This is a genomic window from Shimia sp. R9_1 (assembly GCF_017743775.1).
Lineage (GTDB): Bacteria > Pseudomonadota > Alphaproteobacteria > Rhodobacterales > Rhodobacteraceae > Shimia.
Genome location: NZ_JAGHRN010000011.1, coordinates 1 through 47,346 on the forward strand (window position 1 = coordinate 1; position 47,346 = coordinate 47,346).

The following is a 47,346-nucleotide window of genomic DNA, read 5'->3' on the forward strand; positions in this document are numbered from 1 at the left end:
CCGCAAAGCACCTCAACCTGCCGTAACTTCGTGACAATCTCTTCAGGCTTGTGTCGCTTGATTCCCATATCTGATCCTCCGTTTCCTAACTATACGGGCGGACCACTTCAGTGGGGGAGGATCAGTCGGATGTGACGACATCGAGCAAGCAGGTTGGGGAGCATATCAGCTTTCAACAATGCGCCAAAACGCGGAAGAACAGGTGCTTGCAGCAGTCGCGCAGATGCGAGAGCGCATCGAAAACCCCGATGCCAAGATTCAAACCTATACACAAAAACTTACGCCAATTTTCAGGCAAACTACATTGAACGCTCATGACTAACACCTACGAAACTAGGCTCGCCTTCGCAAAAGATATTGCCTGGGAAGCCGGCTCTTTGGCCCAGAAACTCTATCAAGAAAGAGACGCAGGATTTGTGGCGGTCAAGGGGCTTCAGGACTTTGTGACGTTGGCCGACCGTCGAGTTGAAGAGCTCATTCGCAGCGAAATTGCAGTCCACTTTCCGAACGATGCTGTCCTTGGAGAAGAAGACGGCTTCTCCGGGAACAGCGAATGCGTGTGGGTGGTGGATCCGATCGATGGCACCGCAAACTACATGCGCGGTTTACCAGATTGGGCGGTGTCCATTGCATGCTGTTTTGGGGATGAGATCAGGCTTGGAGTGATTTACGCTCCGAAGCGTGATGAAATGTGCTGGGCTGAGGCTGGAAAGGGGTGCTTTCGCAATGTTGCACCCGCCAATGTCTCCGATTGCACGCGCCGCGATGAAGCGCTCATTTTGCTCGGCCGTTCGGGACGTGCGTCATTGCAAGACTACCTCAATCTTGTGGAGCGTATCGTTGAGTCGGGGATGGAGTACCGAAGGAATGGCTCTGCAGCGGTAAGCCTCATGGATTTAGCAATTGGGCGGGCCGAAGGCTTCCACGAAAGTCACTTGAATGCGTGGGATGCCTTGGCTGGTGTTCTACTTGTGCGAGAGGCGGGCGGCAATGTGTCATGCGCCCAAGTCCCAACGTTTTTGGAGCGGGGTGGGAAAGTTCTCGCCGCCGCACCGCAATTTGAAGCCCGCCTGGCAAACGTGGTGGCCAGCGAATCTAACTTAGCGCGAAGCAGATGAAAGGGTTTCAGATTGGTCAAAAATAAAGCGCAGTGGATCCGGAAAGTCTGTTTGCGCTACGAGCCGTCGCCTTAGAACACACACCGAGCTGGTAAGCGCGGGTCTGCCTTGGAAAATTCGGGAAACAAGTCGGTAGCATTGGAAATTTCGGAGGCGGTGCATTGCATGGAGTTGTTGCGTTAACGATCACTCGATTGGCGATGACACGATCTGGAATAATGTGCCATCGATGAGTTCATCGTACGACACAACCGATACTGCGCTTTAATGTCTAAACTTCTCAATCGCTCGCGACCCTAAGGCAAACGCCGGAAACTGAAAGAAGCAGTACGCCACGCCTGCAGCGCACTACAGCATTGCGAACAAATCGGCCTTTGAGGCCTCCAGCCCAGCCCGCATCATCACAGCCCTAAGTCGTCGTGCTAGAAAGTCCGCCGCCAGTCAAAGCTCAGTGCGGTTCTGCCCTCAGTCGACCGACGCAGCTCGGAGCGGAGTTGGCCGATCGTGAGGCCAACCATGGCCTCTCCTTCGACCCACGAGCGGCCTCTGGTTTCGCTGGTGAAGCCGTCGACGCGAATATCCGTGCTATTGTTGTTAACGGATCCAACATTGAAGCCGTAGTCGAGGATCATGCCGTTTTTCAGCTCTGTTGCTTTCACAAACTCAGCGGAGACATAGTGCGCGACAGAAGAGCCGAAACTCTGGATCGTCGAGGTAAATGCATAGTCCTGAGACGCTTGCACAATCGCTGCGTAGCGAAGCGAAATGGTCTCCCCGAAGTTGAGCTTGTTGTGAAACCGCAGAGCCGGGGAGATATAACCAGCCAGATAGTTCTCTTCTGCGCTGTCCAAACCTGTGGCTGCAACGGTGGTGTCATTGATGGTACGCTCAGAATTCAGATGCATCACACCGAAATCAAGGCTCCAGCCGATCCCGGATGCGTTTGTCTGAGCGATGCCCGCGATCACACCGTAGCCGGTGCTGTCAAAACCAACGTCTGCGTCGCTTTCGATATCCGACGCCGTGACGCCCAGATAGTAGTCCAAACCATTGCTCAGTTGGCCACCTTGCTGAACGCCAACACCGTTTCCGCGGAAATCGTGGTAGAATTCTGTTGCGGAACCGTCGGTATGATAGCCAAAGGCGCTAAACCATTTCCCATTGTCAGCGGTACTTTCGGAGCTGGTGCTGCCGCGCCCAGCGGACACCCCTCCATGCTGCAATCCTTCCAGCAGACCCACCAGATTTCGGGTGGTCGCATTTTTCAGGCTCAGATCGACAACATTCAGATAGTCACCGTCGATCACGTAAACACCGTTTTCCACGTCAATCGAGGCCAGATCACCCGGTTGGTTTCCGGGGGTGCTTACGAAGCCTGTGCTGGAGAACCCGCCAAATTGGTAGCGGCCAGACACCCCTGTGCCGAAGTGGAAATGCGCCTCTTCGATCCTTCCATTAAAATAGGTGGAGCCGCTGATCACCGATCCATCATGAAAATAGATGTCTGACCGACCATCGTTTACCAATTCGAGCGCGACACCGCCTCCCAGCGCCAAAATCCTGCCCGAGTTGTGTAGTGTCAGCCCATCCGCAGCATCAACCACTTCGATGAGACCCTGATTGTTTGTAGGTGTGCCCACGCGGGTAAGCGTGCCGCTGTTGACCACAGCAACTTCATCGAAATCTCGCAGATATATAGCCGCATCGACGGCACCGTTTGTGAGCGTTCCGGCGTTATAGACATAGGCTGAGCTGCCAGCGCTGTTGTCGCCGTCCAAGTCCAGGACGTGCCGCGCAGAAGAGGTCTCATCGTTGAGAATGGTGCCAAAGTTGCGCACGACAACCGAGGGGCTATTAAACACATCGATGGGGTAGGTCCGGGCGGAGATTGTGCCGTAGTTTGTGATATCGACAGAGTCGTCGTTCTGGACATCGATCGCATCTGCATTGCTTCTGATCGTGCCGTGGTTGACGATTGTGATGGTGATGTCGTCCCCATTGGGATCAACGGCGTTCACGTCGCTGGAGACCAGCCCTCGGTTAATAATGATGTTATTGTCACCAGTCGTGACAATCGCTGAACTTCCGGCGGTCACAATGGAAGCCCCATCATCGACTGTAAGAGTGTCATCGCCATCAATGGTATTACCGCCATTGGTGACGGTGGTTGACCCGGTGACGGTAAACTCGTCTGCAAACCCTGGAAAGGCCACTCCGGAGAGAGCCATTGACATTACACTTGCCGCAATACGCATTCTGTTCCCCATGTTGTGCCCCTAGAGGCACATTTAAATTTCCAATCACACGCCGGGAATGGTGGCTAATAGTCTCTTTGTTCAGTAGATCGACCAAAGCAACGCCTGCCACGACACCCAACATGCCATCGATTTTCCCTTCTATTTCAACAGCATCCAGAGGCGGCCCACCGCATCCGACCGGCTCATCAGCGTTCCGATGGAGGCCTCAGACAAACTGGTCGAGATCGCCATGAATTTCCTCAAGTTGTGTTAAACGCTTTCGTCCCTGCGCCCCCGCACGATCCAAGACAGACATGCTAAAAAAATGCAGAAGCGACATGACTCCTTGGTAGCGATCCAACACCTCCCGACCGCGCACATCACAGCGGTGCGTCCATGTCGGTGAGCCAGTGGCGCGAGAGGTTGGATCCGTAATCAGAAAACTGCGCACCTTATTGCGCTCCGACCAGTTTAGAACGGTGTCAATAAGGGGCGTGCGCCGGCGCAATCCCATCACGACCAGCAGATCCTTTTTTCCAATGTCGGCCAAAGACTCCCCAAGTGTCTCACCCGCCTTTGGTAGCAAGTGCACGTCTGGCCTTGCCTGAATCAACTGCCAGCGAAAGTAGCCCGCTAGGAATTGATTGCTGCGGTAACCAATGATCCAAACTTTGGGCGCTTGGATCAAAGCGTCGCTGATCTCAGTTGCATCCTTTTCCGTCAGGTCACCAAATGCATCGTGTATGCAGCCTATGTCCTGATCAATTTGGCTGCGCAACCGGCTTGCGAAATCCCCATCTTCATCTTGCCGCCGTGCCAGTGAGACGGGCGATCCCCACGCCTGAGAATCACGCACGTCACGCCGGGCACTTTCGTAATTTTCATACCCAAGGCGCTGAATCAAACGCGTGATCGCCGCTTTGGAACCGCCAGCGCGTTCCGCCAATTCGGTTGCTGAGTAGGTTGCGATATCACTTGGGGTATCCAGAATAATATCAGCAATCTTCTGTTCGCTGCCTGGAAGCTCTGAGTATTTTTCGCGCAAGCGTTTTAGAAAGCTAAGCTTTTTACTTTGTTGTGTTTTTTGCGTGCCACGCTCTGGGGGCTGCGATGTGTCTTTTGAACTTACCAACGGCATCCTCCTTCATTTTGGCGCGCTCATGCAAAATCATGACAGGAACGACCAATGGCTAAGCGGCTTCGCTCCGATCTGCCTAGATCTGAAACATGAATTTCACTCTAACCGCAAGGCTGAAATTTTTAGATCGATCACTTTATCAAACGGCCGTCGCCGTTTTGAAGGAATGCGCTGAAATGATGCACATCCGCCGAAGTGGTTTGAACTAATAGTTGTGGTTAGGAAGCTGAGGATCGATGATGGACATCATGCGCCTCTAGCCTGATTGCTACCGTCGATTTTGTTGAGATCATGCCAGAAGCCGACGTGGATAGCATTGGCGGCTTGACGGTGTCTGGGTTGGTGGCCGCCACCATGGGGATCATCGCCTGGCAGCAAATCTGAGGTCTTGGAATGCATTTGGAATGCTCATTTGCCAAACTTGAATGGGTCTCACCCCTCTCAGGCCAGCCAGCGCGAAATTACCGAGATTAAGTGCTTTTTACGCAGAGGCTTACCAATAAAGTCGGACATACCCGCGTTGAGGCACAAGTCCCTATCACTGTCTTGGACATTGGCGGTGAGAGCGATGATTGGACATGGTTCCAGGCCGTTTTGCTGTTCTCTGGCTCGAATATGCGATGTTGCTTCTAACCCGTCCATTTCGGGCATCGAAACATCCATCAGTATGAGATCAAACACAGTTGTTTCGACAGCTTCTAGGGCGTCTTTGCCTGTGGACACAAACACCAATTTTGCTTGGGTCCGCTGCAGCATCTTTCGAAGCATCATTTGGTTTGTCTGATTGTCTTCTGCAATCAATATCTTTTGATCTTCGAAACAAACATGATCCGTCTTCTGATCGTCGAAAGAAACCATCTCTGGACCGGATCGTGCCTTCACTGATTTCTCTGAGGCTGGGATTGGCAGCTCCAACGAAAATATTGAACCCCGACCTAACTGCGATGACACCCTGATTTGCCCATCCATCAGCTTCACTAGACGTTGTGTGATTGCAAGGCCCAACCCTGTTCCCTCAAACGAGCGCGTTGCCTTATTGTCCACCTGCTCGAAGGCAGAGAAGATTGTATCGATACGATCGGGCGGGATGCCGACACCTGTATCTTTCACCTGAACATTCAAGCGATTGCCAGAAAGGTCGGCGTTTAACGAAAGCGTCACAGAACCTGCATCTGTGAACTTGATGGCATTGCCCACCAGATTCATAAGTATCTGCCGCATACGCCCTTCATCGCCATAGAATTCCGTCGGTGCATCTTTGGAATAGACCACCGATAGCGCGAGATCTTTTTGCCGAGCAATTGGCGTCAAGAGGTGCGCCACATCGTGCACGACATCGTAGAGACTAAACGGATGGCGCTTAATTGTGAACTTTCCCGCTTCCATCTTAGAAAAATCTAAAATGCTGTTGATAATGGAAAGCAGTGCGTTCGCAGAGGTCGCTATAGTACTCGTATACTGCTTCTGCTCCTCGGTGAGATCTGTTTCGCCTAAGAGATCACACATCCCAACAACGCCCGTCATCGGTGTGCGAATTTCATGGCTGACATTCGCCAAAAATGCAGATTTAGCATTATTCGCAGACTCCGCGACTTCTTTCATCTCCCTGAGCATTTCTTTTCTGTCGCGTTGATGTTTGGCGTCATTGCGCGCGGTAACCAGATTTATTTGAAGCTTCAGCAGCAAACTTCCCATCAGAGACACGGTTAAGAAAATCGCAACACCGACCATAAAAGCTTCGTTGCGCAAAGCAGAGAAAGCCGTTTTTGTGGGCGCATCTACTACAAACGCTCCCATCAGATCTCCAACCTCCCAAGCGGGTTCGAGCGATTGGATCCTGTTGTGACAGCTCACGCAATTTTGTTGAGTGGCGAAGATCGGTTTGATGATGCGCAAACTAAGTGCGCCGTCTTTCTTGTGGTATTCTGACCATGTCTCAATCGTCGGATCTGCGGCTAACATCGACATCGTCGCTTCGGCGTGAGCATCGGGAGACACACCAATCTCTCTACCTTGTCGCCCCACGGCGATGGCAACTGAGCCATCCTCTTCCGATTGCAATTCGCTAAACAAATGTAGCGCTTCGGCGCGAAGCTTTTGTGGGGACGGCATTTCTGGAGCGCCTTGCGTGTCTAGATGGTTCGCATAGCTCTCAAAGAACGCGGCTGTAACTTTCCAAATCGCCGCCTTTTCCTCTTCTTTCCGCTGCTTGAAGCTCTCTTGACCGTTTTGATAGCTCAACGCTCCGACAACAACGCTGACAATAAGAGAGAGTCCGATCAACAAAACAAAAGGTAGAGACCTATTTTGGTTGTTGTAGGATTGGGCAAAATTCTTCCAAATAGTGATCTTTTTTCTCACGCCCAGCTGGACACCGGCAAACGCTAGATCCATCAACCCACAGCCTTTTGATAATAGCACCCTTAGTTTTATTTAAGTACGCAAGTTAATGTTACGAAATGCTTAACAGACGCGATAGGCTGGAAGATCCAATAGCAAGATCGCGTCTAGAACAGACGTATCAACATTCGGCTAGATGTCTCTTCGAGGAAGCCAGTTAAACTGGCCATCTACTAAGAGGCCAATTTCCCACAGATTGGAAAAGAACGAAGAAACTTCAAGAGATCGCCTTCGCTGAGTGGCTTTGCAAAAAGGTAGCCTTGCAAGACATCACAGCCCATTTCCCCCAGCAATTGAGCTTGTTTTTGTGTTTCCACGCCCTCAGCTGTAACGCCGATGCCAAGTACTTTGCCGATCTCGACTATGGACTTCACCAGTTGGAGACGCTCGTCGTGATCAGCAATAGGAGCAACGAGTTCTCGGTCGATTTTCATTCTGCTCGGGGCGACTCGGGTCAAAGCAACGACCGAAGCACGCCCGCTGCCAAAGTCGTCAATCTGGACATCAAAACCCGCACTCCGAATTTTGTCTATGTTCCACATCGCTGGACCTGTTTCTTCGTCAAGGAAAATAGACTCAAGAATTTCGAAACTAATCGAACTGTCGCATGCTGGCAGGTTTGATATAGAGGCGACAAACTCCTCCTCCATCAATCGCGAGAAACTCAAGTTCGTGCTTAAATGCGGCACAGAATACCCCAACTCCTGGCATCGGTTAACGATATCGATGGACCCTTCCAGAATGCTGCGGTCAATTTGCGCCACTACGTCAAGATCCTCCGCAATTGAAAGAAACTCGGAGGGTGGCAAAACTCCCAATTCAGGATGTTTCCAGCGGGCAAGAGCTTCTACCCCATAGAGCTGCCCGTCGCTAAAAGATATTTGAGGTTGTAAGTAGGGAATAAACTCATTTCCGGCCTCAATTGCGCGCAAAATATCGTCGGAACGATGTTTGTAGGCGATCACTTGGGCATGAATTTCGGGAGAGAATAGTTGCACACGTCCCCGACCGTCTTCCTTTGCACGATAGAGCGCTAAGTCAGCGTCAACCAACAATGCCTTAGGATCGGCTTCAGGGAGCGACTGAACGGCGATCCCTACGCTCGCGCCAAAGCGGCATGGGCGCCCTTCGAAGGCGACCGGCAGAGAACAGGCTTCTATCAAGCCATACGCAGCATTTTGAAGCGCAATTTCGTTGCCGCTTTCAATGATAAGGGCTGCTGTGAATTCGTCTCCGCCGACACGCGCACAAAAGGCTTCATCGGGGAAAGAAGAAGTAATCAATTTCGCGACATGGCGTAGTACAAAGTCACCCCCTGCATGCCCCATGGTATCATTGATCTGCTTGAAACGATCCAAATCAATATGGATTGCAGCGATACTATAAAGTTCAGCTGCCGCGTGCTCTTCGATCATTTGGTCGATCGCATTTGCAAGAGATCTGCGATTGCCCAAGCCGGTCAAATCATCTTCGTTTGCGCGTTTGCTGATCAGAGAATTGGCGGTTTGAAGGGCGTGTGTTCGTTCTTGAACCCGCCGTTTTAGCGAGACTGATTGAATTAATTGCTGATAGGTAGCGAAGCCCACCAAAGCCGAGATAAGCAGCCCGACCAGCGCAATTGCCCACGACACCTGGACCGCGAGAGAATTGGTCGCGTTTGGCTTAGGTGCAAGTAAAATCCGCCAGACATGCCCACCGACCTCCACGTCACGTGTAATTACGTCTGACGCAGATGAGATAAGCAATTCGTCGCTCGAGGAATCTGAGTAATCGATTGCTTCTAAACGACTGCTTGCGAGCACTGTTTGAGCACCTAGGACGGGTGAAGCGTTGGTATCAGAGCCCAGATCATGTACCTCAAAATCGACTCCCTTTAAGTCGATGTCGCTCAAGGCATTTAGCATGAAGCTGTCTGTTGCAAGAACCGCTACAATCAAGCCAACGGTTTCTTTTCGGCGCGCACCTGAATCGACTGGGATTATCTCCGTAGCATAGATTGGAAAAGCAAAGAACACACCGGGCACGCCCGTTAGAAGAACGATCCGGTCGCCAACCCCCGCGCGGCCAGTGTCTTGGGCAAAATGGATCGCGGCAATCCGCTCTGGACTAAAAGAAAGATCAGCACCGATAGCCTTGCTGCTTGTATCAGGATAAACGCCGATGAGAGGAAAGCTCGGACTGGGCGTAGAGGCATCCTTAAACCCACCATTCATCACCAACCCGATGTTTTTGATCGCAGGTGAACTCGCAAGAATGTTCCCTTTTTCCAAGTAAGAGTAGAGCTGTTCTTTGAGCACGCTGCCCTCCACACTTCCGCCCAGACTCAATGCAGAGGCGCTGGCTTCTATTGTCGCCACCGTAATGTCGAGTTCTCGAGAGATTTGTGCGGCCAAACTATCGGCCCGTGCATCAAATTCAGCAAAAACGGTTTCTGAATTTTGGCGATACGTAAAAAACGCCATCCACACCGAGATAAAGAGTGCGAGCAGAAACAACCCAGTGGCAATCAAAGCCGGTCTCAAAGCAACATGGTACATCATATCGCTTTTGTCTTTGAAACACGGAAATATTGGGTAAAGGATCTGGCCGGTCGCCGGCTCGGAAACAGCCGATATTTAGTAAAACTGCACTCATATTTTTGAAGCTTAGAAAATTGGGCTGCCAGATACATTGCCCCCCAAAAAGAACGTATACTATCGAGACAATCGCTACCGGTAGCAGAAAACAAAAACCGTCAGTCTACAATTGTTGAAGGTGGCCAGCCGTACATAGTTTTTTCGCTAACTGAAGTTTTTTGACCGCGCGTCACTAAAATCCGACCTGATACGACCAGACATGGTTCCGAAACGCCGTGCTATATCGGCTAAACGGTTTCAACAGTCTGTCTATGCAAGTCGGAGCACTTGAACAATGAGAGGATACTAAATCCAAGCAGATTCTAGTGCATCGAATGCCGCAAGGATATTGGGATCGGATTTATTGGAGGCGAGAGTTACAAATCGAAGTGATGTATCGACTTTGGCCGTGTCAGAAATGACCAACCCGCGAGATTGCATTTCCTCCAATGCGATCGACTCTCTACAGAGACTGAGGCCGATACCGGAGCGCACCATGGCAAGCATGGAGGGTTCCTGATCCACCAAACACACCGGGTCCGGCGCCTCCTCCTTGTTTGGGTAGATACGTTTTAGCAATCGGTTGTGTACAGAGTTTTCGGGCGTGCCTATCCAAGGCATAGCTGCCAATTCATGCCATGATTTCCCTGCTATACGCTTGCCCCAACCCGCAGGGGCGATAACCCGATATGTGAATCTGGTTAGTTCACGTTGAAAGAAGAGAGAGTCAGCACCATCCCCTACTACTTCGGGTTCAAAGCCATCTAGGTCTCCCAGAAAGAAGCCAATATCAATTTGGCCATCAATCAGGCGATGTACGACATCGCCGCTGATACCATGCAGCAATTTCGTCCGTAGATCTGGATATCCATCAACGAGAGCAGCCAAAAAGGCCCCAAGCCGAATAAAGTCGGGATCCACAATTGTCCCGAGCCTAAGTGTGCCCCGGACATTCCCGTTAATGCGCCGCGCAGTTTGCCCAAACTCATCAAGGGCAGCTTGGACCTTTTCTGCTTTGGCGACGAGCGTTTCCCCATCACGTGTCAGTTCAACACCTTTGGAAGTACGCACAAACAGGTTCAGCCCTGTGTCCTGTGCCAACCTTTTGAGTTGAAGGCTCACAGCGGGCTGGGTGAGATGCAAACGTTTTGCCGCGCGGGATATATTGCCCTCTTGGGCAACCGCGACAAAAGCGTTCAGGATGCGAATATCAGATATGGGCCTCATATTAATGCTATTTATAATATGAGACTCGATTAGTCATTGGATTTATGGGGGACAGTTCACCGATGCTGGCCGGAAAGCCAAGGAGGAGGCACCCCTATGACGATGAGCGAAATCGGCCATTACATCAATGGCGCGGTGTATACCGGCGCACGCGTTAACACCCAAGATGTATTTAACCCTGCTACCGGTGCGTTGACTGGCACGGTCGACCTTGCCTCTGCTGCCGATGTGGATAAAGCCGTTGCCACAGCAAAAGCGGCGTTCCCTACATGGTCGAATGTCCCGCCAATCCGCAGGGCGCGGTTGATGAATAAGTTCCTGCAATTGTTAAATGAACGTAAGGAAGAGCTCGCTCACGCGATCACCGCTGAGCACGGAAAAGTGTTCACCGACGCCTGTGGCGAAGTTGAGCGCGGGATCGACATTGTTGAGTTTGCTTGCGGTATCCCGCAGCTGTTGAAAGGTGATTTTACGGATCAGGTTTCCACCGGAATCGATAACTGGACCCTGCGACAGCCACTGGGTGTTGTGGCAGGAGTAACGCCGTTCAACTTTCCGGTAATGGTCCCGATGTGGATGTTCCCCGTTGCGATCGCTGCGGGCAACACCTTTGTTCTCAAACCATCACCAACCGATCCAACGCCGTCTTTGCTATATGCAGAACTTATGAAGGAAGCAGGCTTCCCTGATGGCGTGTTCAACGTTGTGCAGGGCGACAAAGTTGCGGTGGATGCACTTCTTGAACATGAGGATGTAAAAGCTGTCTCGTTTGTGGGGTCCACCCCGATTGCGAATTACATCTACGAAGTGGGCGCGCGCCACGGCAAGCGTGTTCAGGCACTTGGGGGCGCGAAGAACCACATGCTGGTGATGCCAGATGCCGATCTGGACAAAGCGGTAGATGCGCTTATGGGCGCGGCCTACGGTTCTGCTGGGGAGCGCTGCATGGCCATTTCCGTTGCGACTTTGGTTGGCGATGTGGCTGACAAAATTGTTCCTATGATCAAAGAGCGTTTGAAAGACCTCAAGGTCAAGAATGGCGTTGAGCTCGACGCAGAGATGGGTCCAATCGTCACCAAAGCAGCGCAGGAACGCATCACGGGCTATATCGCCAAAGGTGTCGAAGAAGGTGCCGATCTGGTCGTAGATGGCCGTGGCTACACCGTTGAAGGTCACGAAGGAGGATACTGGCTAGGTGGCACTCTGTTTGACAATGTGACCCCGGAGATGACGATCTACAAAGAAGAGATCTTTGGCCCCGTCCTTTCCTGTGTCCGCGTCGACAGCTTCGCCGAAGGTGTCCAGCTGATCAACGACCACGAATATGGCAACGGCGTTTCGATCTTCACCCGCGACGGCAACGCCGCACGCGAGTTTGGTCGACAAATTCAGGTTGGCATGGTCGGCGTCAACGTTCCGATCCCAGTTCCAATGGCATGGCACGGCTTTGGCGGCTGGAAAAAGAGCCTCTTTGGCGACATGCACGCCTACGGCGAAGAAGGTGTGCGCTTCTACACCAAACAAAAGTCGATCATGCAGCGTTGGCCTGAAAGCATCTCCAAAGGTGCAGAATTTACAATGCCGGTCGCTAAGTAATCCAGCCGTAAATAGGAGGGAGAACCATGCAAAAACCCGAAGACGAAAAACTGGAGGGAGGGCCTCTCTCCGGCATTACGGTCCTTGATTTCTCACGCGTTCTGGCGGGGCCATACTGCACCATGGTGCTGGCCGATCTGGGCGCGCGGGTTATTAAAGTGGAAAAATTTGGGACAGGCGACGACACGCGCGCCTTCCCACCCTTTGTGGATGCAGAAAGCGCATACTTTATGTGCTTTAATCGGCGCAAAGAAAGCATCGTATTAGATGTCAAATCCCCTCGAGATCGCGAGCTGCTGGAGCGGCTGCTGGACACCTCGGATGTTCTGGTGGAGAACTTTCGTCCAGGTGTTATGGATCGGCTGGGATACGGCGCTGAACGTCTGGCAAAAACCCATCCTCACTTGATTTATGCCTCCATTTCCGGGTTCGGGCATTCCGGCCCGATGACTGATCTGCCGGGATATGACATGGTTGTGCAGGCGATGGGCGGGGTCATGAGCTTGACGGGCTGGCCCGGAGAGCAGCCCGCACGTGTCGGTACCAGCTTTGGAGACCTAGGTGCAGCGCTGTTTGGGGTTATCGGTATTTTATCAGCGCTCTACAAACGCACAAAAAACGCGCAGGGTGAGCGGGTCGATATCGGAATGCTCGATTGCCAGGCCGCACTCATGGAAACTGCGCTCGCACGTTATGATGTCGAAGGCATTGTTCCAACCCGTACAGGGGATTGTCACCCATCACTTGCCCCCTTTGAGACATTCCAGGCAGAGGATGAGCGTTTTGTGATTGCGGCAGGCAATGACCAACTTTTCCTGCTGATGGCAGACGCGTTGAACGCGCCTGAACTGGCTTTGGATCCTGATTTCGCCAGCAACGATCTGCGCGTTCGAAATCGGCCCAAGATGGGTAAGGCGATTGATGCGGTAACGTCTCAAAAGCCTGTTCAGCATTGGTTGGACGCGCTCAATGAAGCGGGTGTGCCCTGCGGTCCAATCAATACGATCGATAGATTGCTCGACCACCCGCAACTGCTGTCTCGTAGCATGATTGTGCAGGTTGAGGGACAGGGCAAGAAGCCATTCCGGACAGCTGGCAATCCGATCAAATTGTCCGCCTACAAGGAAATTGACCCCAATACGCCGCTTGCGGCACCGGGCCTAAATGAACATCGCGAGGCCATACTAGCAGAGAAGATGGCAGATTTCGAAGCCTATGATCATAACGTTTCAGCGCAGGCGAAGCAAGAAACCGAAGCGCCCGCGGAGGGCACGATCTGGACCGATTTTGGTCTGAAGAGCTGAAATAAGATTTCGGGAGGAACCCCATGACCAACAGCAAAGCCAAATCCAAGGGCGCAACCGAACAGAGTGCCGAAGCCAAATCTAGCGAGACGCCTCGCGTGGCCCTTGAAGAAATCATCGTTGAGCGCCGCGAAAGCGTCGGCTTGATCACACTCAATCGCCCCAAGAGCTTGAACGCTTTGAACCTGCAGTTGGCTGCTGAGGTGATGCAAACTCTGAAAGAATTCGACAAGGATGACCGCATCGGCGCCATTGTAATCACTGGCAGCCCGCGTGCATTCGCGGCAGGCGCCGATATCGAAGAAATGGCGGAAAAGCACTTGGTCGATTTGCTGGCCAGCGACATCTTTGCTGACTGGGACCAGATGCGGTTTATTAAGAAGCCGGTGATCGCAGCTGTAAGTGGCTTTGCCCTTGGTGGCGGTTTTGAACTTGCCTTGATGTGCGACTTTATCATCGCAAGCACCGACGCTCAATTTGGTCTACCTGAAATCAGGCTGGGCATCTTGCCAGGTATCGGTGGATCTCAGCGACTGACCAAATCGATTGGCAAGGCTCTGGCGATGGATCTGATCCTGACCGGCCGGACAATTGGCGCTGCTGAAGCCAAGGAATCCGGCATCGTGGCCCGTGTTGTGCCTGGCGAGGACCTCCTGCAAACCGCATTGGAAGCTGCGCATCAGATTTCGGGACATAATGCGCCTGCCGTGACCATGGCCAAGGAAGCGGTGAACCACGCTCTGGAAACCGGTCTGACACCTGGCGTCCTGCATGAGCGTCGACTGTTCCAAGCTGCATTCGCCACTGATGGTCAAAAAGAAGGCATGGCGGCCTTTATCGCAAAGCGGGCACCGGTGTTCCGCAATCGCTGAACCCGATGGGAGATTTCGAAGTGTCACAAGTAAACGTCAAAAAGCAGGGACGCGCAGGCATTATCAGCCTAAACCGCCCTGAAGCGATGAACGCTCTGACACTCGAAATGATCCGTCTGATAGACAAGGCTCTGACACAGTTTCAGGATGATCCAGATATTTTCTGTGTCATCCTGACCTCCTGTACAGAGCGCGCGTTTTGCGCAGGGGGCGATATGCGGCGCATTCGCCAACTTGTGTTGGCGGGGGCCTTCGATGAGGCTGAGCAATTCTTCAAAGAAGAATACGCGCTGATTGAACGGATTTCGGAGTATTCGAAACCCTATATTTCGTTGATAGATGGGGTGTGTATGGGCGGAGGCATGGGCCTGAGCGTCCATGGCAACTATCGCATAGCCACCGAACGTGCATTGTTTGCGATGCCTGAAACCATGATTGGGTTCTTCCCTGATGTTGGGGGCAGCCATTTTCTTTCCCGGATGCCCAACCAATCAGGTATTTGGATGGGGTTGACCGGCGCCTCTGTCCGGGGGTTTGATGCGCATGGGCTTGGGATTTCGACCCATTTGACGGTCGCAGAATCCCTACCCAGATTGCTCGAAGAACTGAGCTATGGCGTACGGGATATTGAGAATATTCTTTCTGAGCTATGCGCAACGTTAGGATATCAGCCCAGCGTATTGATGCTGTCAGACACGACGATGTGTTTCGATCAGCCAACGCTATGTACAATTTTTGATTGTCTTGAGCGCTATCAGACCAAACCAAAAGAGCGCGCTCTGTCGGCTTTGAAACAAGCCTCCCCACGCAGCCTTCAGGAGACGCTGACGCTTGTGAGAAACGGGAGGGAACGATCGCTCTCTGAATGTCTTGAACATGAGTTTGAAGCCATGCAACGGGCGTTGCGCCACCCAGATTTGGTCGAGGGAATTCGCGCCGTATTGGTCGACAAGGATCACAGTCCGAGTTGGCATTCGCGCGGGAAGTAACACTTGGGTCGGCGCGGCCAAAAGCAACGCGAAAGGAAGAACATGTCCACGAACTCAGAAGAATACGATTATGTGATCGTGGGTGGTGGTTCAGCGGGATGCGTTCTGGCCAATCGTCTGTCTGAGAACCCGCGAAACAAAGTTCTGCTTTTAGAAGCGGGTGGCAAAGACAACTACATCTGGATCCATATCCCGGTCGGTTACCTTTATTGCATGGGTAATCCACGCACGGATTGGGGGTTTCAAACGACCAAACAGCCGGGTCTGAATGGTCGCGCGCTTGCGTATCCTCGCGGCCGAGTGCTTGGAGGCTGCTCCTCGATCAACGGAATGATCTATATGCGTGGCCAAGCGCAAGATTACGACACTTGGCGGCAGATGGGCAACGCTGGCTGGGGCTGGAATGATGTGTTGCCGTTTTTCAAAAAATCAGAGGATTACCATGCCGGCGCCGATGATATGCATGATGCTGGTGGAGAGTGGCGCGTCGAAAATCAACGCTTGAGTTGGAAAATTCTAGATGCCTACCGTGATGCGGCTGAAGAAGCAGGCATTGCCAAAGTCGAAGATTTCAATCGGGGTGATAATGAGGGCTCAGCCTACTTCAAAGTCAATCAGCGTGGGGGCTTGCGATGGAATACGTCCAAAGGTTTTTTGCGCCCAGCTCTGAAACGCGGGAACCTCAGGGTCGTCACGGATGCGCAGGCCCGGCGGGTTTTGTTTAACGGGAAGCGCGCTGTCGGAGTAGAGGCCGATGTGAACGGACAGATCACGCGCTTTGTGGCAAAGGGTGAAGTGGTTCTGTCGGCCGGTGCGATAGGCTCCCCTCAATTGCTTGAATTGTCAGGGGTCGGGAATCCAGACTACCTCAAAGCTCAGGGAATAGAAGTACTTCACCGGAACAATAGCGTCGGCGAAAACTTGCAGGACCACCTACAGATCCGTTGCGCATTTCGTGTTGAGGGTGTCAAAACCCTTAATCAGCGTGCGGGATCGTTCCTCGGACGTATGGGGATTGGCCTGGAATATCTCTTGAGACGTTCGGGGCCGATGTCGATGGCTCCCAGCCAGCTTGGTATATTTGCAAAATCTAGTCCAGAAGTCGGCACAGCGGATTTAGAATTTCATGTTCAGCCCTTGTCTCTTGAGAAATTCGGAGATCCTTTGCATGCCTTCCCGGCCTTTACCGCAAGCGTCGTACCGCTTCGTCCATCAAGCCGTGGGACAGTGCATATCAGTTCGCCAGACCACAAAGTTCAGCCAACGATCGATCCGAACTACCTTTCCACCGAATTTGACAAGCAAGTGGCGGTGCGCGCAATCCGCTTGGCACGGCAGATAGCTGGGCAAGATGCAATGAAGAAATACAATCCTGCGGAGATCAAACCCGGCGCGGCCTACCAGTCAGACGAAGATCTGGCCAAGGTAGCGGGCGATATTGGAACAACAATTTTCCATCCGACCGGCACTTGCCGAATGGGGCCGGACGACAAGGCTGTGGTCGATCCTGAACTGCGCGTGAAGGGGATAGCAGGTTTGCGGGTTGTCGATGCATCTGTCATGCCGACAATCACCTCGGGCAACACCAACTCTCCAACAATTATGATTGCGGAGAAGGCAGCTAGCCTCATAGCTGGGTAGAGAACTTCGGCCTAAGGGGCCTGGTGGCATTGTTAGGTTATTGTCTTTGACGAATTAGACAGAAACCTGAAACGTAGAGCTCGCATTTAAATTCAGTCAAAAGCGGGAATTTTTCGACCGCCACCCCCTTCGAAACAGCTGCAGTCTTACAATTCACCACGTGGTCTCAAAGGGGGCAGGCGCCAGATCAATTACCCTGTCATTGCTTAGAAACGTCAAATGGCCGCATGACAACAAGACAAATCTGCTTGCTGCTGGATCGAGCGACCATTTGGCGATACCGTTTTATACACTCAAGCAGCAGTATTTTAGTTCAAGGTAATCCTCGATCCCATATTTTGAGCCTTCGCGGCCTGAGCCACTTTCCTTGACACCACCAAACGGCGCCACCTCGGTCGATATCAGGCCGGTGTTGACACCGACCATGCCGTATTCCAGCCCCTCCATCATTTGCCAGACCTGAGACAGTTTCTGCGTATAGACATAGGATGCCAGACCGAACTCGGTATCGTTGGCCATGGACAGAACCTCTTCTGCAGTCGAGAAACGAAAGACCGGTGCCAGCGGACCAAAGGTCTCTTCGCGCGCAACCGCCATGTCCTGCGTGATACCGGAAATCACAGTAGGCTGGAAATAGGTACCTCCCAATGCGTGATCCGCACCGCCAAGGGTAACGGTGGCACCTTTGGCGGTGGCATCGGCAATATGTTGGCGTACCTTGGCGACGGCGTTTTCAGAGATCAGCGGCCCGATTGCAGTACCCTCAGCAAAACCATCCCCTACAGGCAAAGCAGAAACCGCAGTCGTCAGTTTTTTAACAAAGGCATCGTACAGGCCGTCCTGCACATAAATCCGGTTGGTACAGACACAAGTCTGTCCGGCGTTGCGGAATTTAGATAGGATTGCGCCTTCAATAGCGGCTTCCAGATCGGCATCGTCGAACACGATAAATGGCGCGTTGCCGCCCAGCTCTAAAGACAGTTTCTTGAGCTGTTCCGCGCCCTGCTGCATCAGGATTTTGCCCACGCGAGTTGATCCGGTAAAGCTGATCTTGCGCATCAGTGGGTGTGCGCAAAAGGCCTTGCCCACGCCAACACTGTCGGTCGAAGGTAGCACCGACAGAACGCCCGCGGGAATGCCCGCTTCTTCGCCCAGCTTGGCCATGGCCAGCGCGGACAACGGTGTTTCTGAAGCGGGGCGTACGACCATGGCACAACCGGCCGCCAGGGCCGGAGCGGCCTTGCGGGTGATCATTGCGTTGGGAAAATTCCAAGGCGTGATCGCGCCAACCACTCCGACGGGCTGTTTTAGCACGAGAATACGCTTGTCGCGCTGATGGCCAGGGATGGTATCCCCGTAGACCCGCTTGGCCTCCTCTGAGAACCACTCAATGAAGGACGCACCATAAATAATTTCGCCCTTGGCTTCGGCCAGTGGTTTGCCCATTTCTGCGGTCAGGATCGTGGCAAGATCATCGGCGTGATCCACCATTAACTCATACCAGCGGCGCAATATGGCAGCGCGTTCCTTACCAGTACGCGCAGCCCAATTGACCTGCGCGTGTCTGGCAGCGACGATTGCTGCATCCACATCCGCTACGGTGCAATCGGACACGTTGGCGAGAGTTTCGTGTGTCGAAGGGTTGGTCACAGAAAAGCGGTTTTCAGTCTGATACCAGCCTCCATCCAGATAGGCGTCTTCGATCAGCAGGTCGGAGCGGTTGAGGGGAAGCATGGTTTCTCTCCTTCGGTTGTATCAATCGGCAAGGAAAACGGGCAGAGCTATCCCCGCCCGTTTTGAAGATTTGTGTCGGATCAGGCGTGCAGGTCTCCATCCAGCGCCGTACCATCCGGCGCGGCTGCGGCAGCGGCATCAACCGCAGAGGGATCTTCCATCAGCGACTTGATCACCCCCCATGCCATCATCACCACCAGAACCGAAATCGGCAACGCAGCGGCAATGGCTGCGGTTTGCAGGGCAGACAGACCTCCGGCAATCAGCAACACAGCAGCAACAAGACCTTGGGCCAGACCCCAGATGATCCGGTGCTGTTTTGGCGGATGGGCATTGCCCATCGACAGGATCGTGGTGACAACCAATGTGCCACTGTCCGAGCTGGTAATGAACCAAGTGGCCAGCAGGAAGGTGGTCAACGCCGAAATGATCCACGCCAGTGTTCCGCCGTCGGTCAGTCGATCAATCGTGCCAAACAGAGTGCCACCAAGGTTCCAGTTGTTGACCATGTCGATCAGACCAGCTGTGCCAACACCGCCCTCCGCATTCAGCTCCATGAACAGCGCGTTGCCGCCAAAGATCGATATCCAAATGAACGCCATTGTGGTCGGGACCAGCATCGCGCCGAACATAAACTCGCGGATGGTTCGGCCCTTCGAGATACGGGCGATGAACATACCTACAAAGGGCGCCCAGCTCAGCCACCAACCCCAGTAGAAGATGGTCCAGCCACCCTGCCATTTGACATCGCCGGCGTCTGTTGCGGTCCAGAAGCCCATAGACAGGAACTTGGTCGCGTAGTCACCCACAGAGTTCAGGAAAAACCCGGCAAGCCATTGCGACGGCCCTGCGACGAAGAAGAACAAGATCAAAAGGATGGTCAGAACGATGTTCCACTCCGACAGGATCTTAATGCCCTTGCCGATACCGGACACAGCCGACAGCGTCGCAATGACCGAGATCACCAGCACCAGCACAACTTGCGTCGCAGTTCCCGGATCAACTCCAAACAGCACGTTCATCCCCTGAGCCATCTGCGTCACGCCGAGACCCATAGAGGTTGCGATTCCAAAGACTGTTCCGAACACGGCCAACAGGTCAACCGCGTGCCCAGCGGGACCATAAATCCGCTCGCCCAAAATGGGGTACAGTGCCGAACGGAAGGTAAGCGGCAGTTTTTTTCGGAATGCAAAATACCCCAGCGCCAAACCGGTCAGAGTGTAAATTGCCCAGCCATGCAGACCCCAGTGAAAATTGGTAACACGCACTGCATCCACCGCCCGCGCCATGTCCATTTCGGCATGACCTGCCATGTCCGCAAACGGGTTATTGGGGTAGCCCCAACCCGCAGAGTTGTCGAAGTAGAACAGCGGTTCTGCCACACCAAAGAACATGATGCCGATGGACACTGAGGCCGAGAATAACATCGCGAACCATGCAAAGTTCGAGAACTCTGGCTTGGCGTCATCATCACCCAAACGAATTGATCCGAAGCGGCTAAACATCAGGTAGAGACAGGCGAAAAGTATCACGATAACTGAACTGATATAGTACCAGCTTAGCGCCCCTTCGACCCATGACCGGACGCCGCCATAAATTTGGCCGGCAAAGTCCACGTTAAGAATAGTAAAGACCACAAAGGCTGCAACCATCGCCTTGGAGGCAATGCTCATGCCATTATGTAGGCCTTTGAAGAACCCTTTGTCCGAGACCAAATGGCCTTGGTTATTGGGTATTGGCTCCTGTGCCATGTCGCGTTTCCTCCCTTTGGATGGACAGGATGAGGCAGCCCACTGACACATATGCGGCAGGCTGCGAAAAATCGAATTGTCGGATGGATCAGCGCATCACGAAGGGATCCGGGATCGGATCGTCGGATGTACGCAACCAGACAGATTTGATCTTGGTGTATTCCAGCGCGGCCTCAATGCCTCCTTCACGCCCGTGTCCGGACAGGCCATGCCCTCCGAAAGGCGCAATCGGGCTGACTGCGCGATAGGTGTTGACCCAGACAATACCTGACCGGATAGCCCGGATCATCCGATGGGCGCGAGTCAGGTTCTGGGTAAACAGACCGGATGCCAGACCAAAGCGCGTATTATTGGCGATCTCGATGGCCTCTGCCTCATCCTTGAAGCTGACAACCGACAGAACTGGACCAAAGAATTCATTGGTCAGACTGTCCGCCTCACGCGCATCGTCACAATCAAGGATCGTTGGCGGGAAATAGAAACCTTCACGATCCAGCACATCACCTCCCGTAACCACCTTGGCCCCCTGCCCGACCGAACGCGCGATCAGATCGAGCGCCATGTCGCGCTGACGTTTTGTACAAAGCGGCCCTACTTCGGTGGCCACGTCATCCGGTGCACCAATCACCACGGCCTCAGCCTTTTCCTTTAGCCGGGCCAGGAACGCGTCCTTGATGCTTTCTTGGACCACCAGCCGTGATCCGGCAACGCAACTTTGACCAGTGGCGGCAAAAATACCCGAGACCTGAGCATTTACAGCGCTTTCAAGATCAGCGTCCTCGAACACAATGAACGGTGATTTTCCGCCCAACTCCAAAGAGGTCGAGGCAAGATTCTCAGCCGAGTTACGCACAATGTGACGCGCCGTGTCCGGTCCGCCGGTAAAGGCGACATGCGCCACCTTTTGATGGCTGGTCAGGGTTGCGCCCACATCGGGTCCGCCAGTGATAACGCTCAGTACACCCTTGGGGAAACTCGCCTGATCAAAGATGCGCGCGAACTCCAGCATTGGCGCAGGGCCCTCTTCGGAGGCTTTCAGGACAACGGTACACCCCGCCGCCAAAGCGGGACCGATCTTGACCGCTGACAAGAACAGTTGCGAATTCCACGGCACCACAGCGGCAACCACACCCACCGGCTCGCGACGCAGCCACACCTCCATGTCGGGTTTGTCTATGGGCAGGTGCGCGCCTTCTATCTTATCTGCCAGACCAGCGTAGTACCGATAATACTCCGCCACATAGGCGATCTGTGCGCTGGTCTCGCGGATTATCTTTCCGGTGTCGCGGGTTTCCAGCTCCGCCAGACGTGGTGCTGCCTCGGCGATCAAATCCGCCAACCGCGTGAGCAATTTGCCCCGCGCGGTAGCTGTCATGTCCGCCCATTCGGCAGAGAAGAACGCAGCCTCAGCCGCATCAACGGCGCGGTTCACATCTTCGGGCGTGGCCGCAGGCATCTTGGCCCAAACCTTGCCAGTAGCCGGGTCGAGGCTTTCGAACTGAGCCGAGCCATCTTCGAACGCGCCGCCGATATAGTGCTGAAATTGCTGCATTCTTCTTATCCTTTCAGGGCGCTTTACCGAAACGCTGGCATTACGTCGTTGATGAACCGTTCAAGCGACGCCTTCTTGCGCTCAAAGGTCATCGAGCTGTCGATCCAGAACGAATATTCGTCATAGCCCAGCTTTTCATAGCCTTTCAGCCGTTCAATGACCTTGTCCGATGTGCCGATAACCAAATCGCGCTCTATCGCTTCTGGCGAATAGATCGGATGTGCCGCGATTTCAGCATCGCTCAGAGGCTCGATCAAACCCTGCGCAATGTCACGCTTGTTCATAAACCACGCGCCAAAGTAGCAGTAGAAGCGATTCAGCTCGACCGCGCCCAGTTTGGCATCTTCGTCGCTGTCGGCCACATAGGTGTGCTGCAGAAGCATGATCTTGGGGCGAGGTTGGTCCGAATGTTTCTCGCAGGCCGCATTGAACTTGCCCATCAGGTCAGCAATCTCTCCATCTCCATTCCACAGCGGTGTCACCTGCACATTACAGCCATTGGCCACAGCGAACTCATGGCTGTTGGGATCACGCGCGGCAACCCAGATCGGCGGGCCGTCCTGCTGCAACGGCTGCGGAGCTGAAGTGGTCTTCGGAAATTGGTGGAACTCGCCCTGATGTTCGTAATCGCCTTTCCAAAGTGCCTGAACAGCGGGTACCAGTTCGCGCATGCGTTGACCGGCCTCCCAGGCGTCCATACCCGGCATCATCCGTTCGTATTCAAAAGAGTACGCACCACGCGCGATGCCCAGCTCCAGGCGACCATCGACGATAATGTCGGTCATCGCTGCCTCGCCAGCCAAGCGGATCGGATGCCAGAACGGGGCAATCACAGTGCCGGTGCCAAGGCGTACGTTTTTCGTATGACGCGCCACATCTACCAGATTGAGCATCGGGTTGGGAGCGATGGTAAAGTTCATACCGTGATGCTCGCCCGTCCAGACAGCATGCATACCGCCCTGATCGGCGATTTTGCACAACTCAATGAACTCGTCATACAGCTGCTTCTGATCCTGATCAGGAGAAATGCGCTCCATGTGCACAAAAAGCGAAAACTTCATTGGGGTTAACTCCCTTGCGAAAGCGGTCGTACTTCGCCGCTCACTTGGTTGCCGTAATACACACCGAAATTGCCCATGCGGCTCTCTTCGGCGAACCGTTCGAGCATGGTGCACATGGCAGGATCCGCGATGTCCATCAGGGTCGAGACGGTCAGCTCGGTAAAGACCCCGCGCGAAGGCGTACCTTCGGCGGTTTGACACAGGAACGAAATGTGCTGATGTTCGCGCGCTGCATCTTCATAAACAGAGTAGATAAACCCAGGTTCGGCGGTAATTCCTAGATCATCAATCAACCGGGTCAGGGCAGCAGATGCACCGTCCTTGCGAACCGCAACCTCGGGCAGCGTAAGACGGCCCGCGCCGTTATCGACCAGCAAAACCTTGCCTTCGTGTTCGATCAGAGCCGAAACCATCAGGTCGGCCTGATTGCTCAGAGCTTCTACTTCAGCGGCTGGGGTAACGTAAGCCCCGCGAGCATATCCAAGACCGGGGGCTGTCTCGTTTTCGAATGCCTCAACTTTACCGATCAGGATCAGGTGATCGCCCGCGTCCACGGTTTTGAACATAGAACAATCGAACCATGCCGAGGTGCCGTCAAAGACCGGAGACCCATGCGGACCCGCCCGCCAATCAACGGCTGCGAACCGGTCTTCTACAGGACGGGCGAAAGTGTTGGACACATCGATCTGCCCTTCGGACAGAATGTTGACTGCAAATCCCTCTGCCTCAGAAAACGTGGTGTAGTTGGACGACGAATTGGCAAGGCAAACCAGCACCAGCGGCGGGTCCAGCGAAACCGACGTAAAAGAGTTCGCAGTGAAGCCCACAGGATTTCTGTCTGCATCTTTGGTGGTGATAACCGTCACACCGGTCATGAAAGCGCCAAACGCGTTACGCAGGGCGCGGGGATCGATCTCGCTCATGATGTCTCTCCTTGGGCTGTTGCGACGGCTGTTGTGGCAAGCCAGTCGAGCAAAACGGCGTTGACAGCGTCTGGCGCAGTCAAATTGACCATGTGACGATGGCCATTGATGACAATAGCGCGCCCAACCTGCGCGGCGTTGGCCATTGCCTCCGCCATGGCAGGCGAAGAATTCAGGTCTCCGTCGCCAGTGATTGCAAAAAGCGGACAGGTAATGTCGCCAAGACGATCCGAATAGGTTTCGTCGCCACGCGCGAAAGCCCCATAGGCCGTGGCATATCCGTCCAGATTAACCTGACCCAGCCAGTCTGAGACATGTACACGCGCAGCCTGATCTTCAGCGCCGTCCCCAAACCAGCGGGCCAATGGCGTTTCCAGATCAAACCCGCCCGCGCGGATCACGTCGGCACGGGCAATGACAGCTTCGCGGGCCTGCTCGCTGCGACGATATACGCCGTTCAGCAAAGCCACCCGTTCAAGTCGCTCTGGATAGGTCGCAGCGAACCCACCAGAAATCAGCGCCCCCATAGAGTGACCTGCAAGGCTTACATCATCCAATTCCAGAACATCCAGCGCCCCACGCAGCCACTCGACGAAATCAGGCAGTTGCGCACCTTCGGGCAAGGCGGAAGATTTACCATGCCCAGGCATATCCAGTGCAATCACGCGGTGGTTTGCCGACAGCGCTGCGAATTGCGGACCCCATGCGGCGGACTGCATACCGACCCCATGGATCAGCACAACCGGCGTGCCGGATCCGGCCTCACGCCAGGCCAACGTGCCAGCTGGCAGGTCGCAGGTCTTATAGGGCGGCAGGATTGTCAACGTCATGACCCAGTTCCTTGAGATCCTGATACCGGTCGCCAATACGGTGATGTGGACGCCCGCCAATCGAAGCCCCCAGAGCCACAACGATCTCATCGGGACCGGGGGCATCAGCCACCTGCAGCGCGATGGTGAGGTAATGGCTGCGTTTGCCGCCATCATTTTTATCCATCAACGGGATTTGCAGCGGCGCGTTCGCTGGTCCACGCGTGTTGGTAAACGCAAGATAAGATTTCGCGCCAACCGCCTCGCGGTAGTGATTTCCGAAGCGCAGCGTATGGATCAAAGCTGACGCATGCTCGACTTCGCCATTCACACCAACGATGGCTGACTTTCCGTAACCTTCGACCTTGTCGCCGCCGCCGGCGGCATCCAGCACCATTTTGGTAAGCAATTCACCCAGACCCGGAGCACAGTCGTAAATTTCTGGACGCAGATCTTCAACAAAGCCCTGACCGACCCAGGGATTTTTGATCACGGCGATAGCAGCAATCATCTTCAACGGAGTCTCTGCGGCTTTCCCCCCTTCGATCAGGGTTTCTTCGACATGCAAGAGCGTTTTGCGGATTTCAGCAGGCATGAGAGCACCTTCGTTGTGATTCGTTGGGCACAACATGGTATACCATAAGACCGTTAGTCAATAATATCTTGCAGCTAGCCCCCTGCCCTGATAACCAAACCATTATGAGCAAAACGAAACTTTCCCCGATCGAACAGCCCCCGGCGACTCTGCGCGACATGGTGCAAGAGCGTATGCGCGAGGCAATTATCGAGGGGCACTTCAAACCGGGGGAACGTCTGGTCGAACGCCCGCTATGCGAACAGCTTGGGGTCAGCCGTACCGTCATTCGCGAAACCATCCGCTATCTTGAGGCAGAGGGGTTGGTCGACATACTCCCCGGTCGCGGCCCGATTGTGGCGCCGATGAGCCGGGGCGACGCGCGACAAATCTATGACATCCGCCTAATGCTGGAAACCTCGGCCGCCGAAAGCTGTGCCCGCAACATAACGCCCGAACGCGCCGAGCGATTGCAGGCGGCGCTGAACCGGCTGCAACGGGAACGCGACGGTGCCACACCGGGCGAGCTATTTCGCGCCTCGGCCGATTTCTATTCCGAGATTTTCGAAGGGGCTGGCCATCATATTGCATGGGAGATCGTGCAACGCCTCAATGGCCGTATCAGCCGACTTCGTATGATGACCCTGTCTTCGAACGACCGTGAACGCTCAGGCGCGGAACATATGCAGGCCATCTGCGACGCCATCACGTCCGGTAAACCAGACGCCGCTCGTACTGCAGTCAGCCATCACCTCAGCGACACCCGCGCCATTGCCGAACGGCTTTTGGCGGAACAGGACAAAGCGACTTGACCATGCCCAAGGCCTATTGGATTGCAAATGTCACCGTGACCGACCCGGAAAACTATGCCGGATATCAGGCGCTGGCCCCCGCTGCCTTTGCCGCCCACGGCGCGCGCTTTCTGGCGCGCGGGGAGGCTGAAACGGTGGAAGGCAGAGACTGGCAGCGTCGCGTTGTAATAGAATTCGACAACATCCATACCGCCCGAGCATGCTACGACAGCGCTGAATACCGCGCTGCCCGCGCCAAGCGCGCCGAGGCCTGCGAAGCCGATATCGCAATTATTGAAGGGCTCGACTGAGCTCCAAATTTGCTCTTTGAAAGGATAAGACATGACCGATCTGTTCGAGACCGGCCTCAAACAACGCAAGGCAACACTGGGCGCTGACTATGTGGAGAATAACCTTGCCGCAGCGGATGAATTTACCCGTCCCTTTCAAGAGGCAATGACCGAGTGGTGCTGGGGGTTTGGCTGGGGTGACGAGGCCATTGACGCCCGTACACGATCACTCATGAATCTGTCGATGATCGGCGCACTGGGCAAGATGCACGAATGGGAGCTACACCTGAACGGCGCGATCAACAACGGCGTCACATTCGAAGAAATCCGCGCTGCAATCCATGTGATCGCCATCTATTGCGGTGTTCCACAAGGGGTGGAGTGCTTCCGTGTTGCGCGAAAAGTTCTGGAAGAGCGCAATCTCCTACCCTCTGAGACCCACGCCTGACAAATAGTCGATAGGCTACCCTAATCCACCACCCACTATTTGTTCCTCGTCCGGAGATTTCTAAAGTGTCTCCAAATCGAAGGTGACAGGCAACGGATCTGTAGTGATGAGCGTGTATGCTACAGCACACCTCGGCGCGCAGGGGCTATTGGCGCGCATCCTGCGCTTATAAAGTCGCCCGATCAGATCACTGGCATAGTCACATCAACCTCCTAACCATCAAAGAACATTAATAACCAGGCGCAATTCAGCACGTTTAGATAGGGCTTAAAATGCCCCAAGGCGGCAGTATCGGCTTATTACGCAACCTGTTGGCATGGTGTTTTTTGTACTGTCTCGCGTGTGCAAAGTGCTATTTGTGCAGTGTGTAGGAGCCACTCTTCCCTTCTTAGTTCCGCTGATTGGCGCGCTCCTATTGCTCATTTTCATTCCGCAACTGGTGCTTTGGCTACCTGAACTGCTCTATGGATGAGGCATATCACGAAGTTGCGCTACTCATACCAGAGTCAGCGTTCTAAGTTACCACTATTCAGCTTTGGACTTCGTTACCGCCTCAGTGTTTCACATTCGGTTGGTACAAGGACCAAGGGCCACGCAGTGATTTACCTCGGCGGGGCAATCGATTGAATATGAGAGTCTTTGGTCCGTCTGAATTTGCTGGATGGAATAGATGTTGTTGAGAGATGGAACAGCGCAAGTTGGTACCGCCCAAATGCATTTTGTGCCCTTTTTTCTTCAATGTCGACCTGTCACTTGTATTACTTCACCCTAACGTCACCGAGGTCTACCGCAGCAAGGTCGCCAATCTGACGGAGACGCTGAACAATCCTGCGACCAAAGCCGAAGCGACGACGATCATCCGGTCTTTGTTGGAGGAGATCCAGCCTACCTCTCACACAAATGCCATGGAGATAGAGCTTGTTGGGGAGCTGGCTGGTTTGATTGCATTATGCCAAACAAAAACGGCCTCGGAGCGTTTGCTTCGGGCCGTTCTGATCGATGGTTGCGGGAGCACGCAGCCAACGATACCGAACCATTTTTACCGGCCGCTTATATACACTCGCATTACCTTTGTCCTCCATCTTTCGACCCTAAGCAGACATCTCCACCGCTTTCAGCAAACTACCCCTATGAGCCCAAAGTTATGAATGCTGCGTCTAATACCAATTTCCGCTCCGTCGAAGATTGAGCAAGAGTGAGACCGATCTTATCTGGCCCCTCCAAGAGCTTACGGCGCAAAGGTTATAGATGATTTTGTGACTGATCATTTTGCGTCCATAGGCAGAAGCAGGGCATGCTAGCCAACCGCAAACTGCCGCAAGAAAATGTCGACGCTCTCACTGGCAACGCTTTGCAAGTTTTCAGGCGCGGTGACGGAAGTTTCGTGCTTCAAAAGAGGAACAAATATCGTCGCCTTGAAGAGTGCCAATAGGCGATCAGACGCGACGTTAGGATCGCTTTTCTTCAACTGGCCGCAGGCCATGGCGCCTGTCAAAAACTCCGCGAGCGGCGCATCAATCAATGCGAACTCCTTGTTGACCCGGCTGGCAAGATCTGGGCTCCGCATCAGTTCTCCAATCAGCACTCTTGACCCGTTCATGAATGCGTTCATGACGCCGATGTCCTTTGTCATTCCATGGCTGACTCGTCCTGATCTGGAGAGTGTTCAGCGCTGGCGTGAGATGATGGCCGCGCGTCCGTCAAGCCAGCAAATGATGGAACCACTACCCACCAAAATCGGCTGAATAATGAAAGGTTGCGTTCCAATGTGAGCCCACCTGCCTTCGAGCCAAAGCATAACAGACAGATGACCGCTTAGTTGTAATCTGTGAACCATATTTTTTGGCGCGTTATGCGACGAGTTTGGCGGGTGGCGCTATAAACTATCTCGGTGTCGGAGGCTATGTTCTACTTCGACACCGAGGACAAAATGATGCCGACGCCCGACCGAATAAAGACGCCCGACACTTTCTGGAAAGCGATTGAGAGCCTGTCGATCAGCCGCGCTGCGCTCTTGCGAGATGCAAAACTGCCCTCAAGCGTGTTCTCGTCAGAAGGGCGTATGACAACGAAGCAACTCTTCGCAATGTGGGAGGCCCTCCAAACTCTGGGAGGTGATGATATTGGCCTCGCACTAACGGAAACTATGCACGAAGCAACCTTGCCGCCGTCCTTTCTTGTCGCATTCCACGCCAAGAATGTTGGTGAAGCCTTACACCGTCTCGCGCGATTCAAGGCGTTATGCGCACCTGAAGAGTTTCGGATGGCCGTAGAGGATGACGGGTGCGTCGTGACGACAGCTTGGACATATGCCAATCAATTAGAACCCGACGCGCTCACGGATGCGACGTTCACGTTCCTCGTGAACATGGTGCGGGCGGGAACTGGGGAAAGGATCACGCCCAAATCCGTCGAACTTAGGCGTGGCCTAAGCGAAAGGCTTGAGACCTGGTTCGGTTGCGCGATCACATGGAACGCTCCGCACGCCAGAATTACCTTCAACACAGCAGACTTGGAGATACCCTTCACCAGCTACAACAGCGAGCTTCTTGAGATGCTGGACGTGGCGCTCGATGCTGATTTGAACAAGGCCGAGAACACCACATCACTGACCGATCAAGTTCGTTGGCACTTGCGGCGTGCTCTGACCGCCGGTCGCCCAGAACTACGCAGCATTGCGCGTGAAATGGCCACCAGTGAGCGCTCCTTACAGCGCCATCTGAGAGGCGAAGGGCACAGCTTTAAGTCGCTGTTGTCAGACACGCGACATCAACTGGCCTGCGAGTACCTCGACGAGCCCAATTTCGACATCAGCGAGATCGCATACCTTCTCGGATATGAGGACCAAGGGTCATTTTATCGCGCATTCCAAAAGTGGGAACACCAAACCCCGGCAGAATGGCGTTCTCGCCGCTCGGACAGCCCGGACAAGGTGCCATTCCACACCTAACGTCCACTTCTCCCAAACAACCTTCACCATAAACCGCTTCCAACGGGCCCGTACGACCGGCCTCGAACAATCAAACACGTCAATCCAAGGAGAACAGACATGACTGCTCAACCAACCCCAGAACAGCTTGCAACCCTAAAAGCGGTTGCTCGTGGCTATGTGTCCATCGATGGCGAACGCGCGCCTATATTGGAGACGCCCAAGGACTACGGGATGGAGTTTGAAGATGTCACGTTCACTGCCGATGACGGCATTAAACTAGCAGCTTGGTTCATCCCTGCTGAAGGGTCCGACAAGCTGATCATTTGCAACCATCCGGCCACCCTCAATCGTTATGGATTTCCGGGTCATCTGGAGCCTTGGAGCAATTTTCAGAATGTCGAGGTGAAGTTCGGCAAGGTGCACAAGGCATTGCACGACGCGGGCTACAACGTCCTAGCCTATGATCTTCGCAACCACGGCGAAAGCGACTCCGCCCCGGACAATGCTTGGGGACAGGGTTTCTCCGACGAGTACAAAGATGTCATCGCGGCCTTTGACTACGTCAAGTCGCGGGAAGACTTGCGAGAAATGAAAGTTGGCCTGTTCAACCCGTGTGCTGGTGGTGGCGCAGCGATCCACGCCATGTCCGAGCGCCCGGAATACTTCGAAGATGTGAAAGCGTTTGTCTGCGCCCAGCCTGCATCAATCAATATCATGTCCAAGGTCGCCCTTGATGGCATGGGTCTGGGAGAGTTCTTCGATACGTTTGCGCAAGAAGTCGAAAGCGTGAGGGGGCTGAACCTGAATGAGATGACGCCCCATCTGTTCGCCAAGAACATCAAAATGCCGACTTATATTGTGCAGAACAAAGATGACGTTTGGACGGTCCCGGAAGACGTGCAGACCACCTTTGATCTGCTGCCGAACCCGGACAAGAAGCTGCATTGGATCGAAGACGGCGATACCCGCCGCTTCATCGGTTACAACTTCTTTGGTGAACACCCCGAAACGATGATCGAGTTCTTCGATAAGCATATGAGCTAAAATTATTTTCGAGGAGGGTACGGCCTCCCGTATCTTCCTCGAGGATAGTCTCGCCAACTTCTGCATGGTGATTCATTTGAAATGAATCCAGCGTTCGTTACTATTAATCAACCGTTCGTTTTATTACGCTACAGAAACAAGGAGTCGAAACTGTATACTTTCCTTATGAGAAGGTTTCTTGTTTCTGGATCGACCAGCTTGTACCGGCCTCCGTTTCTGAAAGCTCCCAAAGCTGCGCGGCCTGAACCGGGTCTAGCACGCTCTTCTCCAACATGCTTTCGCCAACCGGGCCGACCATTTCGGCGCGTTTGGTCGGGCCATAGTATGCGGCAGGTTTCAAGTTCTCTTCGGTTGCACACAACACTTCGGGCCAGGCGCCCCGCTCGGCGGATTGCGCCAGTGGAGACAGCAAGGTGAACAAGACTCTGGTCATTCGGTTCGCCTCTTCCTTAGACAGCGTCGTGCGCGCCGCGCCTGGGTGGCAAACGTAGACGGAGACCGGCAGGCCTGCTTCGGCGACACGTCTTTCCAGTTCGTACGCGAACATCATCTGCACGAATTTCGAATGGCAGTAAGTGATATGTGGGTTGTAGTTGCCGTCAAAATTCATGTCTTCGAACTGCACCCGCTTCAGTCCCATCTTGTGGCCGTTACTGCCAACAACAATACGCGCCTGACTTTGCACCAGCCGGTCAAACAGCAACCGAGTTAGAAGGAAATGGCCATAGTGGTTCGTGCCCAGCTGGCTCTCGAACCCGTCTTTCGTGAACTGTTGGGTCGCAACCTGGGCAATGGCAGCATTTTCGATCAGAACGTCGATTTGCGGCACTTCGGCCAACGCCTGATCGGCTGCGACGCGTACCGAGGCAAGGTCGGCCAGATCCATAAGGATTAATCGAACATCGGCCTGAGGGCCGAATTCCTGCTTCAACGTGGCGATTGCAGCCTCGGACTTTGGTTCGCTGCGGTTCAGCATGACGACACTAGCGCCTTTGGACAGGAAAACCCGGGTCGCCTCGTATCCTGCCCCCGCGTTGGCACCGGTAATGACGATGGTTTTGCCGGTCAGATCACCAACACGTTCGGGGGGTCCAGCCCTTGGGGCCGAAAGGGTTTGGATGGGTCATTGGAGATATCCTTGTAATTTTTCAGAAACTTGGGCTGCCCATTGCATTCCCAAACAGAATGCTGGTCATGACGCTCACGAGCGCCAATCCCATGAACATGGCAACCATCGAACCGTTGTGCGAAATCTGAGTCCGGCTTAGGCGCAGCAACACCTAGCCGATCAAGATGTTCGTCAGCCCCCAAAGGACGTTAACGAGTGGCGACGACAAACCCTCCCCAGGTGGTTTGGCAAACGGGGAGGGAAACGCATTTTCCATGACCCCAGCCACAAAATGTGGCACTGCATTCCCTAGGAAAAAACCGGCGGCAAAAGCAGTCAGATAGCGGCACCATTTCATCTGTTTTGCCTACCTTTTGTTAAGCGCCTTTGCGGTGACAACTGGTTCGGCCGCAGAAAAATCTCCATGGTGCTGTCTTGCGCCCGTTTTTGACGGCGCCGGACAGCATAAAGCTGGCTTCAAGCTTTTTCAGAGCATCGGCATAGGCCTGATCCACTGCCGGGATGATCCCATCCATGTCTCTCGGCGGGGCAGCATCGATGTTTGCCACAACATCGTCCAGTCTGAGCTGTCCGCCTGAATCAGAGAGGAAGACGCTGTGCCATGAACGCTTCCCATACTGGTAGCGGCGGCAGAAAACGCGATCATCTACGGTCACAAACATCAAGCGGATGAAACGGTGGGTATACCCGGCACGGATTTCGTGAACACGGGTCTGATTGACCAGTTTGGCCAGCTCGGATTGTGTTAGCGGTTGTTCCATTGGACCTCGCAGAGCGCGCAATAATGGGTGAATGGCGGTTCCGATGATGAGTTTCGGAATGCCATTCGCCACGTTCCACAGAGATGCCTTTGCCATCTTCCGGGCCTTTCTCTTGACATATGAACCTGGCGACAATCGGCGCCAAATCCTCAGTGCCTTGGCTATTCCACTTTATTTGTTGAAGAATTCCGCCGCTGCGTCGCAGGACGCTTTCACGGTCTCTGGCTTCCAATAGAAGTCAACGTGGCTGAATTCATCGAAAGCGCGAACTTCTGGGTTGTTTGTCAGACGGTCAATGAAATTGGTTGAACAGATTGCTGTCGCCGCGTTCGGTCCATAGATCACCATCGTCGGTTGGGTGATCTTGTCTGCATAACGCTCACCAATCGAAATCAAAGACTGCATGGACTGGTCGCCGATGTGTTCATTGGTGAAGTTCTTGACCTTTCCTGGGCCTGCGACGCCATCCTTGCCATAATAATTATAAGTGTCGTCCGACATCGGAATGCCCAACGCATTGAACTCTTCCCGCGTCATGCTGTCGTCCAGGACGTTTGGCCAGCAGTAGTCCGCTTTGCCAGTTTCATACATCTTCTGCTTGGAGGAATTTGCTGCTGCGATCATTTGATCGGCAATGCCACGATCACCCCACTGGAAAGCGTCAGCTGCCATCATGCCAGACACTGTGACGATCTTCTTGATCCGATGATCTGTAACTGACGCAGAGGCAATGATGGAACCACCCTGACAGACGCCGAGACCATAGATCTCATCGACGAACGGAAGTGTCCCCAGATAGGAAACAGCATCCCACGTGTTTTCGATCAGCCGGAACATGTAGCGTGATTTCATATGTTCGCCGGGAAGCGCCGGAGAGGAGCCCATGCCCATATAGTCAAAACCAAGATAGATAAAGCCGCGCGCGGCCATTTCAGGGCCGTAGGTCGCTGGGATCTGGTCCTTGACCTGCGGGAAGGGGCTGGCACCGACAATGGCCTTGTAGGTCTTGGCCAGGTCGAAGTCTTCAGGCAGATACAGATCGCCCACAAGATCGAGGCCGAAGGATTTGAATGTGACGGGGTTTGTACCGGGTTTGAAGGACATTTCAGAAGCTCCTGCGTCGATGGGAAGGGATGTCTGTTTCGCGCGTGCGCCCCAGCCCGCGAAGGACATCAGGAAGGCAAGCGAGGCGGTTTGGATGAGGTGGCGTCTTGAGAGGTTGGTCATTGCCGTGGTCCACTGGTTTCGAGGATCGCGTTTCGCCTTCTCAAAGTAAATCACTGTGTTTACTTATGTGGGGTGAGCGCCTCTTGTAAACATATAATTTTACTTTTATGGTCGAAAATCGTGAAACGCACTGAAAAGAAAAGGAAAGGTATTATCGATGCGGCGATCGATGAGTTCCGAGAGCAGGGATTTCTAGGGGCCAAGACCACCTCAATCGCCAGAAAAGCGCAGGTTTCGAGTCGCACGTTCTACAATCACTTCGAGAGCAAGGAGGCGCTGTGGCGGTACATCACAGTCATAACTGACGAGACCGCAATCGGTTTGAACCGCATGGTTCTGTCAGAGTTGATCCAGGATTTTGACCGCTCTCGTTCGTTTTTTAGTGAAAGCGAAACACACGACTATCCCGTCACGCTACTGATCAGCGAAGCATGGACGCGGGCGCGCTTCGCAAGGCGGATCCGGCATTCGCGACCAACCAACTGCTTGCTATGGTCAAAAACTTCTATTTCTGGCCTGAGTTCTTTCTTGGTGAAAACTCAACGCAAAAAGAAGTACGCGACGACTGTATTGCGATGTTCATGTCGCATTACAAAGCAGGCGGCTGAAAGAAGAAAAAGCAAAGTCCATTTGTTCGCATGACCAATGAAAAAGGAGATCTATAGTGACATCAGCGGAAAAGACCGCGCACGTGCGTAGATATTTCGAGCTTCTCACGGCATCGGTCATCGATTGCATCATATCGCTTTTTGACACGGAAGCACACGTGGTGTCCCCGTTTCTTGGCAAGATGAAGCTAGCTGACTTCTTCAAGAAGCTGGGCGACGCCTCCTCTGCGAGCAAACTCACTGTATTTGACGTTCTTTTCGGCGAATACGGAGATAGTGCTGCCACACATTTTGAGTATGACTGAACATTGAAGAACGGCGATCAGATCGTTTTTCAGGGCGTAGACTATTTCAAATTCTCTGAGAGTGGCAGGTTTGCGTCTTTATCGATCTTTTATGACACCCATCCCGTGCGCAATGACGTAGGCGACAAGTACGCATCGACTTAAAACAACGGCGGCTTTGGCGGCGACAGAAAGTAAATTAAAGCGAGGACAACATGATTATCCGTTGGTGGCGAGCAGTGGCAGGAACTGATGACGTATTGGAGCAATATGCTGATCATCTAAAACGAACGACGTTCGTTGAAATGGCACAGCTTCCAGGACATTTAGGGGCTGCCCTTGCGGTCAAAGTGAACGGTCAACACAACGAACTTGTGGTTACGAGCCTTTGGTCTGACCTCGCTTCTGCAGGGCACTTCGAGAAAGGCGATTTTGATGACGCAGTGGTCAAACCAAGCACCCAAAAGCTCCTAAAATCGTTCGATTTGAAAGTCGAGTACTTCGAAACCGTAGTAGCGACGGGCGCCTTGACTGACGACGGCTAAAGTTCGCAGCTGCCCCATATGCATTGTGCAAACAGCAGACACTCTCGCGAACCGCAGCGAACACGATTTTCCGCACATTCTGCATGAGTTCAACATTTCGAATGTGCAGAAAGAACGGTTTGGAACTTCGCGCTAGCGTCAAGACCCTTTGATTTCTGCTTGGCTGCGTGATTCACGATTCGAAAATCAAGCGGTGACCATGTCTGACCTTTTTTGGTTGACGGATGCGCAGTTGGCACGTCTTGAGCCTTTCTTCCCCAAGTCCCACGGCAAACCACGCGTTGATGATCGACGTGTGTTGAGCGGCATTATCTTCATTAATCGTAGTGGGTTGAGATGGCGCGGTGCCCCTTCGGTTTATGGCCCATACAAGGCGCTCAATAACCGTTGAAAGCGGTGGAACGACAAAGGCATCTTTGCCCAGATGATGGCTGATCTGGCTGCCGAACACGGTGAAGAGAAGATCGCGATGATCGATGCAACCTACCTAAAGGCCCACCGTACCGCGACCAGTTCGGGCGTAAGAAGGGGACGTGGACGCTTGATCGGTCACACCAAGGGCGGCATGAACACCAAGCTGCGCGCCATCTGCGACAGCCGGGGGCGTCCTCTCAACCTGATCATCATCGCCGGTCAGGTCGGCGATTACATTGGTGCGCGGGTACTGCTGAGCGGCCTGCCCGATGTCAGTTGGCTGTTCGGGGATCGAGACCATGACGCCGATTGGTTCTGGGAAGCGTTGAAAGGCAAAGAGATACGCGCCTGCATCTCTGTCCGGAAGCAGCGAAAGAAGCCGGTTAAGTACGACAAGCGTCGTTAAAAACGGCGCAACCGGATCGAAATCATGTTCGGCAGGTTGAAACATTGGCAGCGTGTGGCAATCCGCTATAACAGGTGCCCGAAGGTCTTCCTGTCAGCAATCGCCCTGGTAGCGTTCGTTATCTATTGGTTATGAGTCCTGACCCTAAAACCCTCTCAGAAACAATGAAAAACGCACGGGCATTTGCGGATTATTTTAAGAATACGCCTCCCCGCAAAACAACCTCAAATAGCCAAATCTTAACCTGTCTCCCGTCATTTTCGGCTCCGGGATTATTTCTGAAAGGGCCAAATCATGGGTGCGCGTACAGCGACTGGGGCAACGGAGCCAACGGATACAAATATCGATCTGCAGGGGGTTGTAGATGCGATCAATCGCGTGCAGGCGGTGATCGAGTTTGAACTCGATGGAACCATTCTCAACGCGAATGAGAATTTTCTGACAACCGTCGGATATGAACTGAACGAGATTCAAGGCAAGCATCATCGTATGTTCTGCGAGCCAGCTTATGCGGCTTCGGAGGACTACCGTGATTTTTGGATGCGCCTTGCGACCGGAGAATTCTTCGCGGGTGAGTACAAGCGGCTTGGCAAAAACGGGGCCGAAGTCTGGATCAATGCGTCCTACAACCCAATTTTCGACGCGGACGGCAAACCCACCAAAGTTGTGAAGTTCGCCACAAACGTAACCGAAGAAAAACGCCGGATTGCAGAGCAGGACGGTAAGATGGCTGCGATCAACCGGGCGCAGGCTGTGATCGAATTTGATCTGGATGGCACCATTCGGTCAGCCAATGAAAATTTCCTGGCTACGGTCGGATACGCTATGGATGAAATCCGCGGCCAGCATCATCGGATGTTCTGTGATCCAATTTATGCCAGCACCGCTGAATACCGCAAATTTTGGGAAGACCTTGCCGCTGGTGAGTTTTCGGTCGGCGAATACAAGCGGTTTGGTAAAGGCGGTGCCGAGGTTTGGATCAACGCGTCCTACAACCCGATTTTTGACGCTGACGGAAAGCCCTTCAAAGTTGTGAAATTTGCCACCAACGTGACCGAAGAAAAGCTGCGCACGGCAGAGCAGGACGGCAAGATGGCCGCGATCAGCCGGGCGCAGGCAATGATCGAGTTTGAGCTGGATGGCACAATCCTGACTGCCAACGAGAATTTTCTGGCAACCGTCGGATATTCGATGGAAGAGATTCGTGGGCGCCATCACCGAATGTTCTGTGAGCCAGCCTATGCAAACTCTCCGGCCTACAGCAAATTCTGGTCAGATCTGGCTGCGGGTGAGTTCTCTGCAGGGGAATACAAACGCTTTGGTAAGGACGGCGCCGAAGTTTGGATCAACGCCTCCTACAACCCGGTGTTTGATGCGGACGGCAAACCGGTGAAAGTGGTCAAATTCGCCACTGACATCACTGCCGCGAAACAGGTGGAGAAAGAGGTCACCCGCATTGCAACGCGGTTTGCGGATCAATCCAGCGGGATTTCGGAACAAGCGCAAACCGTGGCCAGCGGGGCGCAAACCCTTGGCTGCACCACGGAAGAAATCAGTGCCTCTGTAGAGGAATTGAGCGCCTCCATTGACTCGATTGCCCAAAACAGCAACCGCTCTGATGAAATTGCACAGAAGACCAAAGAAGAAGCTGATCTGGGTGCAAAAGCGATCGAACGTTCCATCGAGGCGATGGATCTGATCAACTCCTCCTCAGAGGAAATCAGCGAAATTGTGAAGACAATCAGCGAAATTGCCAGCCAAACCAACCTGTTGGCATTCAACGCAGCGATCGAAGCGGCCCGCGCAGGCGAACATGGCCTCGGCTTCTCTGTTGTGGCGGATGAAGTGCGCAAACTGGCCGAACGGTCTTCGCAATCTACCAAGGAAATCAGCAAGCTGATCAACGACACTGTTAAGCGCGTGACGCAAGGCAGTGAAGTCTCCCGGGAAGCCGGTGCGGCATTTACCAAAATCCTCTCGGGGATTTCGGAAACAACGGACTCCATCACGCAAATATCTGTTGCAGCGAATGAACAGCAGACTGCTGCACGGGATGTGGCCGAAGCCATTCAGAGCATTGTTGACGCATCTGAGGAAGCCGTTGTGGCCTCCGATGCGATTGCTGCTGCGACAGTGGAATTGAGCGGCGGGGCTCAAGAGCTCAAATCGGAAGTTGCGAAGCTGGGCGGCTGATCCGTCGCACCACTCAAGGAAAGGGCTTTTGATGACATCACATGTTGCAGAAACCAGCATGAGCGACAGCGAGTTCTCAAAACTGCGCGCAATTGTGCATAAGACGACAGGCATCACGATTGCGGAGAACCGCCGGTCGATGCTGATCAGTCGCTTGCGCAAACGCCTGCGTGAGGTGGAGGAGCCGAGCTTCTCCTCCTACATCTCCCGGCTCGCCAATGACCCCGGCGAGATGCAAGAACTCACCAATCGGGTGACAACAAACGAGACCTATTTTTATCGCACGCCCCGGGTCTGGGATCATTTCATAGAAACGTTCCTGCCGGAGTTCCACAAGACAGCCGGTGGGCGAAAAATGCGGGTCTGGTCTGCTGCCGCGTCTACGGGTGAGGAAGCGCATACGGTTGGGGTGTTGCTGGAACAGCAACGCCTTCAGCACCCTGGGTTTGACTACAGCGTGCTGGGTACGGATGTGTCGTCCCGTGTTTTGGATATTGCCCAGACCGGGGTTTACAACGGGCGCGCAATCGCCCGTTTCCGTACCGCGCAGCCCGAGCTGTTTCAGAAACACATGAAAGGGGATGACGCCACAGGCTATAAGGCCGTACCTCAGGTGCGATCACGGCTGAAGTTCAAGCTGCACAACCTTCTCGAAAAAATGAGCGGTGCGGGTGGTTTTGACGTGGTGTTTTTGCGCAATGTGCTGATCTACTTCACGCCTGAAGATCAGGAGAAAATACTGGCTCATGTCAGACGCATGATCCGCTCCGACGGTGTTCTTTATATTGGTGAGAGTGAAACACTGACCAACCTGAGCACCGATTTTTCTCAAATCGCTCCGATCATTTACCAGCCCACAGCGCGCGCGGGGGCGGAATGACGACGGCCGCAAATGAAAAACTGCATGTCCAGATCGGGCAGGTCAAAGTCGGCCGAGAGGGACAATCTCTCACGGCCATCCTCGGATCCTGTATCGGCCTGGGCCTGCTCTACCCGGCAGAGGGCATCTTTGGTTTGGCGCATTGTCTGCTGTCAAAGTCCGGGAACAAAAGTGAAAAGCTGAGCGGCCGGCATGTAGATCAGGCGTTTTGGTCGTTGCAATCAATGATGGATCTCAACGCCTCCAACATTCGCAAGGTGAAGGCACTGATCGTTGGTGGCGCGAATATGACCATGCCTGCGGACACCGATCCCGCTCGATTGGTTGGCAGTATCAACGCCAAATTTGCCTATGGAGTCCTGCGACAGGCGGGGCTGCGCAACATTTATGAGGACGTCGGTGGCTTGCAAGGACGGCAGGTGACGATTGACTGCACCAGCGGGGAGTTCACCGTCGCACACATCCCGCGACTGGGAGAATAGAATATGGATTTGACTTTGGATCAGCTATCTACAGCGCTGAAAACCTCCGATGGACTGGCTCCGATTGGGCAAGAGCCAACTCCAGCCACGGAACCGACGTCTTTTGCCTCAACGCCAAAACCCGCGCGGAGAGCGCAAGAGAAGCAACAAAAAGCGATCTACGGCTCCTTCATGATCGGAGAGACCGAATTCGCCATTCCGGTGTCATCGGTCCAAGAAGTGGTGAACGAGCCCAAAGACATTTCACCTGTCCCTTTGTCCCCTGACTATATGCTTGGGCTCTTCAATCTGCGCGAAAAGATCGTTCCGGTAGTCGATCTGCGCAAGCTGTTGGAATACCCGGAGGCACCCAAGGACAAGGCTGGTAAGGTTGCGATTATCGAACATGGGGCACATAGCATTGGCCTGTTGTTTGACCGCACAAGCGAAGTTCTTAACGGCAAGGATGCAGCGCGAGTTGATTTCAAGCCCAACGATCGCGGCATCAAAGATATTGTTATCGAAGGCGTTTTAAAGTTTGAGGGTGGCGACCGGCTTGTCCAGATCCTTGATCCTCAGGAGCTGCTGAACCTGGAGAAACTTCCGCGCAGCAACAGCGGTGCAGAAGCGAGCCGTCAGGCATTTTCACGGGGCAAACGACATTCCTGCATTTCGTTCCAAACCGGTCACACCTCTTGCGCCATTGATCTTCGGTTCGTGAAGGAAGTGCGAGAGTTGCCAAAGCTGGATCAGTCGCTCTTTGCGCATGGTCATATCTTGGGCACCGCAAATCTGCGCGGCGTCATTTTGCCGGTGATCGATTTTCGCAGTTTTCTTGGCGATGAGCCGGTGATTGAATTTACCCAGCCGCCGCAAAAACGGCGCATGTTGGTGATTGAGACACCAGAAGGGCCTGTCGGTTTGATGGTGTATTCTATCGACAGCATCCTGCCGTACTACGAAGATGAGATTCTTCCGTTTGCAAAACTTGCGCTGCCTTGTGGTGATTTGGTCGAAGGCTGTCTGATTGATCAAGAAAATCGCATCGTGATGATGATCAAGCCGGAAATGCTCCAAGAAGACAAAGGCTTTATGGAAGCCGCAAAGGCATGCCAAGAGATTTACCCGCCAGAAGCAGAGAGCAGCGATACATCCACAGATCTTCGTGGAACCACCCGACGTACCTTCATTCAGTTCACCTTCGACAAACGCTTCGCGCTTGAAACATCAAAGGTTAGCGAAGTTATAGAGCGACCTGCGGAGTTACTGGAGCCTCCTTTTGCACTGAAATTTGTAGAAGGGATCATTAACCTTAGGGGCGATCTGATCACCTTGCTGAACCCGCGTCTGCTGTATGGCATGCCTCCCACCAAGACAGCCGACCAAAAGGTTTTGATCTTCAAGCACAATGGGCAGAGGTTTGGGATTTTGGTGGACTCCGTGGATGAGATCATCATGACCACAGAAAACCAGATTGCTGCGCTCAAACCCATCGATAAGCAGAACACCGAAAGGAGTGTTGCGGAAGATGTGGCGGGCTGCATACAGCACACCAATACGTTTGGCACGCTGAACTCAGTGCTGATTTTGGATACGGATGCCCTCGTGACACGCTGCTTGAGGTCTATGGAGCAGTAGGCCGCTTCTTCGTTCAGTGGTTTGGAATGGAAAGCGGCGGAGCGGTATCTTGGTCTGCAATTTCTAATTCCGTCGAAATTGGGGGCTTTTTAGGCTCTGTCTGCCTCATAGGGCGCACCGATTTCAGAGGGCTGCTTTCGGCTGTCTTGGCCCTGCAAAAGGGTGGCTGTTGCGTTAATAGCAACATTGGGTACGTTCAGTGTTTTGAGTTGCCGATCCCGCGTAGATCGCCATTCAAACACCACCGCTTCCCGCGCGATACCAACCTTTGCGCCGCCGGCGCCACGCTGGGTGTGGCGACAGTCTTGGCTTCAGGTACGCTCGTGACGCTGAATGCAGAGGCACCTTCTGCTATGGCGCCTTTGCGGGCCTGAGTTCGACAGCCGCGGCGGTCGAGACGTTTGACTATACGATCTCAGATGGCAACGGGGGTTTGATTACCGCGACAGTGAAAATTACTGTGGATCCAGAGCCGTCAGTCAATCTGCTTGGTCAATGGGAGTTCAATGGTGATAGCACGGATCTGATTGCCGGGAACACCGCACTTGCCAGGAGTAGCGCTCAATTTGGGCCGAGCGCCGCGGTGCTGGACGGCGTCAATGACTTTGTTGAAATCACAAGCCTTGGCGCTTGGGTACGTCACAAGCCAGAAGTAATTATGGCGATGCAGATCGGCTGCAGGATTTCCTAGATGGGCAGGTAGATAGTTTCGTCTTCGCTGACGGTACCTTTTACGATGGATTGTTCTAAAGCAGTACCCAGGATTCAGGGAGTGCGCATTGAATGAGCCGCATCTGATAGAAAATACGCGCTTTGTTTGTCTATTGATTTGGCGTGGCAGGATGAAGGTGTTTGGCGCGAAGTCTTTATGCTCTGCAGTCCCGTTTTGTTCGTTATCAGTAATTGCGTGCCCCGCAACCAGTGCTCTAGAACATCAAACAGCCGCAGGGCGGCTTTGTTCGTTTTAGGATGCCCCCAAACACAAGAGACCAGCCAGTTTGCCAACCAACTCAATGTCCAAAACGCCGGGCGTATTGGGCAGAAGGTCAGTGTTCTCGAACAGAGACTGGATGATCCTCGTGGCCTCAGCTTTGGTCGCGGGATCGTTCAAAGACTTGGACAAATTGGCAATCAAATCCTCAGCATCCGCCGTACAAAGAGCAAAACGGCGTGAGTCCAAACAGCTTAGGAAATAACCTTGAGTGGGACACAGAAGCCTCTCAGGCGCGGCATTTAGGTCGGTGTCTTCACAAAGCAGTCTACCCCCTCGAACACGTGCCAACAAGTTGGCAGTCCCCGAGATGGCTTGAGTGTTTTTAGACTTGGAAGTGGGCTCACATCTACTATTGTCGGTTCACTTTCGAAATTTAAAAAGCCGATATCGGGTTCAAGACATGCTAATCGCGCAGAAACTATGCGAAAAAAACAGTTTTTCGTTTGAGGCTACGTTTCGAAACCAGTTCCTTCTTACCCAGAACAGAACTCTAGATGTACCCGAATGGACGGAGAAAAGCCTCAACGGCTGGCACCTTAAGCACTGTCAGGATTTACCCGTAGCAAAAGTCGTGTCTGCCACGGGTTTGCCTATTGGCTTTATCCTAGGAGTCGCAGTCGACAGTGATGGGCATTGCGTCGACGGTACTCAAACACTGCCTTGCGAAGAAACTTCGGTGAATTTCTGGGATGTAGTTGAGCGTTACGTTATAGGGCTCGCTGGCCGCTATGTTGCGATCTTTCTAACCAACGACGCTCAAAGAGTTTATACAGATCCGGTTGCCGACTACGCTGTGGTCTATGATCCGGATGCTCGCATCGTCGCATCCTCTTTGTGCCTTTGTCTCAATCGAGAAATTCACCCGAATCCCATTTTTCCCTGGCAGGAAATTACAGGGCGCCGCAAACAGTATTCGCTGGGCCATACCAGAGATTTTGGAGTGAAACGGCTGCTCGGGAACCACTATCTTGGCCTGCGTGATTTTCGTCCCAAACGCTTCTGGCCCCGGCATGACACAGATCTTGAAACGAGGCCTGAAGATCAGGTCAACGAAGTTGTGGCAAGCATCAATGAGCGGCTATCTCAAAATTTACGGGCTCTGCTTAGGAACCATAAGTGCATCTTGCCGCTTTCCGGTGGGCGGGATTCCAGATGTTTGCTTGGTGCAGGGATTGAAGATGTCCAAAGCGCCGAATTTGCGTTTACCTGGCGGTTTCACAAGCAATCTGGCCAAGACGCAAATATTGCACAGAAGATTTGTGAACGCTTAAGCATCCGCCACCAACTCTACAGCTTTCAGAAGACGACTTTCAAACATCGGCAACGTTATTTTCTATCGAATGGCTACGCCACTTTTGGGCCAGAAGTGAAGACTCTCGCTGTACACGAACAGCTGCCGAAAGGCTTTGTTGTTCTGAGAGGGAATATTATGGGCATACTTCGGGCGACAAATTGGGCTCGGCAACGCGAAGGCAGCTTGAATTTAGAACACGCCGTCAAACGGCTTAGAATCTACGGGCCGGATGAAACACAACGGGATTTTCAGCTTTGGTTTAATGCCTTTCTGGAATGGTATGAAACGCTGCCCCCTCAAGGAAAGAACAAGGTGCATGACCTCGCATGGCTGGACATAACGCTTCCACATAGCCAGGGTGCGCGTTGGCATGGTTTTCCCAATCAGTTCTATATGAATCCCTTCGCTGACCGGCGTCTCTTGTCTTTGTCTATGCAGTTGCCCTTAAAATTACGCAGGAATGACAAAGCATATGCCGCACTGCTGGATCTAACGGTGCCTAGCCTCAATGATATCCCGTATGTCTGAACGTGACTGCTACCACCTCCTCGTCTACGGCAAAGTTCAAAAAGTCGGCTTTCGCAAGTGGACGTTACAAAAAGCTACTTCCTTGGGTATTCAAGGATGGGTTCGAAACCGACCAGACGGCCGTGTAGAGGCAATGGTCACTTGTACCGAAGATCAGTTGAAACCGTTCTGCCGTGCTCTTGAAGAGGGCCCTGCAAACGCGCGCGTTGCTCGGTTGGTTGTAAAGGAGGCAAGGCCAAAAAGCTTTCGCATGTTCACTGAGAAAGCCGATGGACCATCGACAGCTGAGAAAGTGAATGACTTGGTTGACGAGCTCCATCCAGAATACGTGGAAGCGTGTCAGCGCGCCTACGATGCGCTCCCTGCTGAGTGCCGCAAATTTACCAAATATGAATCAAAGCCAACACGTTGGCGATTTAGGCAAATTGATGCGGCCGCAAAAAAATTCGGTGTTGAGCTCACTTATTTGGGACCCAAATCGCCCCCAAATTTTTTGTGCAAAACCGACGGAAACTTGTTCGGGATGGATGTTACTCGCCCTTCTTGGGTCAGTCCAATCACCGAAGAATTTAGCAACAACAAGTTTCTGACCAAAACTGTTCTGAGCGCACAGGGTATCTCCGTTCCTTACGGAGAGGTTTGCAACGATTTGACGCAAGCGCATGACGCTTTTGACAAGTTGCGTGGTGATGCGGTTGTGAAGCCTGTGTTTGGAACTGAAGCCAAAGGTGTGACAACCAACATTAAGTCGCGCCACGGACTTAAAAAGGCGTTCGAATACGCAAAGTCGGTTTCGCGAAACGGGCCGGTGATAGTTGAAGAGTATGTCAAAGGCGTCGATATAAGAATTCTATTGATTGGTGACAAAATCGTTGCGGCCTACTTACGGCTGCCTGCGCATATTGTCGGAGATGGGATTAGAACGATTTCCGAGCTTGTCGAAATCAAAAATGCGGCGCGTGCAACTCTGCCAGCTACTCAGGATGCGCACCTGCTCGAGCTCAACATCAGCCAACGACGGCTGTTGACGTTACAAGGGTTACAACCCGATGATATCCCCCACCGCGACAAATTGGTTTTACTTGGAGTTTCGCCTAATTTCACTGATGGCGCTGACCTGGTTCCAATCACAAACCAAATCCATCCAGATATAACGCAAATGGCACGAGACGCAGCGCGAGCCGTCGATCCTACGGCATTTTGGGGCATAGACGTACTCTCTGAAGACTTTGCCGCGCCTCTTACTGAAAAAAACGCATCTATATGTGAAATGAACAGCAGACCCGTCGGTGGCGTTTTCCGACACGCGACACATGGTTCGCATGTACCTTTTTTTGAAAGCGTGTTTGACCAAACGCTCAACATTGGCGATCAGACCATTCCCTGTACCGAGAAAGAAGTCAGCGTTTCCTATGCGCCGGAGGTAAATGATGCGTTTGATAAACAAGTCGCAGATGCCATCATGGCGTCGAGCGCTGGAACAAAGCTCTTAACGCCCAAGATCCTTGTAAAGCAAAGGTCTGCTGCTGCCGATTTCTATTCTCTACAACAGAATTCCAGCGCTGTTAGAAGTGCGCTTGCGCCGTGGCGTTGGCTGGCTCTCCGCGATGCGCTCGATGCCAATGGCGTAAATGTGGCATCGCATTTTCCCTTGGATCATACCGAAATCGCCTGGCATGATCGCGCAAGTCCCATTGGCCGAGCATTTACACTTAAGCGTCGGCATAAGATGAAAACTCATTGGGTTGAAGATTCAAATCGTCTTCGATCTCTGACGAAGAATTACTCTGATTGGGAAATCATTTTTCAGCCCTTCGAAACCACCTCTTCCTTGGAAGTCGCCATTATGGGAGGCGCAGCAATCGCCGCTGCGCAACTTGAATACCGACCAGTGCGTGCGACCGGCGAAGAAAGTACATTGGAGCAACTCGAGAGAACCCTCTTCTTTCGACGCGGATCGATCTCTTTGTCTCAACGGCAGTCCAGAAGGGAGCTTTTGGCTCCTGACGACGTGATGCCAAGGGGCACGCTTCTCCCTCAGCCAAGAACCTTCGCTCGCATGTTGAGTGCGATCAACACGGATGTGAAGCTCACCGAAGGTCTTAAGTCTGCGTGTGATGAAATTTTGAGAGTATTACCTGGTCTGCAGACTGCTACCGTGGTGTTCCGAGAAACCGAAACAGGAGATTGGGGCGTTTCCGAGATTAGGCCCGACATAGATCCGCGACCATTCCTAATCCCCGATGTTGGGGAGCCAATAAATTTGGCTTGTATACAAGCAGGCTTGGTGCTCAAACGGTGCCAAACCTATCCTATCCAACTAGAAAGCTTACAAATTCACTGATTCATCCAGCCTCAAAACGACAGGTTTGAAACAAGAGGTATATCGATTTGCCACGTAGACTTCTCGCCCATCACAGAGCACTAATAATAAGGCACCATTCGGAATTGTCATTTTGACGGTCATTCGGCTACCGATGACACGATCTGGACTTAGCTGGCATCGATGAATTTATCGTCTATATGGCCCGAGCTGCTCGCAAATTTGCGGTCTGCAAGTGTTCTGAATATCGTGAACGGCTTTGGTCTGGAAGCGCGTAAGCTGCTGGCCCAGTCTAACCGCATCGCCAAGATCACATTCACCGGTGAAACCACCACAGGTCGCCTGGTTAGGCAATACGCGGCCGGAAATCTGCTTCCGGTCACTTTGGAGCTTTGAGGCAAGTTGATCAGCCCCACCTGAGTGGTCCAATTTGAATGTTAGTGCATTCTCGGCCTGGGTTTCAACGGGACGATGGCTTCCGGGGCCGACGGGCGGTAGCCCAAGGCACTGTGTGGTCGCTTGGTGTTGTAGTGTTTCCTCCATTGTTCAATCAGGATTTGCGCCTCTCGCAAGCTGTAGAAGACCTCACCGTTCAACAGCTCGTCCCGGAACCGG

At 53.2% G+C, this 47,346-nt stretch carries 40 protein-coding genes and 2 pseudogenes; 25 read left to right on the top strand and 17 right to left on the bottom strand.

The annotated features are described in order from the left end of the window. The first annotated feature begins 314 nt into the window (after window positions 1-314). Window positions 315-1,118 (top strand): inositol monophosphatase family protein, encoded by an 804-nt coding sequence (locus tag J7399_RS20100; RefSeq protein WP_209089558.1) that lies wholly within the window; start codon window positions 315-317, stop codon window positions 1,116-1,118. A gap of 422 nt (window positions 1,119-1,540) precedes the next feature. Here the strand turns inward: J7399_RS20100 and J7399_RS20105 are convergent, their stop codons facing one another. From J7399_RS20105 to J7399_RS20125, 5 genes are all read right to left on the bottom strand, one after another. Continuing rightward, window positions 1,541-3,346 carry a hypothetical protein gene (locus J7399_RS20105; protein ID WP_209089564.1) on the bottom strand — a complete coding sequence of 602 codons (1,806 nt, stop codon included), beginning with the start codon at window positions 3,344-3,346 and terminating at the stop codon, window positions 1,541-1,543. A 235-nt stretch (window positions 3,347-3,581) separates the two neighbouring features. Next, a complete protein-coding gene (locus J7399_RS20110) occupies window positions 3,582-4,487 on the bottom strand; it encodes a MurR/RpiR family transcriptional regulator (RefSeq protein WP_209089567.1) in 906 nt (301 codons plus the stop codon). 447 nt (window positions 4,488-4,934) lie between these two features. Further along, on the bottom strand, window positions 4,935-6,887 hold the full coding sequence (locus J7399_RS20115; RefSeq protein ID WP_209089592.1) for an ATP-binding protein: 1,953 nt from the start codon (window positions 6,885-6,887) through the stop codon (window positions 4,935-4,937). 179 nt (window positions 6,888-7,066) lie between these two features. Next, window positions 7,067-9,433, bottom strand: coding sequence for an EAL domain-containing protein (locus J7399_RS20120; protein ID WP_209089595.1), 2,367 nt, complete (start codon window positions 9,431-9,433; stop codon window positions 7,067-7,069). A gap of 381 nt (window positions 9,434-9,814) precedes the next feature. Then, complete coding sequence (locus tag J7399_RS20125) at window positions 9,815-10,735, bottom strand: LysR family transcriptional regulator (RefSeq protein ID WP_209089598.1); 921 nt, start codon at window positions 10,733-10,735, stop codon at window positions 9,815-9,817. Between the two features lie 102 nt (window positions 10,736-10,837). On the opposite strand from J7399_RS20125, the gene J7399_RS20130 reads away from it, so the two are divergent. The 5 genes from J7399_RS20130 to J7399_RS20150 all read left to right on the top strand — a co-directional run bounded on the left by J7399_RS20130 (window position 10,838) and on the right by J7399_RS20150 (window position 17,137). Then, complete coding sequence (locus tag J7399_RS20130) at window positions 10,838-12,331, top strand: CoA-acylating methylmalonate-semialdehyde dehydrogenase (protein ID WP_209089735.1); 1,494 nt, start codon at window positions 10,838-10,840, stop codon at window positions 12,329-12,331. 26 nt (window positions 12,332-12,357) lie between these two features. Continuing rightward, on the top strand, window positions 12,358-13,635 hold the full coding sequence (locus J7399_RS20135) for a CoA transferase (protein ID WP_209089601.1): 1,278 nt from the start codon (window positions 12,358-12,360) through the stop codon (window positions 13,633-13,635). A gap of 98 nt (window positions 13,636-13,733) precedes the next feature. Then, window positions 13,734-14,507, top strand: a complete 774-nt coding sequence (locus J7399_RS20140; RefSeq protein WP_209066017.1) for an enoyl-CoA hydratase-related protein — start codon at window positions 13,734-13,736, stop codon at window positions 14,505-14,507. Between the two features lie 5 nt (window positions 14,508-14,512). Next, window positions 14,513-15,496 (top strand): enoyl-CoA hydratase/isomerase family protein, encoded by a 984-nt coding sequence (locus J7399_RS20145; RefSeq protein ID WP_209089604.1) that lies wholly within the window; start codon window positions 14,513-14,515, stop codon window positions 15,494-15,496. A 42-nt stretch (window positions 15,497-15,538) separates the two neighbouring features. Next, a complete protein-coding gene (locus J7399_RS20150) occupies window positions 15,539-17,137 on the top strand; it encodes a GMC family oxidoreductase (RefSeq protein ID WP_209089607.1) in 1,599 nt (532 codons plus the stop codon). Between the two features lie 285 nt (window positions 17,138-17,422). Here J7399_RS20150 and J7399_RS20155 read toward each other — a convergent pair whose 3' ends face one another. The 7 genes from J7399_RS20155 to J7399_RS20185 all read right to left on the bottom strand — a co-directional run bounded on the left by J7399_RS20155 (window position 17,423) and on the right by J7399_RS20185 (window position 25,562). Further along, complete coding sequence (locus J7399_RS20155; RefSeq protein WP_209089610.1) at window positions 17,423-18,871, bottom strand: NAD-dependent succinate-semialdehyde dehydrogenase; 1,449 nt, start codon at window positions 18,869-18,871, stop codon at window positions 17,423-17,425. 80 nt (window positions 18,872-18,951) lie between these two features. Continuing rightward, window positions 18,952-20,622: a BCCT family transporter gene (locus J7399_RS20160; protein ID WP_209089612.1), complete on the bottom strand. Its 1,671-nt coding sequence runs from the start codon at window positions 20,620-20,622 to the stop codon at window positions 18,952-18,954. Between the two features lie 88 nt (window positions 20,623-20,710). Next, a complete protein-coding gene (locus tag J7399_RS20165; protein ID WP_209089614.1) occupies window positions 20,711-22,174 on the bottom strand; it encodes an aldehyde dehydrogenase in 1,464 nt (487 codons plus the stop codon). A gap of 23 nt (window positions 22,175-22,197) precedes the next feature. Further along, a complete protein-coding gene (locus J7399_RS20170; RefSeq protein ID WP_209089616.1) occupies window positions 22,198-23,235 on the bottom strand; it encodes an LLM class flavin-dependent oxidoreductase in 1,038 nt (345 codons plus the stop codon). Window positions 23,236-23,240: 5 nt separating this feature from the next. After that, window positions 23,241-24,158: a flavin reductase gene (locus tag J7399_RS20175; protein ID WP_209089625.1), complete on the bottom strand. Its 918-nt coding sequence runs from the start codon at window positions 24,156-24,158 to the stop codon at window positions 23,241-23,243. After that, complete coding sequence (locus J7399_RS20180) at window positions 24,155-24,988, bottom strand: alpha/beta hydrolase (RefSeq protein ID WP_209089627.1); 834 nt, start codon at window positions 24,986-24,988, stop codon at window positions 24,155-24,157. Before J7399_RS20180 ends, J7399_RS20175 begins: the two co-directional genes overlap by 4 nt. Further along, complete coding sequence (locus J7399_RS20185; protein ID WP_209089635.1) at window positions 24,960-25,562, bottom strand: amino acid synthesis family protein; 603 nt, start codon at window positions 25,560-25,562, stop codon at window positions 24,960-24,962. The genes J7399_RS20180 and J7399_RS20185 overlap by 29 nt, the downstream gene beginning before the upstream one ends. 104 nt (window positions 25,563-25,666) lie before the next feature. Between J7399_RS20185 and J7399_RS20190 the strand changes: the two genes are divergently transcribed. From J7399_RS20190 to J7399_RS20210, 5 genes are all read left to right on the top strand, one after another. After that, entirely contained in the window at window positions 25,667-26,353 is a 687-nt protein-coding gene (locus J7399_RS20190; RefSeq protein ID WP_209080342.1) for a GntR family transcriptional regulator, read from the top strand. A gap of 2 nt (window positions 26,354-26,355) precedes the next feature. Further along, a complete protein-coding gene (locus tag J7399_RS20195; RefSeq protein ID WP_209089738.1) occupies window positions 26,356-26,643 on the top strand; it encodes a DUF1330 domain-containing protein in 288 nt (95 codons plus the stop codon). A gap of 31 nt (window positions 26,644-26,674) precedes the next feature. Continuing rightward, entirely contained in the window at window positions 26,675-27,070 is a 396-nt protein-coding gene (locus tag J7399_RS20200; protein WP_209089655.1) for a carboxymuconolactone decarboxylase family protein, read from the top strand. 298 nt (window positions 27,071-27,368) lie between these two features. Next, entirely contained in the window at window positions 27,369-27,542 is a 174-nt protein-coding gene (locus J7399_RS20205) for a TRAP transporter large permease subunit (protein ID WP_348539490.1), read from the top strand. Window positions 27,543-27,753: 211 nt separating this feature from the next. Beyond that, window positions 27,754-28,218: a hypothetical protein gene (locus J7399_RS20210; RefSeq protein ID WP_209089671.1), complete on the top strand. Its 465-nt coding sequence runs from the start codon at window positions 27,754-27,756 to the stop codon at window positions 28,216-28,218. Window positions 28,219-28,367: 149 nt separating this feature from the next. Here the strand turns inward: J7399_RS20210 and J7399_RS20215 are convergent, their stop codons facing one another. After that, window positions 28,368-28,703: a TetR/AcrR family transcriptional regulator C-terminal domain-containing protein gene (locus tag J7399_RS20215; RefSeq protein WP_209089675.1), complete on the bottom strand. Its 336-nt coding sequence runs from the start codon at window positions 28,701-28,703 to the stop codon at window positions 28,368-28,370. Between the two features lie 270 nt (window positions 28,704-28,973). On the opposite strand from J7399_RS20215, the gene J7399_RS20220 reads away from it, so the two are divergent. Together J7399_RS20220 and J7399_RS20225 are read left to right on the top strand one after the other, a co-directional pair. Next, entirely contained in the window at window positions 28,974-30,020 is a 1,047-nt protein-coding gene (locus J7399_RS20220; RefSeq protein ID WP_209089687.1) for an AraC family transcriptional regulator, read from the top strand. Window positions 30,021-30,119: 99 nt separating this feature from the next. Next, on the top strand, window positions 30,120-31,046 hold the full coding sequence (locus tag J7399_RS20225; protein ID WP_209089691.1) for an alpha/beta hydrolase: 927 nt from the start codon (window positions 30,120-30,122) through the stop codon (window positions 31,044-31,046). 163 nt (window positions 31,047-31,209) lie between these two features. Here the strand turns inward: J7399_RS20225 and J7399_RS20230 are convergent, their stop codons facing one another. From J7399_RS20230 to J7399_RS20240, 3 genes are all read right to left on the bottom strand, one after another. After that, entirely contained in the window at window positions 31,210-32,166 is a 957-nt protein-coding gene (locus tag J7399_RS20230; RefSeq protein WP_348539491.1) for an SDR family oxidoreductase, read from the bottom strand. Between the two features lie 365 nt (window positions 32,167-32,531). After that, window positions 32,532-33,032, bottom strand: a complete 501-nt coding sequence (locus J7399_RS20235; RefSeq protein WP_209089701.1) for a hypothetical protein — start codon at window positions 33,030-33,032, stop codon at window positions 32,532-32,534. Window positions 33,033-33,107: 75 nt separating this feature from the next. After that, a complete protein-coding gene (locus J7399_RS20240) occupies window positions 33,108-34,163 on the bottom strand; it encodes a hypothetical protein (protein ID WP_209089715.1) in 1,056 nt (351 codons plus the stop codon). Between the two features lie 120 nt (window positions 34,164-34,283). Between J7399_RS20240 and J7399_RS21055 the strand changes: the two genes are divergently transcribed. From J7399_RS21055 to J7399_RS20305, 12 genes and pseudogenes are all read left to right on the top strand, one after another. Next, window positions 34,284-34,805, top strand: coding sequence for a TetR/AcrR family transcriptional regulator (locus J7399_RS21055; RefSeq protein ID WP_348539489.1), 522 nt, complete (start codon window positions 34,284-34,286; stop codon window positions 34,803-34,805). Between the two features lie 22 nt (window positions 34,806-34,827). After that, window positions 34,828-35,076: a hypothetical protein gene (locus J7399_RS20255; RefSeq protein ID WP_209089721.1), complete on the top strand. Its 249-nt coding sequence runs from the start codon at window positions 34,828-34,830 to the stop codon at window positions 35,074-35,076. 194 nt (window positions 35,077-35,270) lie between these two features. Next, a complete protein-coding gene (locus J7399_RS20260) occupies window positions 35,271-35,600 on the top strand; it encodes a hypothetical protein (RefSeq protein ID WP_209065981.1) in 330 nt (109 codons plus the stop codon). 199 nt (window positions 35,601-35,799) lie between these two features. Further along, a pseudogene (locus J7399_RS20265) lies at window positions 35,800-36,555 on the top strand (IS5 family transposase). A 159-nt stretch (window positions 36,556-36,714) separates the two neighbouring features. Next, a complete protein-coding gene (locus J7399_RS20270; protein WP_209089723.1) occupies window positions 36,715-38,613 on the top strand; it encodes a PAS domain-containing methyl-accepting chemotaxis protein in 1,899 nt (632 codons plus the stop codon). A gap of 31 nt (window positions 38,614-38,644) precedes the next feature. Then, on the top strand, window positions 38,645-39,493 hold the full coding sequence (locus J7399_RS20275) for a protein-glutamate O-methyltransferase CheR (protein ID WP_209089725.1): 849 nt from the start codon (window positions 38,645-38,647) through the stop codon (window positions 39,491-39,493). Further along, on the top strand, window positions 39,490-39,975 hold the full coding sequence (locus J7399_RS20280; RefSeq protein ID WP_209080290.1) for a chemotaxis protein CheD: 486 nt from the start codon (window positions 39,490-39,492) through the stop codon (window positions 39,973-39,975). The genes J7399_RS20275 and J7399_RS20280 overlap by 4 nt, the downstream gene beginning before the upstream one ends. A gap of 3 nt (window positions 39,976-39,978) precedes the next feature. Next, window positions 39,979-41,592, top strand: a complete 1,614-nt coding sequence (locus J7399_RS20285; protein ID WP_209089727.1) for a chemotaxis protein CheW — start codon at window positions 39,979-39,981, stop codon at window positions 41,590-41,592. A 460-nt stretch (window positions 41,593-42,052) separates the two neighbouring features. Continuing rightward, a complete protein-coding gene (locus J7399_RS20290; RefSeq protein WP_209089729.1) occupies window positions 42,053-42,283 on the top strand; it encodes a hypothetical protein in 231 nt (76 codons plus the stop codon). Between the two features lie 703 nt (window positions 42,284-42,986). Further along, window positions 42,987-44,408 carry a hypothetical protein gene (locus J7399_RS20295; RefSeq protein ID WP_209089731.1) on the top strand — a complete coding sequence of 474 codons (1,422 nt, stop codon included), beginning with the start codon at window positions 42,987-42,989 and terminating at the stop codon, window positions 44,406-44,408. Beyond that, a complete protein-coding gene (locus J7399_RS20300) occupies window positions 44,401-46,752 on the top strand; it encodes an acylphosphatase (protein WP_209089733.1) in 2,352 nt (783 codons plus the stop codon). Before J7399_RS20295 ends, J7399_RS20300 begins: the two co-directional genes overlap by 8 nt. Window positions 46,753-46,938: 186 nt before the next feature. Further along, window positions 46,939-47,124 (top strand): annotated as a pseudogene (locus J7399_RS20305) (aldehyde dehydrogenase family protein); the annotation flags it as partial. Between the two features lie 44 nt (window positions 47,125-47,168). On the opposite strand, the gene J7399_RS20310 reads toward J7399_RS20305, so the two are convergent. Next, window positions 47,169-47,346: integrase core domain-containing protein (locus J7399_RS20310; RefSeq protein WP_209089741.1), on the bottom strand; the 178-nt coding region annotated here is incomplete at its 5' end.

Bases quoted from the DNA above. Each gene is read 5' to 3' on its own strand.
- J7399_RS20100 (WP_209089558.1), top strand. From the start codon at position 315: ATGACTAACACCTACGAAACTAGGCTCGCCTTCGCAAAAGATATTGCC.
- J7399_RS20105 (WP_209089564.1), bottom strand. From the start codon at position 3,346: ATGGCTCTCTCCGGAGTGGCCTTTCCAGGGTTTGCAGACGAGTTTACC.
- J7399_RS20115 (WP_209089592.1), bottom strand. From the start codon at position 6,887: ATGGATCTAGCGTTTGCCGGTGTCCAGCTGGGCGTGAGAAAAAAGATC.
- J7399_RS20120 (WP_209089595.1), bottom strand. From the start codon at position 9,433: ATGATGTACCATGTTGCTTTGAGACCGGCTTTGATTGCCACTGGGTTG.
- J7399_RS20125 (WP_209089598.1), bottom strand. From the start codon at position 10,735: ATGAGGCCCATATCTGATATTCGCATCCTGAACGCTTTTGTCGCGGTT.
- J7399_RS20130 (WP_209089735.1), top strand. From the start codon at position 10,838: ATGAGCGAAATCGGCCATTACATCAATGGCGCGGTGTATACCGGCGCA.
- J7399_RS20135 (WP_209089601.1), top strand. From the start codon at position 12,358: ATGCAAAAACCCGAAGACGAAAAACTGGAGGGAGGGCCTCTCTCCGGC.
- J7399_RS20145 (WP_209089604.1), top strand. From the start codon at position 14,513: ATGGGAGATTTCGAAGTGTCACAAGTAAACGTCAAAAAGCAGGGACGC.
- J7399_RS20150 (WP_209089607.1), top strand. From the start codon at position 15,539: ATGTCCACGAACTCAGAAGAATACGATTATGTGATCGTGGGTGGTGGT.
- J7399_RS20155 (WP_209089610.1), bottom strand. From the start codon at position 18,871: ATGCTTCCCCTCAACCGCTCCGACCTGCTGATCGAAGACGCCTATCTG.
- J7399_RS20160 (WP_209089612.1), bottom strand. From the start codon at position 20,622: ATGGCACAGGAGCCAATACCCAATAACCAAGGCCATTTGGTCTCGGAC.
- J7399_RS20165 (WP_209089614.1), bottom strand. From the start codon at position 22,174: ATGCAGCAATTTCAGCACTATATCGGCGGCGCGTTCGAAGATGGCTCG.
- J7399_RS20170 (WP_209089616.1), bottom strand. From the start codon at position 23,235: ATGAAGTTTTCGCTTTTTGTGCACATGGAGCGCATTTCTCCTGATCAG.
- J7399_RS20175 (WP_209089625.1), bottom strand. From the start codon at position 24,158: ATGAGCGAGATCGATCCCCGCGCCCTGCGTAACGCGTTTGGCGCTTTC.
- J7399_RS20180 (WP_209089627.1), bottom strand. From the start codon at position 24,988: ATGACGTTGACAATCCTGCCGCCCTATAAGACCTGCGACCTGCCAGCT.
- J7399_RS20185 (WP_209089635.1), bottom strand. From the start codon at position 25,562: ATGCCTGCTGAAATCCGCAAAACGCTCTTGCATGTCGAAGAAACCCTG.
- J7399_RS20190 (WP_209080342.1), top strand. From the start codon at position 25,667: ATGAGCAAAACGAAACTTTCCCCGATCGAACAGCCCCCGGCGACTCTG.
- J7399_RS20195 (WP_209089738.1), top strand. From the start codon at position 26,356: ATGCCCAAGGCCTATTGGATTGCAAATGTCACCGTGACCGACCCGGAA.
- J7399_RS20200 (WP_209089655.1), top strand. From the start codon at position 26,675: ATGACCGATCTGTTCGAGACCGGCCTCAAACAACGCAAGGCAACACTG.
- J7399_RS20210 (WP_209089671.1), top strand. From the start codon at position 27,754: ATGGAACAGCGCAAGTTGGTACCGCCCAAATGCATTTTGTGCCCTTTT.
- J7399_RS20215 (WP_209089675.1), bottom strand. From the start codon at position 28,703: ATGACAAAGGACATCGGCGTCATGAACGCATTCATGAACGGGTCAAGA.
- J7399_RS20220 (WP_209089687.1), top strand. From the start codon at position 28,974: ATGTTCTACTTCGACACCGAGGACAAAATGATGCCGACGCCCGACCGA.
- J7399_RS20225 (WP_209089691.1), top strand. From the start codon at position 30,120: ATGACTGCTCAACCAACCCCAGAACAGCTTGCAACCCTAAAAGCGGTT.
- J7399_RS20235 (WP_209089701.1), bottom strand. From the start codon at position 33,032: ATGGCAAAGGCATCTCTGTGGAACGTGGCGAATGGCATTCCGAAACTC.
- J7399_RS20240 (WP_209089715.1), bottom strand. From the start codon at position 34,163: ATGACCAACCTCTCAAGACGCCACCTCATCCAAACCGCCTCGCTTGCC.
- J7399_RS20260 (WP_209065981.1), top strand. From the start codon at position 35,271: ATGATTATCCGTTGGTGGCGAGCAGTGGCAGGAACTGATGACGTATTG.
- J7399_RS20270 (WP_209089723.1), top strand. From the start codon at position 36,715: ATGGGTGCGCGTACAGCGACTGGGGCAACGGAGCCAACGGATACAAAT.
- J7399_RS20275 (WP_209089725.1), top strand. From the start codon at position 38,645: ATGACATCACATGTTGCAGAAACCAGCATGAGCGACAGCGAGTTCTCA.
- J7399_RS20280 (WP_209080290.1), top strand. From the start codon at position 39,490: ATGACGACGGCCGCAAATGAAAAACTGCATGTCCAGATCGGGCAGGTC.
- J7399_RS20285 (WP_209089727.1), top strand. From the start codon at position 39,979: ATGGATTTGACTTTGGATCAGCTATCTACAGCGCTGAAAACCTCCGAT.
- J7399_RS20295 (WP_209089731.1), top strand. From the start codon at position 42,987: ATGCTAATCGCGCAGAAACTATGCGAAAAAAACAGTTTTTCGTTTGAG.
- J7399_RS20300 (WP_209089733.1), top strand. From the start codon at position 44,401: ATGTCTGAACGTGACTGCTACCACCTCCTCGTCTACGGCAAAGTTCAA.